The organism is Nonomuraea sp. NPDC004580 (assembly GCF_040609855.1).
Taxonomy (GTDB): domain Bacteria; phylum Actinomycetota; class Actinomycetes; order Streptosporangiales; family Streptosporangiaceae; genus Nonomuraea; species Nonomuraea salmonea.
Genome location: NZ_JBEXLH010000016.1, coordinates 112,042 through 159,965, shown reverse-complemented (window position 1 = coordinate 159,965; position 47,924 = coordinate 112,042). Strand labels below are relative to the sequence as shown.

Sequence of the window (47,924 nt, the reverse complement as noted above, 5' to 3'; positions counted from 1 at the left end):
GGTAGCAGGGCGCCCCCGGTCCACGTCCGTCCAGGGGCAGCATGGCGCGGTTGCGGCCGGTCAGGGTGCCGCTGGGGCCGCGCGCAGCTCCGCCTCGCGGCCGACGAAGTGGCCGGTGACGGGCGGGAGCTGGCGGGGGACCGGCGCGGCGGGCGCGTCCGCCGGCTCTCCGGGCGGCTCTCCTGGCGGCTCCGCCTCGGCGGTCTCGGCCAGCAGGCGCTGGTGCAGCGACTGCAGGTCCTTGCCCGGCTCCACGCCGAGCTCGCGGACGAGCCGGTCGCGGAACTCCCGGTAGACGCGCAGCGCCTCGGGCAGGCGTCCGTCGCGGTGCAGCGCCAGCATGAGCAGCCCGTACGGCCGCTCCCGCAGCGGCTGCTCGGCCACCAGCCTGGTCAGCCCGGCCACGACCGCCTGATGGCGCCCCAGCTCCAGTTGAGCCTGCGCGCGGCCCTCGATCGCCTGGATGCGCAGCTCGTCGAGCCGGTGCCGTTCCGCCTCCGCGACGGGCCCGCCCAGATCCGGGTACGGGTCGCCGCGCCACAGCTCGAGCGCCCTGTCGTACGCGGCGACGGCCTCCTCGGGCTCCGCGCCGCCCGCCTGCCCGACCAGGGCGCCGAACGCGTCGGCGTCCACCTCGACGGCGCCTTCGGGGATCAGGTAGCCGGGACTCCGGGTGACGATCGCCTCGCCGAGCGCCCTGCGCAGCTCCGTGACCAGCGCCCGCACCCGGGGCGCCGCCGACGGCGGCGGGTCAGCGCCCCAGAGGCGCTCGGCCAGCCGCTCCACCGAGACCACGCACCCGGCGTCGAGCAGCAGGGCGGCGAGCAACGCGCGCTGCCGGCCGGTCAGGCGCACCGCCGCGCCGTCCACGACGGCCTCCAGGGGACCGAGGAGGAGGACGCGGACAGCCTTACGCACAACCGCAGACGCTAGTGCAGTGCCCATTGAGGGATCAATCGGACCCACCGCCGTTCGTTGCGGGATCCATGCGGCGTCCATACAGCCTCCATGCGGCCGGCTGCCAAAGTCTGTCCAGCACTCCCCGTCAAGATTGGGCGCTGTAGAACCGATGAGGCCGCGACTGAAGACCCTCGCCCGCGAGCGCGTCGGGCCCGAGCTCAGGCTCGTGTACGACCCCCGCGACCGGCTGGTCCTCACCGACCCTGAGGGGACGGTAGAGAAGCTCCTCGACCTCCTGGAAGAGGGCGGCAGGACGGTCGGGGAACTCGCCGCCGAGCTGTCCCTGCCGGTCTCCGACGTCTCCGCCGCCGTCAAGGCCCTGGACGCGGAGCGGCTGCTGGAGGACGGCGACCACCTCGGCCTGCTCGGCCAGGCAGACGCCGAGCGCCACTTCAGCAACCTGGCCTTCTTCGAGTCGTTCGGCACCCTGGACCGCAGCCGCGAAGACGTGCTGCGCCGGCTGCGCGAGTCGCACGTGCTGGTGCTCGGCACCGGCGGCCTGAACTCCAACACCATCCCCCACCTCGCCGGGCTCGGCGTGGGCAAGATGACCCTGCTCGACCGCGACACCGTGGACCCGCGCAACTTCGCCCGCCAGTACCTCTACCGGTGGGACGACGTCGGCGCGCGCAAGGTGGAGTGCGCCGCCGACTGGGTCCGCGCGTTCGACCCCTCCATCGAGGTCGAGACCGTCGACATGGGGGTGGAGAGCCCCGAGCAGCTCGACGAGCTCGTCGGCCGCACCCGCCCCGACGTGGTGGCCTCCGGCATCGACCGGCCGACCCAGATCGACCTGTGGGTGAACGCGGCCTGCGTGCGGCACGGGGTGCCGTTCGTGCGGGGCGGCATGTGGGTCACCTCGGGGACCGTGTGGTCCGTCCAGCCGGGCGTCAGCGCCTGCCGGGCCTGCGTGCCGCCGAGCGCCGACCCCGACACGCCCGACCTCGCCGCGATCCGCCTCTACCGGGACGGGCCCCGCCCGAACCGCGGCATCGGGCCCGTCGCCGGGCTGCTCGGCGCGTACGGGGCGTTCGAGGTCCTGCGCTACCTCACCGGCTTCGAGCCGCCGGCCTACGCGGGCCGGCCGCTCATCATCGACTTCGCGGGCGGATGCGCCACCAGTCGCACCGAATGGACCCGCGATCCCGGCTGTGAAGTGTGCGGAGGGAGGTGACCCATGAAGATCGAGATCGTGCGCATCGAGAACACCCGTCTGACCGTCGACGCGGACCCGGGTTCCGACAGCTGAAGTATCGGGGCCGTGCCTCTCTCCGGTGTGCGGCGCGGCCCCTCACTCACGTTCTGAGGTGGTGAAGACCGATGACCGCGGCCACGGACGCCGGCCTGCGCGAGCGAGCCGCCCGGCTGACCGTCACCTTCGACGGCGAGGCCTGGGTGCTGGGCCGGCCGGACCTGGGAGTGTTCGTCGCGGTGCCAGAGCCCGGTGCGATCTTCATCACCACCCTGCAGGAGACGGGCTCGGTCACCGAGGCCACCGAGCGGGCGAGCGAGAAGGCCGGCGAGCCGGTCGACGGCGGCGACTTCATCGAGGGGCTCACCGCAGCGGGCCTCCTCGACCCGGCCGCCGCCCAGGACGACGACACCGCGGAACGCGGCCGCCGGATCAGGTGGATCGAGGGCATCAGCCCCCGGGCCGCCGCCCGCCTCTTCGGGCGTACCGGCTGGTCGGTGTACGGGGCGGCGCTGGTCTTCGCGCTCGCCGTCCTCGTGGCCCGCCCCGACCTGCGGCCCTCCTGGCAGGACGCGTGGTTCCTGCCCAGCATGGGCCTGTCCGTGCTCGGCTGGCTCGTGCTGGGGATCGCGTTCGGCGCGCTGCACGAGGCGTGGCACTGGCTCGCCGGGCGGGCCGTCGGGGTGCCCGCCACGTTCCGCGTCAGCTATCGCGGCATGTACATCGTCTACGAGACCGACCTGACCCAGATCGTCGCGGTGCCGCGCGACCGCAGGCACGGCGTCTACCTGGCCGGGATGGCCGTCGAGGTCGTGGTCGTCGCCGTCGCGCTGGGCCTGCGGATGATCGTCCCGCCCGGCCTGCTGGACGACCTGCTCGCCGCCGTCATCCTGTTCAGGGTCGTCGCCATCGTGTGGCAGTGGGCCGCGCTGCCGCTGCGCAGCGACTCGTACGCGCTGCTCGCCAACGCGCTGCGCTGCCACAACCTCTACCGGACGACCTGGCTGACCGTGAAGAACCGGATCTTCCGCCTCACCGAGGCGGAGGCCGCCGAGCTCGCCGCGTCAGGGGCGCGCGACCGCGACATGGCCCGCTGGTTCGCGCTCTTGTACGTGGCGGGCATGGCGGTCATGGTCTGGCTCTTCCTCACCGTCATGCTGCCCCTCATGGTGTCGCTGGCCCAGTGGGGCGTCGAGCGGTTGCTGTCCGGGCAGGTCGGGTCGGCCGCGTTCTGGGAGGCGATCGCGGTCACCGCGTACGTGGCGCTGCGGATCGGCCTGCCCCCGCTGCTCGCCTTCCGCGAACGACGGCTCCGCCGCGCCGGCGCACTCCTTTAGCCCGAGCGTGGCCCGGTTGAGCGCCCGCCGGGTGATGAGGGGATGCATGGTGACAAGGGAGGGGCTATTGCGGCCGGTCCCGGGCCGCAATAGCCCCGGCGACGCCGGCGAGGCCGCCGGCATGTGGTCTCCTCACGGCCGATGGTACGCGCTTGTGCGTCATTCTTTCGGCGATCTCCCGGGAACGCCCTGGGGACGGCCGGGGCCATTTCCCTCGTGACCGAGAAGGGTCACTCGGGCCGGCGCGACACTGGACGGTCGCCGGGCCAGGCCCCGGACGCACCGTCGAAATCGCCCTCGTTATGATCAAGAGCGACCGCAGCACATCGGGGGAGCACGAATGACGGATTCCCGGCCGAAGACCCTGCTCGCGATGGGCGCCGACACCGCCGCCCGGCTCATCACCCGCCCCGTGCGCGACCGGCTGCTCGCCGTCGCCGACATCGACCCCGGCCTGGTCGCCACCGACTTCGCCGACCCCGCCGTGGCCCCGGCGCTGGCCGAGGCCGAGGTGCTGCTCACGAGCTGGTGGTGCCCGCCGGTCACCGCCGGGGTGCTGGCGGCGGCGCCCAGGCTGCGCGCGATCGTGCACGCCGCCGGGTCCGTCAAGCACCACGTCACCGAGGCGTGTTGGGAGCGCGGGCTGCTGGTGTCGTCGGCTGCGGCGGCCAACGCCGAGCCGGTCGCCGAGTACACGCTGGCCGCGATCCTGTTCGCGAACAAGCGGGTGCTCGACAGCGCCAGGCTCTACCGGGAGCGGCAGGAGCGGCCCGACCTCGACGCGATGTTCCCCGGGTTCGGCAACTACCGGCGCACGGTGGGCGTCGTGGGGGCGTCCAGGATCGGGCGGCGGGTGATCGAGCTGCTGCGGCCGTTCGAGCTGGACGTGCTGGTCGCCGACCCGTACCTGAGCGAGGACCTCGGCGTGGCGCACGTCGGGTTCGACGAGCTGTTCGAGCGCTCCGACGTGGTCACCGTGCACGCGCCCGACCTGCCCGAGACCCGCCACCTCGTCAGCGCGGCCCGCCTGGCGAGCATGCGCGACGGCGCCACGCTCATCAACACGGCGAGGGGCGCGCTCGTCGACCAGGACGCGCTCGTCGCCGAGCTGACCTCCGGCCGCCTGTACGCCGTGCTCGACGTCACAGACCCCGACCCGCTGCCGCCCGGCTCACCCCTGTACGACCTGCCGAACGTGCTGCTCACCCCGCACGTCGCGGGCTCGCTCGGCGGCGAGCTGGCCCGCATCGCCGACCTGGCCGTGGACGAGGTGGCCAGGTACGCGCGCGGCCTGCCGTTCGCGCACGGCGTGGCGGCGGAGCAGCTCGCGACCAGCGCCTGACCTACCCCGGGTGGCTGCCTGATGACGGCGGCGGGGGCTCGGCCCTAATCTGCTGCGCATGCAGAAACGGGTGATCGACGGCCGCTTCGAGCTGGTGGAGCGCCTCGGCGGCGGCGGCATGGGCCTGGTCTGGCGTGCCTGGGACGTCGCCCTGCACCGCGAGGTCGCGCTCAAAGAGGTACGCCCGCCCGACCCTGCGATCGACGAGCAGGACCCGACGCACGCCCGCGAGCTGCGCGCCAGGATGCTGCGCGAGGCGCGGGCCCTGGCCCAGCTCAACCACCCGCACGTGGTGACCATCCACCACATCGTGGACCCGGGCGAGCAGGGCTACCCGTGGATCGTCATGGAGCTGGTCACCGGCGGCTCGCTCCAGGACCGCATCCAGAGCGGCCCCGTGCACCCGGCGGAGGCGGCGCGGACCGGCCGCGAGGTGCTGTCGGCGTTACGCGCGGCCCACGCCGTCGGCATCCACCACCGCGACGTCAAGCCCGCCAACGTGCTGCTGCAGACCGACGGCCGCTCGGTGCTCACCGACTTCGGCATCGCGGCGATGCGCGAGTCCACCAGCCTGACGTCCACGGGGGCGTTCATCGGCTCCCCCGAGTACATGGCGCCGGAACGCATCAACGGCGTCGAGGGTGACCCCGCCTCCGACCTGTGGTCGCTCGGCATGATGCTGTACGTCGCCGTCGAGGGCCGCCATCCGCTGCGCAGGGGCACGGCGCTGGCCACGCTGGCGGCCGTGCTCAACCAGGAGGTGCCGCCGCCCGTACGGGCCGGGGCGCTGACGCCCGTCCTGACCGCGCTGCTCGCCCGCGATCCGGCGGCCCGGCCGGACGCCGAGACGCTCGACCGCATGTTCGCCGTGGCGATGGACCCGAACGCCGCGCCTCCGCCCCCGCCGGTGATGCAGGCGCCGCGGCCTCCGGGGCCTGCGCACACCGTGCCGCCCGGCTACCCGCAGCCCTGGAGCGGCGGGCCGGTGCCGCAGGCCGACACGCTCAACCCCCGGCCCAAGCGTGGCGGCAGGGGAGCGGCCGTGGCCGTGTCGCTCTCGGCCGTCGTCGTCGCCGGCGTGCTGGTGTGGCGGCTGCTGCCGAGCACGCCCGACGAGACCGTGCCCGACCCCGAGCCCAGCCACCTGGCCATGACCGCCACGCCGTCCGGGACATCGACCAGCCCCCGCGTGACCATCCCCAGCCTCACGCCGAGCACCAAGCAGCCGGTACGCGAGAAGCTGCTGACCCCCGACGGCATCCGCGCCATGCTTCGCGTGGTCAAGCCGGTCATCGGCACCAGCAAGGTCGTCGGGATGTCCGTGCACGAGACGCACGCCAGCCTGGACGTGCCGCTCAAGCGCGACAAAAAGGTCTACAACACCTACGGTTACCGCGACGGCCAGGTCGACGAGCCCCGCATCGGCGGCCAGGTCAGAACCCCGCCGGCCGACCTCGACACCTTCAACTGGGACCGGCTGCCCGCCCTGTTCAAGCGGGCCGACAAGGACCTCGGCGTGCCCAAGCCGACCTCGCGCTACATCATCGTCGACACCGACTACGCCTTCACCTCGGTCAATCCGGTGCTGCTCGTCTACGTCAGCGACGACTACCACCGCACCGGCTACCTCGTGGCCAGCCCTCAGGGCAAGGTGCTCAAACTGATCCGCAACGATTAGGGCCGGGGGACGTCAGCAGATCTCGCGGTAGTCGGCCTCCGGGATGAGCCGGGCCCACTCCTCCCTGGTCAGCGAGCCGCCCGCCCGCTCGCACACCGCCTGCGCCGTCAGCGCGGGATCGACGGGGAACTCGCGTACGGAACCGTCCAGCGCCACGCCGCGCAGCCGGGTGCCGTCCTGGCTGAACGCCGGCCCCGCCGCCCACGACCCGGCCTGGCCGACCTCGCGCAGCGTCCTGGCGTCCCACAGCGCCGTACGGCCTGCGTCGATGGCGATCAGGCCGCCGTCAGGCGAGAACCGCACCTCGTCCACGGGGCCGCCGCCGGTCCTGATCGTGCCGATGGGGGCCCGCTCGTGCACGCCCCACAGCAGCACCCGGCCGCCCTCCAGCCCGAACGCCAGCCGGTCGCCGTCCGGCGAGAACGCCAGCGCCGTCGCCGCCGCGCCCTCGCTGGCCCTGGCCGCCAGGTCGAGCGGGGCCACCTGGCCGGTGCGCAGGTCGAGCAGGCGGGTGCCCGCGGCCAGCGTCATGCCGTCGGGGCTGAAGGCCAGCGCCAGATCGCCGACGCCCTCGTACGCCTTGATCCGGCGGCCCGAGCGCACGTCCCACGTCTCCAGGAGCGTGCCGCGCGCCGTCGCCAGCGTGCCGCCGTCAGGGGAGAGCGCCACGGCCGGTACGTCGCCGCCCGCCTCGATCGACGTCACCTGCCTGCCGCTCGCCACCTCCCACACCGTCACCGGGTCGCCCGCCACGGCCAGCAGCCGGCCCGTCGCGTCGAACGCCAGGTCGCCGGCTGCGGCGATGCGGCCCAGCGTCCTGCGGCTCTCGGCGTCGGTCAGCTCGATCGCGTCGCCCACCTCCTTGGCCGCGACCCGTCCGTTGCCCGAGAACGCCGCCACCTGGCCCTCGCCCGCCGGGGCCGGCAGGCCGGAGACGTCGAGCGAGACGACCGAGCCGATGCCGCTCAGGTAGCGCAGGGTGCGGCCGTCCGCCGAGAACGCCAGCCCCCGGCCCGGGTCCTTGAGCGGGTACGAGCCGGCCAGGCGGCGCTCGGCCACGTTCCACACCCGCACCTCACCGTCGCCGGGCAGCGCCAGCAGGCGTCCGTCGGGACTGAACACCAGCGGCCCCGCCGCCGTGGCAGGCGTCACCTCCAGCCCGTCCACGACCTCCACTCCCCAGGCACTCTCCGCCCCGGAGCCCGGATCCCCACTCTTCACCCGCACCCTCTTAGCCCGCACCGCCTGCGCCACCACCCGCGCCACTTGGGCCTCGGCACTGCGGGCGGAGCCGCTGTCACGCCCGGCATCCGGATCCGCACCCGCCCGGCCGTCCCGCATCACCGCCGCCTCGGCGTCGCTCGCGGTCTTGGCCTCGCGCTCACCCTTGGCGCCGCGCGTCGCCTCGGCGCCGTGGGCGGAGTCGCTGTTGCGGGCGGAGTCCGTGTCGCGGGCGGCGTCCTGATCGGGCGCGCCCGCGCGGCCGTCCCGGGCTCCCTTGCCGCCGGGATCCGCCGTCGCGGTGCCCGCCTCGGAAGCCGGGGTCTTGGTGGGGGTCGGGCCGGCCGTGGCTCGGGGATCCGGTGTGCGGGACGGAGACGGGGACGCGGCCTGCGGACGATCGGCCTCGGCGCGCGACGGGACGGCCGACGCGCGCGGGCCGGGCGCGAAGCCGAACGTCTCGGCCTGCCGGGAAGGACCTGAGCCGGGCGTGGCCGGAGCCCCGGCCGTGCCCGGCGACGCAGGGGCGGCAGCCGTGCCGGGGGAGGCGGGGGCCCCGGCCGGGCCGGGCGACGTATGACGTGTGGCCGTGCCAGAGGAGGCGGGGGCCCCGGCCGGGCCGGGCGAGGTGGGAACGGCGGCTACGCCGGGGGAGGACGGTGAGCCGGTCGTGCCGGGGGACGTCGGGATTGCGGCGGTGAAGGGCTGGGCGGGGGAGGGGTCAGCGGGCGCGGAGGGGAGGGGGCTGGGGAGGGCGAGGAGGCCGGGACCGGGGGAGGGGGGTGTGGTCGGGGTGGGGAGGTCGGGGCGGTGGGTGGCGAGGGTTTCCGGTGCGCCGGTGCGCCGGGCGGCGGCGCCCACCAGCGTGACGCCGTCGCGGCCCGCGACCGCGAGGGTGACGCCGTCCGGGCTGAAGGCGAGGGCGGGGGCGGCGGCCACGGAGCCGGTGAGGGGCTCGACCTTCACCACCCCGGTACGCACCCGCCGCGGCGCCAGCTCCCACAGCTCGACCCGCCCGTCCAGCCCGGACAGCGCGGCCCTGGTGCCGTCGGGCGACAGCGCCACCTTGCGGTCGATCACGTCGAACAGCACCCGCGTCCCCCGGTAGACCCGCGTGCGATTGCCCCGGCTGATCGTGAAGACCCCGTCGGCGGGCGCCTGCCCGGTCGCCACCTCGACGGGCCCCGAGGCGCCCTCGGCGAACCGCCCGTCGTCGCTCAGCCCGATGCTCCCCGGCGGCAGCGGGTACGACGCCACCTTCCGCCCGCCGGACACGTCGTACACGGTCACGGCCCCGGCGTCCCACCGGACCAGCTCGTCGCCGCGCAACAGGTAGTGGGCCCGCCCGTCGGCCGCGGGGTCGGTGAAGACGCCCAGCTCCGGCTGTACGAGCGAGGACTGGAGGGCGGCCCGCGCCTCGAAGATCGGCGACATCCGCCAGGCGGCCACGCTGAGCCGCATCGCGGCCCGCGGGTCGGTGGTGCGCAGCGCCTCGGCCCGCGCGGCGACGGCCCGCGCGCCGGCGTCGAGGAGGCGTCCGCGCAGGTCGTTCTGCCCCTGGACGGTCACCACCGTCATGGTGACGGCGACCGCGACCACGGCGGCGACGGCCGACAGGGCGGGCAGGAGGAGCTTCCTGCGTTGCTTGGCGAGGGCCACGCTGTCGCTGATGAAGTCGCGTTCGAGCTGGCTGAGCCGGACGTGCCGGCGCTTGGCCGCGGCCCAGCCGAGCGCGGTGGCGAGCTCTTCGCCGCGCAGCAGGTGGCCGCGCCCGCGCCGGTGTTCCGACCACTGCCGGGCGGACCGGCGCAGGTGCCGGTGCACGGCCATGCCGTCGCGCTCGTCGGCGACCCAGCCACGCAGCCGGGGCCAGGCGCGGTAGAGGGCGGCGCTGGCGGGGGCGACCTTGTCGTCGCTGACGGCGACGAGCTTGCCGATGGAGGTCTCGGCGGACGGTACGCGGATGCTGCGCCGTACGAGCAGGCCGGCCGCCATGAGCGGGGCGAGCACGTCGCCCTCGTCGTGCGGCCGGTCACCGTCGAGCAGCCGCAGCAGCAGCCCGGGCACCTCCTCCTGCTGGCGGGGCGTGAGCGACAGGTACGCCTGCTCGGCCGCCTCCCCGAGCGACGGCGTGCGCACGTACGCGTCGGGCGGGCGCAGCCCGACTGCGCTTCCGACTGGGCTCTCGATGAGCAGCTCGGCCGCGGCGGGCCGGTCGGCGGGGCTCTTGGCCAGTGCCCGCTCGACGAGCCCGGCCAGCGGCGCGGGCAGGCAGCTCAGGTCGGGGTCGACGGTCAGCAGCCGGTGCATGACGGCGCCGGGGCTGTCGCCGCCGAACGGGTCGTCGCCGGTGGCCGCGAACAGCACGACGGCGCCCCACGCGAACACGTCGGCGGCGGCCCCGGCCTCCTGCCCGGTCAGCACCTCGGGCGCCTGGTACGGGCACGCGCCATCGTCCGTACGCGCGCCGGCCAGCCCCAGCTCGATGACCCGGGGACCGTCGTCGGCCAGCAGCACGCACTCGGGGTTGAGCCCGGAGTGGGTCAGCCCGGCCGCGTGCAGCGACCGCAGCGCCGCCGCCAGGGCCGCGGCCAGCGCGACCAGCTCGTCACCTGAGTAGGGGCCGCCGTGCAGCCCCACGGCCTGGCGCAGGTCGGGCCCGCTGACGTATTCGCTGACGACGTAGGGGACGCCCGCGTCGGACCCGACGGCCACCACCCGCGCGAGATGGCGGCAGGTCACCTGCTCGTAGCGCTGACCGACCTCGCCCAGGGGCACGGTGACGGCGTAGCGGCGACCTTCGTCGTCGTAGGCGTCGTAGACGACACCGCGCCCGCCCGCGCCGAGCCTGGCGGCCAACCAGTAGCCGCCAAGCTCCTCGGGGTCACCGGGCACCAAGCGCATCGTCACTGATGCTTAGATGCACGACACCGCCCATTGGTTGCCTCGAAGACGCCACAGGTCCCCCGCGCGCCTCGGGGGACCCATGCGTCATGATCATTATGCCAGGGTTCCCGCTCGCGCCTGCCACTCGGGCCGCAGGATGGCCATCACCACGACGTCGTGCCATTCGCCCTCCCACAGCAGCGCGTCCCGCTCGACGCCCTCGGCGACGAACCCGGCCTTCTCGTAGACGTGCCTGGCCCGCTCGTTGAAGGCGTAGACCTCCAGCCGGACCCGGTGCAGCGGCGTGGTGCGGAAGACGTGGCCGAGCACCAGCTCGATGGCCTCGCTGCCGTAGCCCCTGCCGAAGGCGCGCGCGCCGACCAGCGCGATGCGCAGGTTGCAGGACAGGTTGTCGGTGTCGAGCTGGTTGATCACCACCTCGCCGACGAACGCGCCGTCCGCCGTGATCGCGAGGTCGAGCCGGTCGGAGTGGCCGGCGCGGGTGGCGTACCAGGTGCGCAGGCTCTCCAGGTCGGCGCGGGCGTGCGAGCCGGTGAGCCGGCGCACCTCCGGGTCGGACACCAGCTCGAACAGGCCCTCGGCGTGCTCGGGCCCGACCGGGCACAGCGTCACGCGCTCGCCCCTCAGCGTGGGTTTCTCAGCGAACATCCTCGTTGGCTATCAGCCGCGATCATCGCCGGGCAAGCCCATTTTGCTCAGTACGGCGTCGCGCACCTGCTCGGGGGCCATCACGCCGACGTCGCAGACCAGGTCGGCCACCTCGCGGAAGTACCGCTCGCGGCGCGCCCGCATGGCGGCAGGGTCGTAGTCGGGGCGGTGGTCGCTGGTGTGCATCCGTTCGCGCAGCACCGCGTCGTCGGCGTTCACCCAGACCACGAACGCCCGGCGCAGCGCCGCCCGCACCTCGGGGACCTCCAGCGTGCTGGCTGCCGCCGCGATCACCTTGGGCGGCCCGGCCAGCTCGTCCAGCACGTGCTGGGCCTCGTACCTGTGCAAGGTCTCCTTGCCCTCGCGGGCCGCGATCGGCGCGGAGGTGGCGCCGTGCCTGTCAAGGAGGTACTGGTCGCTGTCGCTCAGCGGGAGTCCGAGCGCCTCGGCGATCAGCCGCCCCGAGGTCGACTTGCCCGAGCCCATGAGCCCGATCATCACGACGTGTTTGTTTTTCGACATGTGGATAGAGGTTCCTTCGTGTCAAGGAGGTAAATCTGATGACCATCGCCGGAAGCATCATCCTCATCATGCTCGGTGCGATCCTCACCTGGGCCGTCGAGTTCGACCTCGCCGGCCTCGACATCAACGTAGTGGGCGTCGTGCTCATGCTCGGTGGCCTGGTCGGGCTCGGGTTCGGTCTCTACCGGATCAGGGTCGCGCGGCGGGCGGTCGGGCCGATCGACGAGCCGGTGCACCGCCACGAGATCTACGAGGAGCCCCAGGCCCGTCGTACCACCGTGTACGAGGACCGCCGCCGCTACGACGAACCGCCCCTCTGACCTCACCGCTGTAGGAGGTGAAGCGACATGCCAGGTGTCGAAGAGCTGCCGTCGACCATCAAGCGTTCTCCCAAGAAGGCGCAGAACACGTGGATCAAGGCGCACGACTCGGCCGTCAAGGAGTACGGCGAGGGGCGCCGCGCCCACATGACGGCGTTCGCCGCGCTCAAGCACTCCTTCGAGAAGGTCGGCGACCACTGGGAACCGAAGGACAAGAAGGGCCCTTCCGACAAGGGCGCGACCGATCGCTCCGGGCGTACGGCCGAGGGCGTGGACGCCAACGCCAGCAAGGAGCACCTGCAGAGCCTGGCCGCAAAGCTGGGCGTGCGCGGCCGGTCGAAGATGACCAAGCAGGAACTCGTCACGGCCATCAAGAAGGCCAACAGGAAGGCCACGGCGAAGTCCCGCTGAGCGTCCCCCGCACGAGCTTCCCGGCTCCGGGCCGGGCCCGCCCGACGAGAGGGCCGACGAGAGGGCCGACGAAAGAGCCGACGAGAGCGCCGACGAGAGGGCCGACGAGGAGCGGCGGTCATTCACCGCCGCGAATCGCCGGCCCTTTCGCATGTCCCCACTCATCCCGTCCGGCCGCGTGCCAGGACAGCGAGCGGGGCGGGTGGTGACACCCGCCCCGCCGCACCGCAGGGAAGCATCGCATGGAAGCCTCCCGAACCCGCACGGCCGGCTCACAGCAGGCGCTTGACGGCGTCGGCGATGGCGTGGCGGTCGATGCCGGCGTCGGCGAGCTGCTCCTGCGGGGTCGCAGAGCCGGGCAGGCCGGTGACGGCCAGCTTGATGACGCGCGGCCCCAGCTCGCTCACCGCGTCCGTGACGGCGTCGCCGAGGCCGCCCTCGATCCGGTGGTCCTCGACCGTGATGAGGTTCCCCGTGGTGGTGGCCGCCTCGATGAGGGCGGCGGTGTCCACGGGCTTGATGGAGTACAGGTCGATGACGCCGACCGGGATGCCGGCCTCGCGGAGGTCGTCGGCCGCCGCGAGCGCCTCGTGCACGGTCACCCCGGCCGCCACGATCGTGGCCCGGTCGCCGGGTGAGTGCCGCAGCACGCGCGAGCCGCCCACGGGGAAGCGCTCGCCCGGCTGGTAGATCACCGGCGTGGCCCCGCGCGTCGTGCGCAGGTAGGACACGCCGTCCAGGTCGGCCATCTCGGCCAGCAGGGCCGCCGTCTGGTTGGCGTCGCAGGGGTAGAGCACGGTGCTGCCGTCCACCGTGCGCAGCATGGCGAGGTCCTCCAGGCCCATCTGGGACGGGCCGTCCTCGCCGATCGCCACCCCGGCGTGCGAGCCGACGAGCCGGATGGACGACCCGCTCACCCCGGCCATCCTGATGAAGTCGTGCGCCCTGGTCAGGAACGCCGCGAAGGTGGCCGCGTACGGCTTCCACCCGCGCACCTGCAGCCCGATGGCGGCGGCGACGAGCTGCTGTTCGGCGATGTACATCTCGAAGAAGCGCTCGGGGAACGCCTCGGCGAACGTCTCGGTCTTGGTGGAGTCGGCGACCTCGCCGTCCAGCGCCACCACGTCGCCTCTGGCCGCGCCGAGCGCCGCGAGCGCCTCCCCGTACGCGGCCCGCGTCGCGACCTGCTCGCCCACCGGCCACGCGGGCAGCTCCAGCTCGCCCGCATCGAAGCGGAACGGCGCCGCCGCCGCGTCCGGCGCGTGCACCTCGACGCGCACGTCCCGCACGCCGCCCAGCTCCGCCACCGCCTTGTCCGGGTCCTTCAGAGCCTTGCCGTGGGCGCCCTCGCGGTTCTCGACCTCCAGCACGCCCTCGCCCTTGCGGGTCTTGGCGAGGATCACGGTCGGCCGGCGCCGGGTGTTGGAGGCGTCGGTGAACGCGAAGTCGATCTGCCCGGGGTCGTGGCCGTCGATCTCGATCGTGTGCCAGCCGAACGCGCCGAACCTGCGGGCGTACGCGCCGGTGTCCCAGCCGTGCCGGGTGGGCCCGCGCTGGCCGAGGCGGTTGACGTCCACGATGACCGTCAGGTTCGCCAGGCCCTCGCTGCCGGCGTGCTCGGCCGCCTCCCAGATGGAGCCTTCGGCCAGCTCGCTGTCGCCGCACAGGACCCACACCCGGTACGGCAGGCGTTCCAGCCGCGCGGCCATCGCCACGCCGACGCCGACGGGCAGGCCCTGGCCGAGCGAGCCGGTGGCGACGTCCACCCAGGGCAGGCGCGGGGTGGGGTGCCCCTCCAGGCGGCTGCCCCGCTTGCGGAACGTCAGCAGCTCCTCGTCGGTGATCGCACCGGCGGCCTTGTAGAGGGAGTAGAGCAGGGGGGAGGCGTGTCCCTTGGAGAAGATCAGGTGGTCGTTGGCCGGGTTGTCCGGCCGGTCGAAGTCGTAGCGCAGGTGACAGGCGAACAGCACGGCCATCAGGTCGGCGGCCGACATCGACGAGGTGGGGTGGCCGGAGCCGGCCGCGGCGGCGGCGCGTACGGAGTCGACGCGCAGTTGCGCCGCGAGCCCGGCCAGATACTGAAGGTCGCGCTCAGGCACGATGGAGCCTCCTCGTAGACGGTGTTTTCGCCCCGTCTACCCGGGCGGGAGCGCTTAAGTCGGCTCCCGCCGAGCGCTTCAGAGCCGTCCCGCCCGGCGCAGCGCCGCGTACGCGGCCGCGGCGGCGCCACCGCCGGCCAGCGCGAGGAGCACGGGCCCGCGGCGCTGGGCGAGCCAGAGCTGGGGGCTGCGCTTGTGCGAGCGGCGGTCGAACGTGCCGTGCGCGCCGTAGTCGGTGTCCTCGTCGGCGGGCTCCCACAGGTTGGACACGCCGCTGGGCGCCTCCTCCTCGGTCTGCTGCGACTCGATGCCGGTCCGCGCGAGGTAGCGGTCCACCAGGGCGGGGGCGACCTTCTGCGCGAGGAGGGTGGCGACCGTGCTGGTGCCGACCCAGTACTCCTTGCGTCCGGGGTGCTCGGCCGCGTACACGATGGCCCGCGCGGCCACCTCGGGCTGGTAGATCGGGGGTACGGGCTGGGGATGCTTGCGCAGCTTGGACAGCACCCACTGGAACTGCGGCGTGTTGAGCGCAGGCAGCTGCACCAGAGTGATCTTGACGTCGCTGCCGTCGGCCATCAGCTCGGTGCGCACCGACTCGGTGAAGCCCTTGATGGCGTGCTTCGCGCCGCAGTAGGCCGACTGCAGGGGGATGCCGCGGTGCGACAGGGCCGAGCCGGCCTGGACGATCGCGCCGGCGTTGCGCGGGCGCATCAGGTCGAGCGCCACCTTGGTGCCCCAGACGTAGCCGAGGTACGTCACGGCGGTGGTGCGTTCGAACTCCTCCGGGGAGATGTCGGCGAATTTCGCGAAAACGGAGGAGAAAGCGGTGTTGATCCAGACGTTGATCGGGCCGAGCTCCTTCTCGATCCGCTCGGCCGCCTGCCGTACCTGCTCGTAGTCCGCCACGTCGGCCTCGTAGACCTGGGCAGTGCCGCCCTCGGTGCCGACGTCTACCGCCGCCGCGCCCAGCCCGGTGGTGCCGCGGGCGATCAGGGCCACCTTGGCTCCCTGAGCGCCCAGCTCGCGGACGACCGCCCGCCCCACCCCGCCGCTCGCGCCCGTCACCACGACAACTCGCCCTCGAAGTGGTGCCATGTCAGAATCAGCCCGCCTCTCCGTCGTGTCCGGCACGTTGCTTCTGCCGGCGTACGGCCAGCAGGAGGTCGATCACCGCGACCACCGCCAGCACCACCGCGATGGCGGCCAGCACCCACGCCCGCGTCATGATCCCGAGCACCGTGAACGCGAAAAGGAACACCAGCATGAAGGACACCACTCTGATGTGCACCACGTCGCGGGGGGTGGCGGGCACCATGGCGTGACCTCTGCTGTCCCGTTCCTCGTGCCACTCTCCGTTGTCAGACATGCGGCTCACCTGCCCGTGCTGTTTGTCGCCTAACGTCAGGGGTAGCCGCATCGCGTGCCCGAGACAGATCCCCGCACGCAGCCACCCGACGCCGAAACCCTGGCGGGGGCGTTCGCCGGCGGGCCTGACGTCGAGCTGCGCCCGAGCGACCAGAACGAGCCGGGCTTCACCCGGCGCAGGTGCGGCCGCGGGTTCCGTTATTTCGACTGCGACGGGCGGCCGGTGCGCGACCCCGAGACGCTCGCCCGCATCAGGACGCTGGCCATCCCGCCGGCCTGGCAGGACGTGTGGATCTGCGCCTCGCCCGACGGGCACCTGCAGGCCGCGGGCACCGACGCGGCGGGGCGGCGGCAGTACCGTTACCACGACGTGTGGCGCGAGCAGCAGGACCGGGCCAAGTTCGACCGGGTGCTCGAGGTGGCCGAGCGGCTGCCGGCGTTCAGGAAGATCGTGGACGAGCAGCTCCAGGGGCGCGGGCTGACCAGGCAGCGGGTGCTGGCCGCCGCCGCCCGCCTGCTCGACATCGGCTTCTTCCGCATCGGCGGCGAGAGCTACGACACCTACGGCCTGGCCACGCTGAGGATGGAGCACGTCACCTGCTCGCGCGGCATCGTCGTCTGCGCCTACCAGGCCAAGGGCGACATCCTGCGCGAGGTCGAGGTGGCCGACCCCGGCGCGTGCAAGGTGCTGCGCTCGCTGAAGGCGCTGCGGGTGGAGGGCGAGCTGCTGCGCTACCGGCGCGCGGACGGCTGGGGCGACATCAAGAGCGAGGACATCAACGACTACCTGCGCGAGACCATCGGGTACGAGGTCACCGCCAAGGACTTCCGCACCTGGCACGCCACCGTGCTGGCGGCGGTGGGGCTGGCGGTGTCGCGGCCGGCCCGGCGCGAGGGGGTCACGCGCAAGAAGCGGGCCGTCACGCGGGTGATGCGCGAGGTGGCCGAGTACCTGGGCAACACGCCGACCGTGGCCAGGGCGTCGTACGTGGACCCGCGGGTGATCGAGGCGTACGAGCGGGACAGGACGATCGGCGCGGCCCTGACCGACCTGGGCGCGGACGCCGACTTCGGCCAGCTCGCCACGGCAGGCCCGGTGGAACGGGCGGTCATTGACCTGATTCGTACTGTTTGAGCGATTGACGCTCGGGCATGCGGCGACAGAGAAGGAGGACGAGCGATGGAAGCTCCACAGTACGTCGCGGCCCGTGTCCAGCAGGCGCTGGCCGAGGACGGTCGTACGACCGAGCTGGGAATTCGCGTCGACATCCGAGGCGACCAGCTCTTCCTGCGCGGTCAGGTGAGCGGGTGCGAGCAGCGCGACCGGCTCGGGCAGGTGGCCCACGAGGTCGCGCCCGACCTGCACCTGCACAACGAGATCAACGTCGTCGAGGCCGGCGAGCCGGGGGAGGATGAGCGTCTTGACTGACCTGCGCATAGCCGCGGTGGGTGACATCCACCTGGGCGAGGACGTCAGAGGCCAGTACAGGAAGCGGCTGCACGACATCGAGGACCGCGCCGACGTGTTCATGCTCGCGGGCGACCTGACCAGGCACGGCACCCTGGAGGAAGGGCGGATCGTGGCCGACGAGCTGCGCGACCTGCCCATCCCGACGGTCGCGGTGCTCGGCAACCACGACTACCACTCCGACCTGGAGCGCGAGATCGCCGCCGAGCTGCGCGACGCGGGCGTCATCGTGCTCGACGACGACGGCGTGGTGCTGCAGTGCGGCGACACGAAGCTGGGCGTCGTCGGCGGCAAGGGGTTCGGCGGCGGGTTCGCGGGCAAGTGCGCCAGCGAGTTCGGCGAGCGCGAGATCAAGAACTTCGTCTCCCACACCCGCCACATCGCCGAGTCGTGGAAGATGGCGCTCAAGGAGATGACCGCCGACTACCGCGTCGTGCTCTCCCACTACTCGCCGATCAAGGAGACGCTGGAGGGCGAGCCGCCGGAGATCTACCCGTTCCTCGGCAGCTACCTGCTGGCCGAGGCCGTCGACACGGCCGGCGCCGACCTCGTCCTGCACGGCCACGCGCACAAGGGCAGCGAGAAGGGCATGACGCCGGGCGGTATCCGGGTGCGCAACGTGGCGCTGCCGGTGCTCGGCCGGGCCTACTGCGTCTACTGCATCAGTTGCGAGGACGTGCACCCATAGCCCGAGAACGCATAGCCCGAGAAAAAACGCTCCCCGTCGAAGGGGAGCGTTTTTCTTTTTCTGGGCGGCGGACAGGGAACCGGAGAAACGGTTCCCCTAGACATTGAAGATGCTGACCCCGCCGGGCCCGACCAGGAATCCGAGGACGATGAGCACGATCCCCCAGAGGATGTCGCGCCGGGCCAGGAGCACGTAGATCCCGGCGATGACGAGTATGACGGCGATGATCCAGAGCAATGTAGCCATGGTCTGCTACTGCCCTGGCCGAGCCCTCACTAACATTTTTCCCGCCCCGGCCGGGTGCAGGGGAAAATATGGGGTCACTCGGCGCTCTTCATCAGTTTCGCGTACGCGAGCTGCAGCCAGTCCGAGATGGCGACGGCGGTCATGGTCGCGCCCACCAGCCGGGTCGCCCGGGGCGCCAGCACGAGGCCGGCCGCGTAGCCGGTGGCCACCCACTGCGCGAGGCAGAACGGGCAGGCCAGCAGTTCGCCGATCGCGCCGCGCGGCTTCTCCTGCACCTCCGAGGGGCCGCCCTGACCCTCGTACTGGGTGAACGGGGCCCGCAGCGGGCTCGTGACGGGGTCCTTCGCCAGCCGCCTGGACACCTTGTGCGTGCAGGCCGCCATGAGCAGGATGTCCACCACCCCGACCCGCTCGGGCACCCGCCGCCCCGCGAGCGCCACCACGGCCGCGGCCACGCCGACCGTCCCGCCGTACGCGCCGAGCAGCCCGGCGTAGCGCGCAAGCGGCCGATCGTGCCCGTTCGCGTAGGTCCGTTCGGTCTTTTCCAGGATGTCGGTCATAGCTCATCGGGCTACCCTGACGACCTTATTTCCAACGCCTAGTTGACGATCGTTTGGGTAGCCGATCGGCATGAGCAGCCACGGCCACGCAGTCACCGACGCGATCCTCGACACGCTCAAGCGAGCCAGCACCGGACTGAAGGACGCCGGAGTGAAGTTCGCGCTGGCCGGCGGCTGTGCCGCGTACGCGCGCGGCGCCGCGCCCTCGCTCCACGACGTGGACTTCGTGCTCACCGAGCACGACGTGCCCGCCGCGCTGGAGGCGCTGCGCGGCATCGGCTTCCAGACCGCCAAGCCGCCGGAGGACTGGCTCGTCAAGGCGTACGACGAGGGGCGGCTGGTGGACCTGATCTTCCGGGTGTCCGACATGGCGATCACCGACGAGCTGCTCGACCGGGCCGAGCCGCTGAAGGCGTCGGCGGTGATCGTCCCCGTGCTGCAGGCCACCGACCTGGTGATCTCGTGGCTGCTGCCGCTGTCGGAGCACGCCTGCGACTACGGCGCGCTGCTGGCGCAGGTGCGCGCGCTGCGCGAGCAGGTGGACTGGCCGCGGGTGGCCGCCGTCACGGCGACCTCGCCGTACGCGACCACGTTCATCACCCTGCTCGAACGCCTGGGCGTGCTCGACGGGCCCGTGGTGCCGTCGGGCGACCCCACCTGGCCCTGATGCCTGCCCCTGATGCCTGCCCCTGATACCTGGCCCTGATACCTGGCCCTGATCAGCCCCTGCGGGTCGCGGCGGTCACCCGCTTGAGGATGCGGTCCCACTCGGTGCCGAACGGGTTGTCCTGCACGAGGTAGGTCCACGTCGCCGTCGGCCGCTTCAGATCGGGCTCGGGCGCCTCGAACGAGGCCAGCGAGCGCTTCTCCACCTCGGCCATCAGCGCTTTGTACTCGGCCACCGCCTCGCGGTGGAACTCGTCGATCGGGCTCATCCGGCCCAGCGCCCGCAGGTGGATGCCCTCGCGCAGGTCGGTCAGGAAGGCCAGGTGCTCGGTCCAGCACTGGTCGATGGCGTGCAGCACGATCTGCCGCGCCGTCTCCTCGCGGGTGTCCTCGGGCAGCTCGGCCCACCGCTCGGAGTCGGCCTCGGCCAGCGCCTTGGCGGCGGCGTCGCCGTGGAGCACCTTGTCGCGCCACTCCAGGATGAGCTCGCGCTGGTGCTCCAGCAGCCGCGTGAAGCGCCACGTGTTGCGGTGGATCTCCAGGTTGACGCCCTCGGCGACGCGCTGCGCGTGACCCACGAGGTACGCCCCGCGCCGGTGCCTGACGATGCCGTCGGGATCGGCGGCCGGCGGCCGCTCGTCGGGCACGAACTGGGTGATCAGGTCGTCCTTCATGCTGACGAAGAACACCGAACCGCCCGGGTCGCCCTGCCGCCCGGCCCGCCCGCGCAGCTGGTCGTCCAGCCGGCTGCTGGCATGGCGGCCGGAGCCGACGACGTAGAGGCCGCCCAGCTCCGCGACGTCATCGCCGAGCCTGATGTCGGTGCCGCGCCCGGCCATCTGGGTGGAGACGGTGATCGCGCCGCGCTCGCCCGCCCGCGCGATGATCGCCGCCTCCTCCGCGTCGTTCTTGGCGTTGAGCACGACCGGCTCGAGGCCGCGCCGCTGCAGCAGCTTGGCGAGGTTCTCCGACTCTGCGACGTCGAGCGTGCCGATGAGGATCGGCCGGCCGGTCTCGTGGACCGCCTGGATCTCCTCGACCAGTGCCGCGTCCTTGTCGGGCACGGTCGGGTAGATGCGGTCGGGCTCGTCGACGCGTACGCACGGCCGGTTGGGCGGGATGACCGCGACCTTCAGCCCGTAGAACTCGCCGAGCTGCTCGCTGACCGCCACCGCCGTGCCCGTCATGCCGCAGATCTGCGGATAACGCCGGATCAGCCCCTGGACGGTGATCGAGTCGAGGATCTCGCCCTTCTCGCTCGGCGGCAGCGCCTCCTTGGCCTCGACCGCCGCCTGCAGCCCGTCGGGCCAGCGCTGCAGCAGCGCCACCCGGCCGCGCGAGGGGTTGATGAGCTGCACCTTGCCGTCGCGCACGATGTAGTCGACGTCGCGGGTCAGCAGCGCGTGGGCGTGCAGCGCCAGGTTGAGCTCGATCAGCGTGCCGGGCTCGTGCTCGTCGTAGAGGTCGACGCCGAGGATGTTCTCGACGCTGTCGGCGCCCTTGGGCGTCAGGTAGACGTTGCGCGCCTGCTCGTCGATCTCGTAGTGGTAGCCGCGGACGAGCTGCCTGACCAGCGCCGCCATCTCCGGCACCGCGTTGCCCACCTCGGACGCCCCGGCCATCACCAGCGGCACCCTGGCCTCGTCGACCAGCACGGAGTCGGCCTCGTCGATCAGCGCCACCTCGGGCGCGGGCACGATCAGCTCGCTCGCGTCGGTGCGCAGCCGATCGCGCAGCACGTCGAAGCCGATCTCGCTGACCGGCCCGTACGTGACGTCCTTCGCGTACGCCTCGCGCCGCTCCTCGAACGTGGAGTTCTGGTCGATCCAGCCCACGCTCACGCCCAGCGCCTCGTAGAACGGGCCCATCCACTCGGCGTCGCGCCGGGCGAGATAGTCGTTGACGGAGATCACGTGGACGCGCTTGCCCTGCAAGGCGTAACCCGCCGCGGCCATCGCACCCGACAGCGTCTTGCCCTCACCGGTGGCCATCTCGGCCACCTTGCCGTCGAGCAACGCCAGCGTGCCGAGCAGCTGCACGTCATAAGGGCGCAGGCCGAGCGTGCGGTCGGCGGCCTCGCGGGCCACCGCGCAGAACTCCGCGAGGTCGCTCATGAGGTCGCTCTTGCCGGACGCCGGCAGCTCGTCGAGACCGCGCACCCGGTCGGCCCGCGACTCGGCCGCCTTGACGATCTTCTGGTAGGGCGCGAGGGGGACGCCTCCCGGTCGGTCCAGGAGGTTCCTCAGTATTCCCTTGAACGAGGCCACAGTTCCTCCAACGCGCGCCACGCCGACACCGTTCCCCCTGCCGCTGTGGGGGAACGGAGCGACGATCCGGCAAGCGCCGCCGTACCGGACCTTAACTCATCCGGCCGCCTGCGCCGTCACATCACGCCGCATCGGCTCGTGCGGCGAGCACGGCCACCGCGGCGAGCAGCAGCACGCACCCCGCCCAGGCCAAGGGGGTGAGCCGCTCGCCGAACAGCGCCACCCCCAGCAGCGCCGCGCCGACCGCCTCACCGAGCGAGATGATCGACACGGTGGTGGCGCGCAGGGCGGTCAGCGCGCGGAAGAACAGCCCGTACGCCAGCGCCGTCGGCACCGCGCCCAGATACACGAGCAGCGTCGCCGACGTCCAGCTCACCTCGGGCAGCACGCCTTCGGCCAGCGCGAACGGCGCCAGGCACAGCGCGGCCACGACGAACCCGCCGATCGCCGCCGCCTCGGGGCCGCCGTCGTCGCGGTGCCGCCTGGACACCAGCGTCACCCCGGCGTACCCGGCGGCGGAGGTCAGCGCGAGCAGCACCCCGAGCACCGGGGTCCCCGCTGCCTGTGCGCTCAGAGCCGTCTCGCCGGTGAGCAGGACGAGGCCGGCCAGTGCCGCCGCCAGGGCGAGCAGCGCCGTACGGCCGAGGCGCTCCTTGAGCAGGAAACGGCTGCCCAGCGCGGTGACGATCGGGGTGGCGCCCATCGTCACCACCGTCGCCACCGCGACGCCGGAGTGGGCGATGGCGGCGAAGTAGGCGGTCTGGTAGGCGGCCATCCCGGCGCCGACCACCAGCGTGCGGCCCGTGAGCGCCGGGCGGCTCGCCGAGCGGATGAGCAGGACGAGGAAGGCGGCGCCGATCACATACCGCCACAGGGAAACGCCGACGGGGCCCAGCCCGCCGGTCTGGAAGAGCAGCGACCCGGCGGCGCCGCCGGTGCCCCAGGCGGTCGCGGCCACGGACACGTAAAGGGCGCCCCGCCGGGCGGAGACATGCGTCATCTGAAGGGTTCTCCGGAGGTGAAGGTCGATCAGGGCCCGGTGTGCGGGCAGCGACCACCCCCGGATCGGTGTGACCCGGCGAGCTTCAGAGGATGCCGCCCGCTAGCGGGCGGGGGGCGGAGAACAGGTGAAGCGCCGATGCATGCGCCCCACGATAGCCGGTCAGGGGTGGGGTTTGCGGGCGACGCCGCCCAGCAGGAGTTCCTCCCAGGGGGCGAGGGGGCCGGGGAGGCGCTCGTCGGGGTGCCATTCGGGGAAGTGCACGATCCCTGGCTCGACCGGCACCAGGCCGTCGAAGAAGCGGGTGATGGCGGCGCGGTCGCGGAAGTGGCCGGTGCCCATGGTGGCCTGGAGCATCACCTCCAGCGCCTTGGCCTTGGGGTTGCCGGAGGCGAGGAACCCCGAGGCGGCCAGGTGACCGCCGGGCGGGAGCGCGGCGACGTACCTGCGGACGATGCCGTGCGGGTCCTCATGGTCGGCGAGCAGGTGCAGCACGCCGATGACGAGGACGGCGGTGGGCCGGGACAGATCGATGAGGCGGCGCAGCGCGGGATGCCCGAGCACCGCGTCCACGTCGCGCAGGTCGGCGGTGATGGCGTCGGCGTTCGGGTTGCCGCCGAGAATGGCCTTGGCGTGCGGCTCGACCATGGGGTCGTTGTCGACGTAGACGACCCGGCAGGCGGGGTCGGCGAACTGGGCGACCTCGTGGGTGTTCTCGACCGTGGGCAGCCCGGCGCCGAGGTCGACGATCTGCCGGATGCCGGCCTCGCGGACGAGGTAGTCGACGACCCGGCCGACGAAGGCCCGGTCGCACCACACCAGGTTCACCACCTCGGGCACGACGTCTTTGAGCTTGCGGGCGACGGCGCGGTCGGAGGCGAAGTTCTCGGTGCCGCCGAGCAGGGCGTCGTGGACGCGGGCCACCGTGGGCCGCTCCGGGTCGACGCCGGGCGGGGCCCACTCGTGTTCGCCGAGACTCATCCGGCCCCCTCTCGCCGTTCGGCGGCGCCGCTTCGGTGACGCGGATCGTATCCGGCCCGGGGATCTCCGCGCCCGCCCTGACAACGGGTTGTCAGCAGAGTCGACTCACCCTGTGGGGCTGCCGGCCGGAACCGCTGCGTGCGCCGGAGGCTCCCGCTTGGACAGCAGCCGCTTGAGCACGGGCGCGAGCGGCCGTTCCACGAACCGGTGCACCGCGTACGCGGCCACCAGCATGACGACGATCATCCCGACGAGCAGCACGTACTTGTTGAACGCCCCTTCGAGCCTGGCGAACAGGATGAACCCGACGTGCGCGTGCAGCAGGTACAGCGGATACGTCAGCGCTCCCGCCGTCACCAGCCACGGCCGGGCGAGCGCCCTGGTGACCCGCAGCGCGATGAACGTCATCACGAGGAAGATGAGCACGACGACGGCGGTGATGACGACCGGCGAGTACGTGACGTGATACCGCTCGCCGACGGCCTCGGCGTACCCGATGGCCCGGTAGACGGCGTTGCCCAGGCAGATGGGCACCAGCAGCGCGATCTGCCAGTCGAGCCCGAACCGGTAGAGCATGAACAGCGCCATGCCGGCGATGAAGTAGTGCGAGAACTCCGACTGGACGACCAGGTCGGCGATGCCCGGAAGCACGCCCAGCTCGACGAGGAACGTCAAGGCGAGCCACCCCCACAGCCCGGCCATGATCCGCCCCCGGGTGATCCCGATGACGGTGGCGATCAGCATGAGGATGTAGAAGCGCATCTCGGCCCAGAGGGTCCAGTAGACGACGTCCACGTTCTCGATGTTCGGCACCGACTGGAACATCGTCAGGTTGGCCAGCACCTGCGGCACCGACACCTGGAACAGGCCCCACCCGAGCAGCACGGTGACGGTCGCCGTGACCGCGATGCCCACCCAATAGGCCGGATAGAGCCGCACCACCCGCGAGACCACGAACTGCCGTGGCGTCCTTCCCCACGCGCTCATCAGCACGACGAACCCGCTGATCAGAAAGAAGAGGTCGACCCCGAGGTAGCCGTACTTGGCCCAGGCGCTCTCGGTGACGAACGTCACAGTGGTCTTGCCGCCTGCCCAGCCGGAGAACACGTAGTGGAACAGCACGACGAACAGTGCCGCAAGCAGCCGGAGCCCGTCGATCTCGTAGAGCCGTTCTGGCCTGGTACGCACGGCGTCTCCTTTCTGATGGGGAGAGGGTGGCGGCATCAGCTTGCGAAATGGTTAAAGGACAGCAAAGGCATTCTTACGGGTTTACACGAGTACCGACCGGTAGTTAGCGCGTTGCCCGACAAGAGGGATGTTGCGGGTAGCGCGTACGTACCTGACAGGAGATGGCAGGTATGGCTGGAACGCTGGGCGCCATGACGACGAAAGCGAACCTCATGGCCTTCACCATCGACTGCGCCGACCCCAAGGCGCTGGCCGAGTTCTACGCCCAGGTGACCGGCATGGAGATCACCTACGCGGAGGACGAGTACGCCGCCATCACCGACGGCACGGTCTCGATCTACTTCGGCCGGGTGGCCGACCGCAAGCCGGTCACGTGGCCCAGCCCCGACAAGCAGTTCCACCTCGACTTCCGGGTGCCGGACGTGGCGCAGGCGGTCGAGGACTACCTGAAGCTGGGGGCGACCAGGCCCGAGTTCCAGCCGGGCGTCACCGAGGAGGGCACCCGGTGGGTGGTGCTGCAGGACCCGCAGGGTCACCTGTTCTGCGTCTGCCCGCAGCCCGCGTAACGGGGCGAAAGGGGGCGATCGGCGTCCAGGCGGGGCCCAAGGATGAGCCACAAGTTCGTGCAGGCCGAGACCGGTTTGTATGGACTTTTCCGACCAAAGGATGATTCTCCCCCTCGCCCGGCCTCATAAGCTGGGGCAATGCTCCTGAGAGGATCCCTGCTTCTGCGCGGGCCGCGATGACCTGGGTCGGCATGCTGATCGCGCTGGCGGGGGCGCTGGGCTACGCGCTGGGCGCCGCGCTGCAGCAGTACGAGGTCGTGGCCGAGGGCGCCTCGCTCAGCCTGGTGCGGCGACCCCGCTGGTGGGTGGGCGGCGTCATCTCCTTCACCGGCGCCTGCCTGCACGCCGTCGCGCTCAGCTTCGCGCCCCTGGTCGCCGTCCAGCCGATCAGCGTGGCCACCCTGGTCTTCGCCGTGCCGCTGGCCGCGTTCATGTACGGGCGGCGGCCGTACCGCGCCGAGATCATCGGCTCGATCGCGGTGGCCGTCGGCCTGCTCTGGCTCATGGTGCTGGTGCCCGCGCACGACGTGGCGCCCCGGCTGGGCGACGGCGCCGCGCTCGCCTTCATCGCCGTGATCGGCGCCGTCGCGCTGGTCACCCAGTTGTTCGCCGGGCGGGTGCACGGGGCGAACAAGGCGCTGCTGCTGTCGGTGGGCGCGGGCGTCATGACGGCGAGCGTGTCCACGTTCGTCCGCGTGGTCGGCGGCGGGATGCAGGGCGACTGGGGCCGGCTGATCCACTGGTTCAGCCTCGTCGTGCCGGTGCTGCTGGTCTGCGCGGTGGTGCTGCTGCAACGCTCGTACGCGGTCGGCTACTTCGGCATCGCCTACGCCGGCGTCCAGGTCATCGACCCCATCACGTCCGTGCTCGCCGGGGCGATCCTGCTGGGCGAGCCGCTGCCCACCTCACCCAGCACCGCGGTGCCCGCCCTGCTGGCCGCCGCGCTGACCATCGGCGGCACGATCACGCTGGGCAGGCTGGCCCCCGACCACACCGCCAAGCCGGCCGCCGTCCCGACTCCCGCCGAGCAGGCGGTCACGCCTCCGCCGGTGGACGCCAGCGCAGCACCTCGTCCATCGACCGCAACATCAGACCTGGGCTGAGCCGGCCCGCCGCCGCCACCCCGGCGTCCCGCAGCCACACGGCCGCCGGGTTGCGCCACTTGGTCAGCCGGCACAACGTCATCGACCGCCGGACGACCCGCGCCGTCCGCCGCGTCCGCGCCGCGCTGTAGGCGGCCAGGCCGTCACCCGAGGCCCCGGGATCGGCCAGGTGGGCCAGCACGACCGCGTCCTCGATCGCCTGGCAGGCGCCCTGCCCGAGGTTGGGCGTCATCGCGTGGGCCGCGTCGCCGACCAGCGCCACCCTGCCCCGGTGGAAGGCGGGCAGCGGCGTGGCGTGGTAGTAGACGTCGTTGCGGGTGATCCGCGCCGGGTCGGCGGCCCGCAGCAGCGCCGGGATGGGCTCGTGCCAGTCGCCGAACCTGCGCAGCAGCTCTTCGCGCTCGTCCGCGGCCGTGCCGCCGGACGTGCCGCCGGACGTGCCGCCGGACGTGCCGCCGGCGGGTGCGACGTCGGTGGCGTAGACATAGACGAGGTCGCCGGCCAGCCGGTGGATGCCGAACACGGTGCCCCGCCCCCAGCTCTCCGATCTCGGCACCCGCAAGGCGTGGCGACCGTCCCGGCTCTCCGGCTCGAGCGACCGCGAGGGAGCGCGGGTGCCCGGCTGCTGGGCCTCGGCCGCCTTCAGGTCGGCGAGCGGGATGAGGCCGCGCCATGCGGTCACGCCCGCGTAGACAGGGCCCGGGTGGCCGGGGAAGAGGGCGCGGCGGGTGGCCGAGTGGATGCCGTCGGCGGCCACCACCAGGTCGGCCTCCAGGTCGCCCGCCTCCGTCCGTACGACGCCGCGCTCGGCGTCCACCTCGGTGACCGTCGTGTCGAGGCGCAGGCGGCCGGGCCCGCCCGCCTCGGCGAGGGCGTCGGTGAGCACGTCGAGCAGCGTGGCCCGCAGCATCACCACCACCGAGTCGCCGTACGCGTCGTCCGCCTCCTCCTCCGTGGCCCGCGCCAGCCAGCGCCCGTCGGCCCTGCGCAGGCCCAGCGGCCCCTCCGCGTGGGCGAGGGCGCGGATCCTGCCGCCGAGACCGATGACGTCGAGCGCCTTCAGCGCGTTGGCGGCGATCGCCAGGCCCGAACCGACGGGCTCGATGGCGGGCGCCCGCTCCAGCACGGTCACGTCCCACCCCTTTCGTAGCAGCGCGACTCCCGCGCTCAGCCCGCCGATCCCGCCACCGATCACCACAGCCCTGGCCATCCGCGCCTCCTCCGGTCACTACGTCCGTAGTTGAACCGTACTACGCCCGTAGTCAGGTCTCACTACCGCAGTAGTATCGGCTTCCGTGAAGCGCTCAGACGTCGTCGCCGACACGGCCATCGCGCTGCTCGCCGAGCGGGGCATGCGCGGCCTGACCCACCGCGCCGTGGACGAGGCCGCCGGCCTGCCGCCAGGCTCCACCTCCAACCTGGCCCGCACCAGGGCGGCGCTGCTGGAGCTGACCCTGGCCAGGCTCACCGAGCGGGAGGCGGAAGCGCTGTCGGGTGCCTACGAGGGCGACCATGAGGGCGGCCACGACCCGGAAAGGCTGCCCGCCCGGCTGGCCGAGGCGCTGCACATCCAGCTCTCCGACAGCGCCCGCACGCTGGCCCGCTACGAGCTGGCGCTGGAGGCCACCAGGCGGCCCGAGCTGCGCGCGATCTACGACCGGGCGGGCCGCCGCTTCCGCGATCCCGCCGTGGCGATGCTGGCCGCGCTGGGCTCCCGCGACCCCGTGCGGCACGGGCGCGCGATGGTGGCCTTCGCCGAGGGCCTGCTGTTCGACGCGATCGCGGGCGCCGGCGCCGTGCCCACGCGGGAGGAGCTCGAACAGCTCGTCCGCGAGCTGCTCGCGGGCATGCTCGGTCAGGAGGCCGCCAGGCGGGCTTGAAGGCTAGGAGGCCGCCAGGCGGGCCTGGAGGCGGGCGCGGTGCGGCGGCCACTCGTCGTCGAGGATGCCGAAGCAGACCGTGTCGCGCCAGGTGCCGTCGGCCCTGCGGCGGTGCCGGCGCAGCGTGCCCTCGTGCACGCCGCCGATGCGCCTGATCGCGTTCTGGGAGCGTTCGTTGCGGATGTCGGTCTTGAGCAGCACCCTGTTGTGGCCCAGCTCGAAGGCGTGGTCCACGAGCAGCAGCTTGCACGCGGTGTTGACCGCAGTACGCCAGGACGCGCGGCCGTACCACGTCCAGCCGATCTCCACGCTGGCCTCGAAGCCCGGCACGTCGGCGTACGTCGTCCAGCCCACGGCCCGCCCGCTCGCCTTCACCACCACGGCGAACGGCACGTGCTTGTCGTCGTCGATCAGCATGCGCGCGACCTTGCCCAGCTCCTCCTCGGTCTGCGGCGCGGCGGCCGGCAGCCAGCGCCAGACGTCCTCGTCACCGCCTCCCGCGGCGAACAGGTCGGGCACGTGGTCCATGGTGAGCGGCTCAAGCCGGACGACGTCGTTCTCGAGCACGGTGGGGGTGGGCAGCTCAGCGGTCATGGCGGCCACTGTAGGGGCATGAGAACGTGCAGGTAGATGTCCACCTGGGGGTATTTACGGGAAACCACCTGTCGACACGCATACCGGCCGGTCGGTAGGGTCACGTCATGGACTTCGCCTTCGACACCGTCACCGAGGACCTGCGCGAGCGACTGCTCCGCTTCATGGACGAATGCGTCTATCCCGCAGAGCCGGCCTTCGAGGAACAGGCGCAGACCAGCGGCTGGAGCCCGCCGCCGCTGATCGAGGACCTGAAGGACGAGGCCAGGAAGCGCGGCCTGTGGAACCTGTTCCTGCCCGGCGAGCACGGCGCCGGGCTGACGAACCTGCAGTACGCCCCGCTGGCGGAGGTCATGGGCAGGAGCCCGGCCCTGGCCCCGGTCGCCACCAACTGCGCGGCCCCCGACACGGGCAACATGGAAGTCCTGGCCATGTTCGGCAGCGAGTGGCAGCGCAAGGAGTGGCTGCAGCCCCTGCTCGACGGCGAGATCCGCTCGGCCTTCGCCATGACCGAGCCCGACGTGGCCTCCTCCGACGCCACCAACATCGCGACCTCGATCGTGCGCGACGGCGACGAGTACGTCATCAACGGCCGCAAGTGGTTCATCTCCGGCGCGATGAACCCCAACTGCAAGATCTTCATCGTCATGGGCCAGACGAACCCCGAGGCGCCCAAACACCGCAGGCAGAGCATGATCCTCGTGCCGCGTGACACGCCCGGCGTCCACGTCGAGCGCGGCATGCACGTCTTCGGTTACACCGACGCCGACCACGGCGGCCACGCCGAGGTCGTGTTCGAGGACGTCCGCGTGCCCGCCGCGAACCTCATCGGCGAGGAGGGCGGCGGCTTCGCCATCGCGCAGGCGCGGCTCGGCCCCGGCCGCATCCACCACTGCATGCGGCTGATCGGCATGGCCGAGCGCGCGGTCGAGCTGATGTGCCGGCGGGCGCTGTCGCGGACCACGTTCGGCAAGCCGGTCGCGCACCAGGGCGTCGTCCAGGACTGGATCGCCGAGTCCCGCGTGAAGATCGAGCAGGCCCGCCTGCTCGTGCTCAAGACGGCCTGGCTCATGGACACGGTGGGCAACCAGGGCGCCCACACCGAGATCCAGGCCATCAAGATCTCCACCCCGATCACGGTGGAGTGGATCCTCGACAAGGCCGTCCAGGTCCACGGCGCCGGCGGCGTCTCCCAGGACTTCCCTCTGGCCGGGCTCTGGGCGCACGCCCGTACGCTGCGGCTGGCCGACGGCCCCGACGAGGTGCACAAGCGGTCCCTGGCCTATCGCGAGCTGAAGAGGTACATGTGAACGAGGCGCAGATCAAGGAGCGCGTGGCCGCGTTCCTCGGCGAGCACGATCCGAGCGGGGACCGCCTTGAGTTCCTGCGCGCCCGGTTCGACGCCGGGCTGGCCTGGGTGTGGTTCCCCGAAGGGCTCGGCGGGCTGGGTGCGCCGCGCGAGCTGCAGCAGGTCGTGGACAAGGAACTCGCCGACACCCCGCAGCTCAACGCCGGGCTGCAGGCCATCGGGCTGGGCATGGCGGCGCCGACGATCCTGGCGTTCGGCACCGACGAGCAGAAGCGCCGCTTCCTCAGGCCGCTGTGGACGGGCGAGGAGATCTGGTGCCAGCTCTTCAGCGAGCCGGGCGCCGGGTCCGACCTCGCCACGCTGGCCACCAGGGCGGTCAGGGACGGCGACGAATGGGTGGTCGACGGGCAGAAGGTGTGGACGTCAGGCGCCCACCACGCGCGGTGGGCGATCCTCGTCGCCCGTACCGACCCTGAGGTGCCCAAGCATCGCGGGCTGACGTACTTCGTGTGCGACATGCACGCGCCGGGCGTCGAGGTGCGGCCGCTGCGGCAGATCACCGGCGAGGCCGAGTTCAACGAGGTGTTCCTGACCGGGGTGCGGCTCTCCGACGACCTGCGGCTCGGCGCGGTCGGCGACGGCTGGCGGGTCGCCCAGACCACGCTGATGAACGAGCGCGTGGCCATCGGCGGCGCGCCCACCCGGCGCGGCGGCGGCGTCATGGCGTCCGTGCTGGCCTCCTGGCGCGAGCAGCCCGAGCTGCGCACCCACGACCTGCACCAGCGGCTGCTGTCGCTGTGGGTGGAGGCCGAGGTGACCCGCCTGTCGGGCGCGCGGCTGCGCGAGCAGCTCGCCGCCGGCCAGCCGGGGCCCGAGGGTTCGGGCATGAAGCTCTCCTTCGCCCGGCTCAACCAGGCGCTGACCGGGCTGGAGATGGAGTTCAGGCGCGAGCTGGGCTACGACGACTGGACGTTCCGCCGCTCGGAGGAGGTCGACTTCTACGGCCGCGGCCCCGGCTACCGCTATCTGCGGGCCAAGGGCAACTCGATCGAGGGCGGCACCTCCGAGATCCTGCGCAACATCATCTCCGAGCGGGTGCTCGGCCTGCCGTCGGAGCCCCGTGTCGACAAGGACGTGCCGTGGAAGGACCTGCCGCGATGAGCCTGCTGTACTCCGAGGTCGAAGAGGAGCTGCGCGCCGCCGTACGCGGGCTGCTGGCCGACCGCTGCCCGCCGTCCGCGGTGCTGCAGCGCGTCGAGTCGCAGCCGTACGACCTGGACCTGTGGAAGACGCTGGCCGGCGAGATCGGGGTGGCCGGCCTGCTGGTGCCCGAGGAGCTGGGCGGGGCGGGCGCGTCGGCCAGCGAGGCGGCCGTGGTGCTGGAGGAGCTGGGCAGGGCGGTCGCGCCGGTGCCGTTCTTCACCAGCTCGGTGCTGGCCACGCGGGCGCTGCTGCCGACCCGCGACGCGTTGCTCGGCGAGCTGGCCGAGGGGCGCAGGACGGCGGCGCTGGTGGTGTCGTTCGCGGCGTCGGCGTACCGGCCTGACCGGGGCGCGTCGGTGCAGGTGGACGGCGAAGGGGGGCTGTCCGGCTCGGTGACCGGCGTGGCCGGGGCCGAGGTGGCGGACGTGCTGCTGGTGCCGGTGGACGGCGACCTGTACGCGGTCGAGGGCGACGCGATCGAGGCCGGCGTGGTGCGCGTCGCGTCGTCGCTGGACCTCACCAGGCCGGTGGCCACGGTCACGTTCACCAGGACCAGGGCCCGCCGGGTCGGGGCCTGCGACCTGGCCGCGGTGCTGCGGTTCGGAGCCGGGCTGCTCGCCTCGGAGCAGCTCGGGGTGGCCGAGTGGTGCCTGCAGACGACGCTCGCGTACGTCAAGGAGCGCCACCAGTTCGCCCGCCCGGTCGGCTCGTTCCAGGCGCTCAAGCACCGCCTCGCGGACCTGTGGCTGGACGTCGTCAGGGCCAGGGCGGCGGCCAGGAACGCGGTCGCGGACGCCTCGTCGATCTCCGTGGCGGTGGCCCAGTCGTGGAACGCGGGCGTGGCCGTGCACGCGGCCGAGGAGGCCCTGCAGCTGCACGGCGGGATCGGGATGACCTGGGAGCACCCCGTGCATCTCTATCTCAAGCGCGCCAAGGCCACCGAGGTCGCGCTCGGCACGCCGGGCGACCACCGGGAGGCGCTGGCCTCACTCGTCGACGTCCCCGGCCCCGAGTGAGGCGAGCAGCAGGTCGGCGAAGTGCTTGCCCACCTGGGCGCCGGTGAGCGGCCCCCGCGTGCTGAACCACGTGCCCAGGTGGTGCACCGAGCCGAAGAAGTAGTCGACGACCAGCTCGGCCGGCACCCGGTCGCTGAAGACGCCGGTGCGCTGCCCCTCGGCCACGAGCGCGCGGAAGCGCTCGTGGTAGCGGCGGCGCTCGGCGCGCACGGTCTTCTGCGTCTCGGGGGCGAGCAGGTGGATCGACCGGAAGAAGATCTTGGAGTCGTCGAGGTTGGCGGCCGTCGTCTCCACGACGTCGGCCGCGGCCCGGTGGAGGCGCTGCCTGATCGTGCCGGGCCCGTCGGCGATCTGGGTGAGCCGGTCCATCTGCATGCGCAGCACCCGGGCGTAGATCTCGTGGAGGAGATCGTCCTTGGAGTCGAAGTAGTGGTACATCGCGCCCTTGGTCACGCCCGCCGCGACCACGATCTCCTGCACCGAGGTGCTCTCGAAGCCGCGCTCGGCGAACAGCCGGGTCGCCTCGGCGAGCAGGCGCTGCCTGACCGGTTCGTCTTTCACTCGGTCCCCCTTGGTCACCGGCTTAGCATACCGACTGGTCGGTTGATGGTCTTGCGGGTACTAATTCCGTCACCTTAGGCTCGCCTTGGTTGGGGAACGGGTATCCCTTGACCGGCGAGGGATCTTCGGCGTGGCAGATCCTGCACAACATCTACATTCGGGGAGTTTGCCGTGCCCGGTGGCTCTATCTACGTGCAGCCCAACGAGAAGTACACAGGCTCATCCCCGCAGTGGTGGTACGAGAAATTCTGGCGCGAGGACGCGCCGAACCGGCGCAAGTACAGGTACGCCAAGGCCGCTGTGGGTTTCGTCGTCGGCATCGCCCTGGGGATCAGGTTCGGGCTCGCGGGCGGATCCGCGATCACCGGCCTGCTGCTCGGAGCGCTCACGTTCGGCGGCGACTGGTTGCTCGACTGGTACTCCTTCCACAAGACAGCCGTGTGGCGCGGCGCCAAGAGGGGCGAGCTCATCACGGGGCGCCTGCTGCGCCGCTCGCTCAGCCGCCAGAGCTACCACGTGCTCGACGGCCGGGCGATCCGCGGCCAGGCCTCCATCGACCACCTCGTGATCGGTCCGGGCGGCGTCTGGATCATCGACAACGAGTCGTGGAGCCCCGACACCGAGATCGCCTGCTACGCGGGCCGGCTGTTCTTCGGCGAGAAATACGGCAGCAAGACCGCCAAGCCGCTGGTCGAGCAGGCCGAGGCGTTCGCCGACCTGCTGACCCGCGAGACCGGCGTCCAGGTGCGCATCACCCCGATGCTCGCGGTCCACTGCGGGCTGCTGCCCAAGAGCGGCGTCGTCGTGGCCGAGGGCCTGACGCTGGCCAAGCCGCGCGCGATGGCCAAGCTCATCAAGGCCGCCGACCGCGGCGTGCTCAGCCCGTCGCAGATCGAGCTGCTCTCCCGCACGGCGGCCCGCGAGCTGCAGCGCGTCTGACCGCTTGAGTCAGATCAGGTCAGAGTTTCGATGAACGCGGTGAGCTGGGCGACGTTGCGGCACTCGTGCATGGGCACGACCGTGCCGTAGTCGCCCGCCACCGAGTCACCCGTGTCCCACTGTTGCGTGGGCTCCGGGTTCAGCCAGTACGCGTGCCTGCACCGCGATACCAGCGACTTGAGCGTGTCGAGGGCGGGCGGCTGGTAGTTGGAGCGGGCGTCGCCGAGGATCAGCAGCGACGTCTTCGGGCCGATGGCCTCGCCGTAGCGTTCGGCGAAGCGCTCCAGCGCGTGCCCGTAGTTGGTCCGCCCGAAGCGCACCATGTCGGCCTCGTCCGCCAGCCTGGCCATGGCCTCCACCACGTCGGAGCCCGGCTGGAAGAACCGGGTGATCTCATCCACGGTGTCCACGAACCCGAACGCCCGCACCTTTGTGAACTGCTCGCGCAGCGCGTACGTGAGCAGCAGCGTGAAGTGCGCGAACGACGAGACCGAGTCGCTGGTGTCGCAGAGCACGACCAGCTCGGGCTTGTGCGGGCGCGGCGGCCTGAAGTGGGTGGTGAGCGGCACGCCGCCGCTCTGCAGCGAGGCCCGCATGGTCCTGCGGAAGTCGAGCCTGCCGCGCTTGCCCCTGCGCTGCCTGATCGTCAGCCGGGCGGCCAGCCGGCGGGCCAGCGGATGCACCTCCCTGCGCAGCCTGGCCAGGTCGGCCCTGGTGATGCGCAGGAAGTCGATCTGGTCGAGCGGCGGGCGCACGGCCGAGCGGGCGATGCGCTCGATCCCCGAGTCCTCGGCGATGCGGCGGCGCACGTCGGTGGCCACCGCCTCCTCGAAACGCCTGATGTTGGACGTGACCCGCTGCCGCGCGGTCTTCTCCGCCAGCCCGCCGCGCTCCTGCCCCGAGAGCACGGCGCGCAGGATGCCGGCCATCAGCGTCTCGGGCGACAGGGCGCGCAGCACGCTGTAGGAGAACCAGTTCTGCCGCCCGGGAGCGGCCTCCTGCCGGCCGAACCGCGCCACCATGGCCTCGGCGAACGCGCGCATCTCCTGGTCGGCCGAGCCGGTCAGCAGCTCCGCCAGGTGCTCGCGCAGCTCCTTGACGTCGGCCGTCTCGAAGTCGGTACGGCTCTGCGCCCGCAGCCCGGACGTGGACGCCGGGAACCACAGGTCGAACAGCACGTCGAACCCGGGCCGGTAGGCGGGCTTCTTGACCAGCGTGGCGGCGTACGCGGCGCGCAGCGACTCCCGGTCGGCCAGCTCGATCACCCGCAGCGCGTTGGCCGCGTCGAGCCCCTCGGCGACCGACACCGGCAGCCCGGCCTCGCGCAGCGCGTGCACGAAGCCGACGTGCCGATCGACCAGCGACGTCGGCTCAGGCATCGGGCAGCCCCAGCTCCTTGACCGCCCGCGCGTGGTCGGAGGCGTGCTTGAGCACCACGCCCAGCGTGCCCGCCACGGTGGCCTCGTCCAGCTCGTCGCGGCCGAGCGCCAGCAGCGTGTTGGCCCAGTCGACGGTCTCGGCCACCGACGGCGCCTTCTTCAGCTCCAGCGCCCGCAGCGTGGCGACCGTCCGCGCGAGCTGCTCGGCCAGGTCGGCGCGCAGGCCCGGCACCTGGGCCAGCACGATGTCACGCTCGCGCTCGGGCGTCGGGTATTCGATGTGCAGGTAGAGGCAGCGCCGCTTGAGCGCCTCCGACAGCTCGCGGGTGGCGTTGGAGGTGAGCACGACGTACGGGCGGCGGGTGGCGGCGATGGTGCCCAGCTCGGGGATCGTCACCTGGAAGTCGGACAGCAGCTCCAGCAGCAGGCCCTCGACCTCGACGTCGGCCTTGTCGGTCTCGTCGATGAGCAGCACGGTCGGCTCCTGCGCCCTGACCGCCTTGAGCAGCGGGCGCTCCAGCAGGAACTCCTCGGTGAAGATGTCGTCGTCGTCGCTCGTGGCCTGGATGCGCAGGAGCTGCTTCTTGTAGTTCCACTCGTACAGGGCTCTGGCCTCGTCGAGGCCCTCGTAGCACTGCAGCCTGATGAGGCCGGCGCCGGTGGCCTGGGCGACGGCCTTGGCGAGCTGCGTCTTGCCCACTCCTGCGGGTCCTTCGACCAGCAGCGGCTTGCCCAGCGCGGCGGCCAGGAACACCGAGGTGGAGATGGCGTCGTCGGAGAGGTAGTCCACGGCGGCGAGCCGCTCCGTCACGTCGGCGGGGGAGTCGAACATCAAGGATCCTGTCTGCCGGAGCCGAAGTACCGAACTTTATTCTAGCGTTCCTGTCCCGCGGATTCCGATTCGACCAGGATCCCGATCGCCGGTATATTCCTTCGTGCCGGGCGCCGCTAGCTCAGTTGGTCAGAGCAGCTGACTCTTAATCAGCGGGTCCGGGGTTCGAGTCCCTGGCGGCGCACCAGATCGGGCACTCACCGCAGTCGCGGTGAGTGCCCGAAGTGGTTTTCACGGGCCCCCAACCCTCATCGGGCCGCCCGGGGGCCGATCCCGTCCAGGCTGAAGGTGCGGTTCCACGCGCGCACCCACGCGGGGCCGAAGCCCTCCGCCCGGTTCAGCGGCGTGGCCCGCGCGTCGAAGCGGCCCGTCGCCGCGTCGAAGCCCGCCTCCACCGGGGTGGCCAGCCTGGCGTTGAAGGAGTCGAAGTCCGGGTTGAACGTCTTCACGCTCAGCCCGTCGGCGTCGTCGGTGTAGGCGAAGTCGCCGGTGGCGATGCTGACCGACCGCGTCAGCACGTTGTGCGCCGGCACGTACAGCGAGTCCGGGTCGCTCCACACCTGCTCGTCGGTGCACTCCGTGTCGCCGACCGCGGTGCACGGCTCGCCCTGGGCGTCGGACGGCACGTACCAGTCGCGAATGTTCGGGTACTGCTTCGCGTAGTGGCGGTACCACGTCTCGACGTTCTGCCTGGTGTTGGTGAACCCGGTGCCGTCGCCGACCTTCAGCATGTCATTGAAGCGCTCGATCACGACCTTGGCGTTGGCCACCGGCAGCCGCTTGCCGCCCTCGTGGTAGAGCTTGTCGTGCCCGATGTACGTCACGTTCGTGAACACGTTGTCGCGCGCCACGTTGCTGTGCCCCGACTGGTAGAACAGCCCGTGCTGGACGTTGTCGAAGACGTTGTGGTGCACGACCATGCCCGACATGCCGTCGTCCATGTAGACGGCCTGGTTGCCGTCCGCGCCGACGTCCTTGAACAGGTTGTACGCCACCACGTTGTTCAGGTACGTGTAGTCGCGGCCCGCGTAGATCACGCCCTGGTCGGAGGCGTGCGTGACCAGCCGCTCGAACCTGTTGTGCGTGACCTCCATGTCGTTGCCCATGATCTGGATCGCCATGTGCGGCGCGTCGTGCACGTTGTTGTACCGGAACGTGTTCCCGACCCCGTACAAGTAGCCCGCCGGCGTGTACGTCGCCAGCTTCGAGAAGTCGTAGATCTCGTTGTGCTCCACCACGTGGTCGCCGCGCTCCAGCGAGTCGCGGTCCCCGCCCGCGGTGAAGACCCCGCCGCCGCCCAGGTCGTGCAGCCTGCTGTCGACCACCCGGTTGCGGTGGCCGCCCCTGCTCGTGCGGTATTCGGCGATGGCCGTGATCGCGTCGTTGGCCTCGCCGATCTGCACCGCGTCCATGCTGACGTTGAGGATCTCCAGGCCGTCGATCGTGCACGACTCGGCGTCCAGCAGGCGCACGCCCGAGCCCGTGGTGCCGTTCAGGCGCAGGTCCTTGAGCGTGACGCCGGTGACGTTCTCCAGCTGGAAGAACGGGGCGTCGAACGAGGTGAGGCTGATCTCCTTGCCCTCGACCGTGCCGCCCGGCGGGTAGTAGTAGAGCGTGTCGTGGTCCTGCCAGCGGTCGATGTAGTACTCGCCCTCGGTGTCCAGCTCGCTGAGCACGTTCTGGGCCACGAACGAGGTCCACTTGTCGGTGGCGACGTACATGGTGGGGTAGTGGGTGGTGAGGTCGCCGCCGCCGACGGTCTCGATGCGGAGTCGGTCGTTGGCGTAGTTATTGCCGAAATATCCGGACAACCAGCCATCCGTCTCGTACGCGGTGCCGTCCGGAGTGTCGGTCCCCGCCGGCTTCGCCCACTTCCCATACCTGGCCGCCAGGTCCGCGTCCTTGACCGTGTAGACGGGGCCGGGGAGCTCCAGCATCTCCTCGTACGGCAGCGTCGTGCCGTCGGCCGTCTTGTCGGAGAAGTAGTCGCGTGCCCCCTTCGGAGCCTCCTTGACGGTCAGGTGGTCCCTGGTGAGCTTGGCGTCGCCGTTGGGGTACTGCGCCAGGGTCTGGGTGGCGTCGTCGGTGATGAGCTCGGGGGCGTAGGGCTGCGGCTTCCAGTTGAAGCCGTTCTTGTAGAGCGTGCCCGTGGGGATGCCCTCGGCGCCGAGGTCGTAGACCCAGACGTTCGGGGCGGTCCCGGCGGGGACGCGGGCCTTCGACGACCACTTCGCGTCGTACGCGGGCAGGTCGCTCAGCCGGCGGAACTTCTCCGGCGCCAGGGTCGTGACGCCGGCCAGCTCGACCTGCTCGCCGGGGTAGGCGGCATAGGTGACGTACGAGTGCTCGGCGCCCTTCACCTCGATCGTCTTCGCGCTCTGGTAGACGCCCTCACGGATGTAGACGATGCCGGGCTCGCGGCGGCTGGTCGTGCCGGCCAGGGCGTCGCGGGCGCGCTCGATGGTGGCGAACGGGTCCCGCAAGGTGCCCTTCGCGTCGTCGCTGCCGTTCTTGGCGACGTACACGACGTGCTTGACCGGGGCGGCCGTGGCGGGGGCGGTGGTCGTGGCGGCCGTCAGTAAGGCCGCGAGGAGGGGGATCATCGCTCTGCTGAGCATGGGCAGACCTCAATCGATACAATATTACTAACAGCAAGAAGTCCTTGAGGGTGAACGGTAGCGTCGTGCGGGCCTCAGTTCAATGGTTTGACCACAGCGTGGTCACGAACGCGCCCGCCTCGGGAGCTTCAGGAACGGCGGGGGCGGCGCAGGCGCAGGCCGGTGAGAGCGGCCAGCAGGATCACCAGGCCGATGCCCATCAGCGCCCGGCCGTCCGGGCCCGCGAGCCCGCCGGCGCCCGTGTCCACACCGCCTGAGGGCGCCTCTTCGGGCGTCTGCTCGGTGGTGGTCTCCGACGTGTCCTCTTCGGTCTCCTGATCCGTGGGGGTGGTGCTCTCCGAGTCGTCGGGGGTGGGGGTGGGGGTGGTGTCGTCGTCCTGGCCGGCCGTGCCGACGGTGATGGGGTGATCGGTCCGGCCGCTGGTGTCCTCGATCTCGCACTCGATCAGCGGTTCCGTGGGGCGCAAGCCGAAGTTGACGGAGGCGGCGTGCACCTGGCCGGTGCCGGTGTTCCTGGGGGTCGTCTTGAGGTCGACCGTCGTCGCGGGCAGCGGGATGGGCTCGTCGGGGATGACCGTGCCGATCTCGGCGACGCCGGTGGCCGAGGTGAAGTTCGGGATGCCGCTGATGCCGGCGTAGGCGTACATCTTGATGTCGCCCTCCAACCCGGTGGCGGGGGCGAGCAGCTCGGAGCCGGTGACGTACGCGCCGGTCCAGCCGATCGTCAGCTCCTCGTTGGGCTGCGCCTGGGCGGGCACGGTGAGCTCCACGTCGATGGAGACGTCCTGCTTGGCGCCGGTGGCGACGACCGTGCACACGTACGGCACCGCTGCGGCGGCCTGAGCGGCCGGTACGGGGACGCACGAGAACACCACGGCGGCGGATAAGACGACCGGCAGGACACGCACGACAGGCTCTCCTTGGGACGGACGAGGCACCCGAGAAAGGACGCGGTTCGGGCATGCTCGGGTGACACGGTCATCCAATCGCAACTGAGATGCGCCGTCATCCCGCCGAATGGTAGGAAAACGCCCATGACAACACTGGCTCGCCGCTCAATGGGCGCGGGGGAGTGAGACGACCACGATCAGGCCGCCGCCGTCGCGGGGCCGCGCCCGTACGTCCCCGCCGTGTGCCACCGCCACCGACCGGACGATCGACAGCCCCAGCCCGGCGCTCGTCCCCGTGACCGCCCGCTCGGCCCCGAGCCGGTGGAACGGTTTGAACAGGAGCGGCACGTCGTACGGCGGCACGGCGGGCCCGGTGTTGGCGACCTCCACCTCGACGGTCTCCCGGGAGGCCGTCCTGCTCGTCACCCGCACCCAGCCGGCGCCGTCGGTCACGTTGTAGCGGACGCCGTTCTCCACCAGGTTGTGCACGAGGCGTTCGAGCAGCAGCGCGTCGCCGGTGGTGGGGGCGGGCCCGGTGGCCTCGTCCAGCTTCACCCCGGCAGCGGCGGCGGCGTCGGCGTTCTGCTCGATCACGTGCGTGACCACGTCCGCCAGGTCCACGGGCGCCCGGTCGGCCAGCTCCTGCTCCGTGCGCGCCAGCAGGAGCAGCCCGCTGATCAGCCGCTCGTGGCGGGCGTTGATCTCCAGCAGGCTCTCGCCCAGCTCCTTGACGTCGGACGACGCGGTACGGCGGTGCATGGCCAGCTCCACCAGCGCCCGGTTGAGCGTCAGCGGCGTGCGCAGCTCGTGCGAGGCGTTGGCGACGAACCTGCGCTGCCCGTCGAACGAGCGGTCGAGCCGCTCCACCATGGTGTCGAACGTGTCGGCCAGGTCCTTGACCTCGTCGTCCGGCCCGCGCAGCGCGATGCGCTCGGACAGGCCGCGCTCGGCCATGGGCGCGGCGGCGATCCTGCGGGCGGTGTCGGTGACCAGGTTCAGCGGGGCCAGCACGCGGCCCGCGACCACCCAGCCGAGCGCCACGGCGGCGGCTCCGACCACCAGCAGCGCGACCACGCCCTGGGTGATGAGCGAGGTGACGGCGGCGTCGCGCACCCCGGCCTGCTGGTCGCGCAGCCACTCCAGGGCCGCCTCGCCCTGGATCGTGACGCCGTTCCTGGTGAGGATGAGCTGCTTGTGCCGGCCTGGCTCGGGAGCGTACTGACTGTCGAAGATGCCCTTGAGCTGCTGGTCGAACAGCAGGTACGTGACCGCGAGCAGGGTCAGCCCGGCCAGCAGGAACAGGGCGCCGTACACGAGCGTGAGCCGCAGCCGCAGCGTGGGCCGCGGTCTGCGCAGCAGGCGGGCCGGCACCAGGAGGCTCATGGGATGCGGTAGCCGACCCCGGGCACGGTCTCCACGACCGGCGGGTCGCCCAGCTTGCGGCGCAGCTTGAGTATCGTCAGGCGGACCGCGCCGGTGAACGGGTCGGCGTTCTCGTCCCACGCCTTCTCCAGGAGCTGCTCGGCCGAGACGACGCAGCCGTCCGCCCGCATCAGCTCGGTCAGCACCGCGAACTCCTTCTTCGACAGCGGCACGAACCGCCCGTTCCTGAACACCTCCCTGCGTGCCGGATCCAGCGTGATCCCGGCCCGCCGCAGCACCGGCGGCACGGCGGGGCGCGAGCGCCGGCCCAGCGCCAGCACCCGGGCGGCCAGCTCCTGGAACGCGAACGGCTTGGTCAGGTAGTCGTCGGCGCCCATCGACAGCCCGCTCACCCGGTCGTCGAGCTGCGCGGCGGCGGTGAGCATCAGCACCCGCGCGGCGCACTCGGCGGCCACCATCTCCCTGCACACCTCGTCCCCGTGCACGCGGGGCAGATCCCGGTCCAGCACGACCACGTCGTAGTCGTTCACCGCGATCCGCTCGAGCGCGGCCGCGCCGTCGTGCGCGAGGTCGACCGCGTGCGTCTCCTCACGCAGCCACTCGGCGATCGCGTCGGCGAGCAGCCGCTCGTCCTCCACCACCAGCACCCGCATGGCGTTACTCAGGCCCCTTTCGTTCACTTACAGAGCCGAGTGTGGCCGATGCGGCGTTCGCTCCAGGTAAGCCGCCGGTGGAAACGCGGAGGAAACAGCCCGGGCTGTTGCATCTGGCCTCGTACGACGTTCGTGCCACGAAGGAGAGCCTCATGCGAGGAAGAAGACGCACCGCGCCCGCCGTCGGGGCCGCGCTGCTGATGACGGTCCTGCTTGCGGCGTGCGGTTCGGGCGGTGAGACCGGGTCGGACGTGGCCTCGGTGTCCGGCACCGGCACCCAGGCGACCGCGAGCGCGCAGCCGAGTGAGGACAGCAAGGACAAGGCGCTCAAGTTCGCCCAGTGCATGCGCGAGAACGGCATCGACGTGCCCGACCCCGAGAACGGCCGGTTCACGATGCGGTTCGACAAGAACACCCCCCAGGAGAAGGTGCAGGCCGCCCAGGAGGCGTGCAAGCAGTACGCGCCGAGCGGCGAGGCGGGGCGCGGCGGTGACGGCAAGGCCGCCGAGAGCCTGCGCAAGCTCGCCCAGTGCATGCGGGACAACGGCGTCGAGAGCTACCCCGACCCCGAGGGCGGCATGATGCGGATCACCCCGGAGGTCGGCGGCGACCCCGACTTCGAGTCCGCCAGGAAGAAGTGCCAGAAGGAGGCCGGCGAGGCCGGCATGGGGGACTCCTGATGGAACCGCCCAGGAAGCGGCGGCGGCGCGGCGGGCTGGTGGCCGCGCTGCTGACCGTGGCGGCGGTCGCGGGCGGCGCGCTGGTCGCCGTCAACGGCGCGGGCCTGCTGGAGGGCGGCGCGAGCCCGGCCGACTCGGCGAGCGCCCTGCCACCGGCCACCGCGACCGTCACCAGGCAGACGCTCAACGACACCACGGACGCCGACGGCGAGCTCGGCTACGGCCCGGTCACCACGGCCGTGGCCCGCAGGCCGGGCACGATCACGTGGCTGCCCGTGAGCGGCGCGACGATCACCCGCGGCAAGTCGCTCTACCGCGTGGACGACCAGCCGGTCACCCTCATGTACGGCGGCACCCCCGCCTACCGCGACCTCAAGGCCGGGATGACCGGCAAGGACGTCGAGAGCCTGGAACGGAACCTGGACAAGCTCGGCTACGACGGCTTCACCGTGGACGACGAGTTCACCTGGGACACCGCCCAGGCCGTCATGGAGTGGCAGGACGACCGCGGCCTGCCGGAGACCGGCGTGGTGGAGCTGGGCCGGGTCGTGTTCGCCCCCGGCAAGGTGCGCGTGGAGAGCCTGCAGGCCGAGGAGGGCGGGCCGGCGCAGCCGGGGCAGCAGGTGCTCGCGTACACGGGCACCTCGAAGGTGATCACCGTGCAGCTCGACTCCGACGACCAGCGGCTGGCGGAGAAGGGCGCGAAGGTCCAGGTCACGCTGCCGGACGGCAAGAGCGTGTCAGGCAAGGTGACCGAGGTGGCCACCGTCATCGTGCCTGCTGAGAGCCAGAACCAGGACCCGGAGACGCGGGTCGAGGCGCTGGTGTCGATCGGGAACGCCAAGGCGGCGCGCGGGCTGGACAAGGCCGCGGTGGACGTCACGTTCACCGCGTCCAAGCGCGAGAACGTCCTCGCCGTGCCGGTCGCGGCGCTCGTCGCGCTCCAGGAGGGCGGGTACGGCCTGGAGGTCGTCGAGGGCGGCAGGTCCCGGTACGTCGCGGTCGAGACCGGCCTGTTCGCCGGGGGCAAGGTCGAGGTGTCCGGCGACGGGCTGGCGGAGGGCATGACCGTGGGGATGCCGAAGTGACGTACGAGATGATCGCTCTCACCGGCGTGTCCAGGACATATCCCGGAGGGGTGGCGGCGCTGCGGGAGGTGTCGCTGCGGATCGGCCACGGCGAGCTGGTCGCCATCGCCGGCCCGTCCGGGTCGGGCAAGTCGACGATGCTCAACGTCATCGGCACCCTCGACCGGCCCACCACGGGCAGTGTGCACATCGACGGCCACGACGTCTCGGCGCTGACGGACAACGAGCTCTCCGCGCTGCGCGCCACCACGATCGGCTTCGTCTTCCAGTCCTTCCACCTCGCGCCACGGGTCCCGGCGCTGGAGAACGTGGCCGACGGCCTCGTCTACACCGGCATGAGCCGCTCCGAGCGGCGCCGCCGCGCGGCCGAGGCGCTGGAGCGGGTCGGGCTCGGGCACCGCGTGGACCACGAGCCGCACGAGCTGTCCGGCGGCGAGCGGCAGCGGGTGGCGATCGCCAGGGCGGTGGCGGGCGACCCGCCGCTGCTGCTGGCCGACGAGCCGACCGGGGCGCTCGACTCGGTCTCCGGCGCGGGCGTCATGGAGCTGCTGCGCGAGCTGAACGCGGCCGGCACCACCATCGTGATCATCACCCATGACAGGGAGATCGCGGACGGGCTGCCCCGTCAGGTGCGCATGCGCGACGGGGAGATCGTCTCCGACTCGGCGCAGGAACCCGTGCGGCTATGGAAGGGCGGGGCGTGATGACGCTCATGGAGGTGCGTCCCCGGCCCGTCCCGGCCCGGATGCGGGCCCGCGACGTGCTGCGGGTCGGCGCGATCGGCCTGCGGACCAGGCCGCTGCGGGCATTCCTGTCCGCGCTCGGCATCGCCATCGGCATCGCCGCCATGGTCGGCGTGGTCGGGCTCTCGTCCTCGTCGGGCGCCGAGCTGGACCGCCAGCTCTCCGCGCTGGGCACGAACCTGCTCACCGTCACCTCGGGCACCACGCTCATGGGGGAGGCCGCGCAGCTGCCGATGGACGCCGAGGCGATGATCGCGCGCATCGGCCCCGTACGAGCGGTGTCGTCGGTCGGGAAGGTCTCCGAGGCCAAGGTCTACCGCTCGGAGCGCATCCCCGAGGCGCAGACCGGCGGCCTCAGCACGTACGCCGCCCGCCTCGACCTGCCCGCCACCATCGGCGCGACACTGAGTGGCGGCACCTGGCTGAACGCGGCCACCGAGCGCTACCCGGCCGCCGTCGTCGGCGCGGACGCCGCGCGTCGGCTCGGCATCGGCGCGCCAGGCCAGGACACCCAGATCGTGGTGGGCGGCGTCAGGTTCACCGTGGTCGGGGTGCTGGAGCCGGTGGCGCTGGCCCCCGACCTCGACAGCGGCGTGCTGGTCGGGTGGCCGGTGGCCGAGGGGCGGCTGGGCTTCGACGGGCATCCGACCACGCTCTACACCCGCTCCGACGAGGCGCGGCTGGAGGCCGTACGCGAGGTGCTCGGCGCCACCGCCAACCCGCAGGCGCCCAACGAGGTGGACGTCTCCCGCCCGTCCGACGCGCTCGCCGCCAAGCAGGCGACCAGCCAGGCGTTCGCCGGGCTGCTGCTGGGCGTCGGGGCGGTGGCGCTGCTCGTGGGCGGGGTCGGCGTGGCCAACACGATGGTCATCTCCGTGCTGGAGCGCCGGGCCGAGATCGGGCTGCGCCGCTCGCTGGGCGCGACCAGGGGGCAGGTCCGCACCCAGTTCCTGGCCGAGTCGCTGCTGCTGTCGGCGCTGGGCGGGATCGGCGGCGTGCTGCTGGGGACGGGGGTGACGACGGCGTACGCGCTCTACAGCGGCTGGCCGTCGGTCGTGCCCGCCTGGGCGACGGTGGGCGGGCTGGCCGCCACCCTCGCCATCGGCGCCGCCGCCGGCCTCTACCCGGCCGTACGCGCCTCCCGCCTGTCCCCGACGGAGGCATTGGCGACGCCCTGACGCTCGTCCCGGGGCCGGACGCTTCGGCGCGCGCCCGGCGTCAGCCGGTCGCGTAGCAGACGGTATCCCGATCACGCGGACGCCGTCGCCGTCCTCGGGGCGCAGGGTCGGCTCGAACGTCACCTGGGTGCGCGGGTTGCGGAAGACCGCGACGTCCTCGGCGTCGTCACGCAGGTCGACGTCGTCGGCGACGCGGTCGTAGCCCAGCGCGCCCAGGCGTCCGAGCAGCCCGTCGGAGGAGCCGGCCAGGTCGCCCTCGGCACGGACCGCGTGCCGCACCTGCCCAGGCACGCACGTCTCGTCGTCGAGCAGGCGCACCGCCGGCCCGCTGAGGCCGGCCCGCTGAGGCAGGCGGCCAGCCCCGCGCCCCCGCGAGCAGCAGGTAGAGCTCGGGGCTGAGCAGCCCGTACAGCACGTCGGCGGCCTGCTCGGGCGGCACGTCGGCACGGGCGCCCGGCTTGGCCATCAGGCTCCGCGCGGCGGCGGTGTGCACGACGTGGCGGGGGTCGGTGTCCTGCGTCCACTCCGCCGCGACCTCGGGGTCCATGGCGACGGCGGTGTCGAGCACCTTCATGATCGGCGCGACCCTGGCCGGCACGGCGGACGACCCGTGGACGAGCGCTCGCAGGTGCCCGGCGGCCGTCGGGGCGGCCGGCGCCTCCTTGAACCAGGGCCTGTCCATGGTCGCCACCGGCTCGTCGTCGCCCGCGATCGTGACTGGAAGTCAACGACGAGCGCTAAGGACGCCAGCGGCGCAGGTCCGTCTCCTTCTCGTACGCCTGCGGATCCGGATACGTGACCAGCTCCACCGTCGCGCCCCAGGGCGTCCGGCAGTAGACGAACCGGTTGTGCGGGCCCGCCTCGGGACCCGGCAGCGGCACCGGCTCCGACAGCGCCGTCCCGCCCGCCTCGGTGACCAGCCGCAGCGCCTCGTCCAGGTCGTCCACGTACACCGCGACGTGCTGCCACCCCAGGTCACACGGCACCACGGGCCCGCCCTGCCGGGGCCCGCTGAACTCGAACAGCTCGATGCCGGGCCCGTCCGGCAGGCGCAGCATGCGGACCGCCACCTCGGCCGTGCCCTGCGGCACGCCCAGACGCCGCTCGGTCGCCCAGCCGCCCTTGGGTCCCCGTTCGCGCGGAAGGGTGTCGAAGAGCACCTCGGCGCCGAACGCGCGGACGAAGAACGCGGTGGCCGCCTCCAGGTCGGGCACGGTGACCCCGACGTGATCGATGCCGCGGACGGTCATGGCCTACCTCCTGTCGGAACGGGGGGTCGCTCACCTACGGTTGCGGAACCTCCCGATCAGCCCCAGCTCGTCCACGCAGCGGCCCAGCCCGAGCGCCACGGCCTCCAGCGGGCGGTCCGCGCGGCGTACCGGCATGCACAGGGCTCCGCGCAGGCACCGGCCGAGGCCGCGCAGCAGCGCGCCGCCGCCCACCACGACCGCGCCGCGCACGCCGAGGTCGGCGGCCAGCTCGGCCGGGCAGCGCTCGACGGTCTCCACCGCCGTGCGCGCGATCGACTCGAACGACGGCTCGGTGGCCTCGAAGATCTTCTGTACGGGCAGCACGAGGTCGTGCTCGCGCCCGGTCTCCGGGTCCCTGGCCCGCACGGTGACCTCGGAGTTCGTGCCCGAGGACCGGCGCTTGGCCGACTCCGCCTCGTCGTCGTCGAGCAGCAGGCCGTGCTCCCGCTCGACGAACCTGGCGATCGCCCGGTTGACCGCCAGCCCCCCGTACGGAACCGAGCCCGACGCCACCACCGACTCGCCCGACAGCACGGCGATGCGAGCGCTGTCGCGGCCGATGTCGATCACCATGTGCCCCGTGCAGTCCGACAGCTCCAGGCCCGCGCCGAGCGCCGCCGCCACCGCGTGCGGCACCAGCCGGGCGATCCTGGCCTCCGCCTCGTACGCGATGTCGCGCAGCGCCGCCCGGTCGATCGGCGTCGAGTCGCCGGGCAGCGCCATGACGACGCGCGGCCGGGAGTAGGGGTGCCAGTGCACCTTGCGCAGGAAGTGCCGGATCATGCGCCGGGCCAGCTCGGTGTCGGCGGGCAGCCCGCCGCGTACCGGCCAGCACGTACGGCCGCCGCCCCCGAGGGCGGCGGCTTCCGCGCCGTAGCCGATGACCTTCCCGGTGCGGCCGTCGCACATCACCGCCGAGGGCTCATCGAGCACGATGCCCCTGCGCTTGGCGTAGATGCGCGTGCTTGCGGCTCCGAGGTCCATCGCCAAATC

46 protein-coding genes and 1 tRNA gene are annotated in these 47,924 nt (G+C 72.2%); 22 read left to right on the top strand and 25 right to left on the bottom strand.

Features of this window, described 5'->3' with window-relative positions; all coding sequences use genetic code 11:
- Nucleotides 1-60: 60 nt before the first annotated feature.
- Nucleotides 61-918: an AfsR/SARP family transcriptional regulator gene (locus ABZW11_RS19470; RefSeq protein WP_355418849.1), complete on the bottom strand. Its 858-nt coding sequence runs from the start codon at nucleotides 916-918 to the stop codon at nucleotides 61-63.
- A 151-nt stretch (nucleotides 919-1,069) separates the two neighbouring features.
- On the opposite strand from ABZW11_RS19470, the gene ABZW11_RS19465 reads away from it, so the two are divergent.
- The 4 genes from ABZW11_RS19465 (at nucleotide 1,070) to ABZW11_RS19450 (ending at nucleotide 6,509) form a co-directional block, all read left to right on the top strand.
- Entirely contained in the window at nucleotides 1,070-2,134 is a 1,065-nt protein-coding gene (locus ABZW11_RS19465) for a ThiF family adenylyltransferase (RefSeq protein ID WP_355418847.1), read from the top strand.
- A gap of 146 nt (nucleotides 2,135-2,280) precedes the next feature.
- Nucleotides 2,281-3,489 carry a hypothetical protein gene (locus tag ABZW11_RS19460; protein ID WP_355418846.1) on the top strand — a complete coding sequence of 403 codons (1,209 nt, stop codon included), beginning with the start codon at nucleotides 2,281-2,283 and terminating at the stop codon, nucleotides 3,487-3,489.
- 340 nt (nucleotides 3,490-3,829) lie between these two features.
- Nucleotides 3,830-4,831, top strand: a complete 1,002-nt coding sequence (locus ABZW11_RS19455; RefSeq protein WP_355418844.1) for a hydroxyacid dehydrogenase — start codon at nucleotides 3,830-3,832, stop codon at nucleotides 4,829-4,831.
- A gap of 58 nt (nucleotides 4,832-4,889) precedes the next feature.
- Nucleotides 4,890-6,509, top strand: coding sequence for a serine/threonine-protein kinase (locus ABZW11_RS19450; protein WP_355418842.1), 1,620 nt, complete (start codon nucleotides 4,890-4,892; stop codon nucleotides 6,507-6,509).
- A 12-nt stretch (nucleotides 6,510-6,521) separates the two neighbouring features.
- On the opposite strand, the gene ABZW11_RS19445 is transcribed toward ABZW11_RS19450, so the two are convergent.
- From ABZW11_RS19445 to ABZW11_RS19435, 3 genes are all read right to left on the bottom strand, one after another.
- A complete protein-coding gene (locus ABZW11_RS19445; protein WP_355418840.1) occupies nucleotides 6,522-10,634 on the bottom strand; it encodes a protein kinase in 4,113 nt (1,370 codons plus the stop codon).
- Nucleotides 10,635-10,730: 96 nt separating this feature from the next.
- Entirely contained in the window at nucleotides 10,731-11,285 is a 555-nt protein-coding gene (locus tag ABZW11_RS19440) for a GNAT family protein (protein ID WP_355418838.1), read from the bottom strand.
- Between the two features lie 12 nt (nucleotides 11,286-11,297).
- The gene (locus tag ABZW11_RS19435) at nucleotides 11,298-11,807 is read right to left on the bottom strand and encodes a shikimate kinase (RefSeq protein WP_355418836.1); all 510 of its coding nucleotides are present in this window, start codon (nucleotides 11,805-11,807) and stop codon (nucleotides 11,298-11,300) included.
- Nucleotides 11,808-11,845: 38 nt separating this feature from the next.
- Here ABZW11_RS19435 and ABZW11_RS19430 point away from each other — a divergent pair, with 38 nt between their 5' ends.
- Nucleotides 11,846-12,127, top strand: a complete 282-nt coding sequence (locus ABZW11_RS19430; RefSeq protein ID WP_355418834.1) for a hypothetical protein — start codon at nucleotides 11,846-11,848, stop codon at nucleotides 12,125-12,127.
- 27 nt (nucleotides 12,128-12,154) lie between these two features.
- On the top strand, nucleotides 12,155-12,538 hold the full coding sequence (locus ABZW11_RS19425) for a ChaB family protein (protein ID WP_355418832.1): 384 nt from the start codon (nucleotides 12,155-12,157) through the stop codon (nucleotides 12,536-12,538).
- A 272-nt stretch (nucleotides 12,539-12,810) separates the two neighbouring features.
- Here ABZW11_RS19425 and ABZW11_RS19420 read toward each other — a convergent pair whose 3' ends face one another.
- The 3 genes from ABZW11_RS19420 to ABZW11_RS19410 all read right to left on the bottom strand — a co-directional run bounded on the left by ABZW11_RS19420 (nucleotide 12,811) and on the right by ABZW11_RS19410 (nucleotide 16,003).
- Nucleotides 12,811-14,637, bottom strand: a complete 1,827-nt coding sequence (locus ABZW11_RS19420; protein WP_355418830.1) for a transketolase — start codon at nucleotides 14,635-14,637, stop codon at nucleotides 12,811-12,813.
- Between the two features lie 78 nt (nucleotides 14,638-14,715).
- Nucleotides 14,716-15,732: an SDR family oxidoreductase gene (locus ABZW11_RS19415; RefSeq protein ID WP_355418828.1), complete on the bottom strand. Its 1,017-nt coding sequence runs from the start codon at nucleotides 15,730-15,732 to the stop codon at nucleotides 14,716-14,718.
- A gap of 7 nt (nucleotides 15,733-15,739) precedes the next feature.
- Nucleotides 15,740-16,003, bottom strand: coding sequence for a hypothetical protein (locus ABZW11_RS19410; protein ID WP_355418826.1), 264 nt, complete (start codon nucleotides 16,001-16,003; stop codon nucleotides 15,740-15,742).
- Between the two features lie 54 nt (nucleotides 16,004-16,057).
- On the opposite strand from ABZW11_RS19410, the gene ABZW11_RS19405 reads away from it, so the two are divergent.
- Genes ABZW11_RS19405 through ABZW11_RS19395 form a run of 3 tightly spaced genes read left to right on the top strand, consistent with a single transcriptional unit; the run spans nucleotide 16,058 to nucleotide 18,158 of the window.
- On the top strand, nucleotides 16,058-17,137 hold the full coding sequence (locus ABZW11_RS19405; protein ID WP_355418824.1) for a DNA topoisomerase IB: 1,080 nt from the start codon (nucleotides 16,058-16,060) through the stop codon (nucleotides 17,135-17,137).
- Nucleotides 17,138-17,182: 45 nt separating this feature from the next.
- A complete protein-coding gene (locus tag ABZW11_RS19400; RefSeq protein WP_355418822.1) occupies nucleotides 17,183-17,431 on the top strand; it encodes a BON domain-containing protein in 249 nt (82 codons plus the stop codon).
- The gene (locus ABZW11_RS19395) at nucleotides 17,415-18,158 is read left to right on the top strand and encodes a metallophosphoesterase (protein WP_355418821.1); all 744 of its coding nucleotides are present in this window, start codon (nucleotides 17,415-17,417) and stop codon (nucleotides 18,156-18,158) included. Before ABZW11_RS19400 ends, ABZW11_RS19395 begins: the two co-directional genes overlap by 17 nt.
- Before the next feature lie 96 nt (nucleotides 18,159-18,254).
- On the opposite strand, the gene ABZW11_RS19390 is transcribed toward ABZW11_RS19395, so the two are convergent.
- Nucleotides 18,255-18,404 carry a GPGG-motif small membrane protein gene (locus tag ABZW11_RS19390; RefSeq protein WP_345388959.1) on the bottom strand — a complete coding sequence of 50 codons (150 nt, stop codon included), beginning with the start codon at nucleotides 18,402-18,404 and terminating at the stop codon, nucleotides 18,255-18,257.
- A gap of 74 nt (nucleotides 18,405-18,478) precedes the next feature.
- Entirely contained in the window at nucleotides 18,479-18,964 is a 486-nt protein-coding gene (locus ABZW11_RS19385) for a DUF1360 domain-containing protein (RefSeq protein WP_355418818.1), read from the bottom strand.
- 70 nt (nucleotides 18,965-19,034) lie between these two features.
- On the opposite strand from ABZW11_RS19385, the gene ABZW11_RS19380 reads away from it, so the two are divergent.
- Entirely contained in the window at nucleotides 19,035-19,631 is a 597-nt protein-coding gene (locus tag ABZW11_RS19380; RefSeq protein WP_345388955.1) for a nucleotidyltransferase, read from the top strand.
- A gap of 52 nt (nucleotides 19,632-19,683) precedes the next feature.
- Here ABZW11_RS19380 and secA2 read toward each other — a convergent pair whose 3' ends face one another.
- The 4 genes from secA2 to ABZW11_RS19360 form a co-directional block, all read right to left on the bottom strand.
- Nucleotides 19,684-21,897 (bottom strand): accessory Sec system translocase SecA2, encoded by a 2,214-nt coding sequence (gene secA2 / locus ABZW11_RS19375; protein WP_355418816.1) that lies wholly within the window; start codon nucleotides 21,895-21,897, stop codon nucleotides 19,684-19,686.
- A gap of 121 nt (nucleotides 21,898-22,018) precedes the next feature.
- Nucleotides 22,019-22,897, bottom strand: a complete 879-nt coding sequence (locus tag ABZW11_RS19370) for an EamA family transporter (protein WP_355418814.1) — start codon at nucleotides 22,895-22,897, stop codon at nucleotides 22,019-22,021.
- A gap of 162 nt (nucleotides 22,898-23,059) precedes the next feature.
- A complete protein-coding gene (locus tag ABZW11_RS19365; RefSeq protein ID WP_355418812.1) occupies nucleotides 23,060-23,878 on the bottom strand; it encodes an SAM-dependent methyltransferase in 819 nt (272 codons plus the stop codon).
- A 105-nt stretch (nucleotides 23,879-23,983) separates the two neighbouring features.
- Nucleotides 23,984-25,066, bottom strand: a complete 1,083-nt coding sequence (locus ABZW11_RS19360) for an acyltransferase (RefSeq protein ID WP_355418810.1) — start codon at nucleotides 25,064-25,066, stop codon at nucleotides 23,984-23,986.
- Nucleotides 25,067-25,257: 191 nt separating this feature from the next.
- On the opposite strand from ABZW11_RS19360, the gene ABZW11_RS19355 reads away from it, so the two are divergent.
- Nucleotides 25,258-25,632 carry a VOC family protein gene (locus ABZW11_RS19355; RefSeq protein ID WP_355418808.1) on the top strand — a complete coding sequence of 125 codons (375 nt, stop codon included), beginning with the start codon at nucleotides 25,258-25,260 and terminating at the stop codon, nucleotides 25,630-25,632.
- 176 nt (nucleotides 25,633-25,808) lie between these two features.
- Nucleotides 25,809-26,735 (top strand): DMT family transporter, encoded by a 927-nt coding sequence (locus ABZW11_RS19350; RefSeq protein ID WP_355418806.1) that lies wholly within the window; start codon nucleotides 25,809-25,811, stop codon nucleotides 26,733-26,735.
- Here ABZW11_RS19350 and ABZW11_RS19345 read toward each other — a convergent pair.
- On the bottom strand, nucleotides 26,668-27,945 hold the full coding sequence (locus tag ABZW11_RS19345; protein ID WP_355418804.1) for an FAD-dependent monooxygenase: 1,278 nt from the start codon (nucleotides 27,943-27,945) through the stop codon (nucleotides 26,668-26,670). The two genes, ABZW11_RS19350 and ABZW11_RS19345, sit on opposite strands and share 68 nt — an antisense overlap.
- An 85-nt stretch (nucleotides 27,946-28,030) precedes the next feature.
- Here ABZW11_RS19345 and ABZW11_RS19340 point away from each other — a divergent pair, with 85 nt between their 5' ends.
- Nucleotides 28,031-28,615, top strand: a complete 585-nt coding sequence (locus ABZW11_RS19340) for a TetR/AcrR family transcriptional regulator (protein WP_355418802.1) — start codon at nucleotides 28,031-28,033, stop codon at nucleotides 28,613-28,615.
- A gap of 3 nt (nucleotides 28,616-28,618) precedes the next feature.
- Here ABZW11_RS19340 and ABZW11_RS19335 read toward each other — a convergent pair whose 3' ends face one another.
- Entirely contained in the window at nucleotides 28,619-29,209 is a 591-nt protein-coding gene (locus ABZW11_RS19335) for a GNAT family protein (RefSeq protein ID WP_355418800.1), read from the bottom strand.
- A gap of 107 nt (nucleotides 29,210-29,316) precedes the next feature.
- Between ABZW11_RS19335 and ABZW11_RS19330 the strand changes: the two genes are divergently transcribed.
- From ABZW11_RS19330 to ABZW11_RS19320, 3 genes are read left to right on the top strand one after another with little or no spacing between them, the layout of a single operon-like run.
- Nucleotides 29,317-30,519, top strand: a complete 1,203-nt coding sequence (locus tag ABZW11_RS19330) for an acyl-CoA dehydrogenase family protein (protein ID WP_355418798.1) — start codon at nucleotides 29,317-29,319, stop codon at nucleotides 30,517-30,519.
- Entirely contained in the window at nucleotides 30,516-31,679 is a 1,164-nt protein-coding gene (locus ABZW11_RS19325; RefSeq protein WP_355418796.1) for an acyl-CoA dehydrogenase family protein, read from the top strand. The genes ABZW11_RS19330 and ABZW11_RS19325 overlap by 4 nt, the downstream gene beginning before the upstream one ends.
- Nucleotides 31,676-32,737, top strand: coding sequence for an acyl-CoA dehydrogenase family protein (locus tag ABZW11_RS19320; RefSeq protein WP_355418794.1), 1,062 nt, complete (start codon nucleotides 31,676-31,678; stop codon nucleotides 32,735-32,737). Before ABZW11_RS19325 ends, ABZW11_RS19320 begins: the two co-directional genes overlap by 4 nt.
- On the opposite strand, the gene ABZW11_RS19315 is transcribed toward ABZW11_RS19320, so the two are convergent.
- Nucleotides 32,708-33,298, bottom strand: coding sequence for a TetR/AcrR family transcriptional regulator (locus ABZW11_RS19315; protein ID WP_355418792.1), 591 nt, complete (start codon nucleotides 33,296-33,298; stop codon nucleotides 32,708-32,710). The genes ABZW11_RS19320 and ABZW11_RS19315 overlap by 30 nt on opposite strands.
- Nucleotides 33,299-33,469: 171 nt before the next feature.
- Between ABZW11_RS19315 and ABZW11_RS19310 the strand changes: the two genes are divergently transcribed.
- A complete protein-coding gene (locus tag ABZW11_RS19310) occupies nucleotides 33,470-34,237 on the top strand; it encodes a nuclease-related domain-containing protein (RefSeq protein WP_355418790.1) in 768 nt (255 codons plus the stop codon).
- Between the two features lie 14 nt (nucleotides 34,238-34,251).
- On the opposite strand, the gene ABZW11_RS19305 is transcribed toward ABZW11_RS19310, so the two are convergent.
- Complete coding sequence (locus ABZW11_RS19305; RefSeq protein ID WP_355418788.1) at nucleotides 34,252-35,616, bottom strand: VWA domain-containing protein; 1,365 nt, start codon at nucleotides 35,614-35,616, stop codon at nucleotides 34,252-34,254.
- Entirely contained in the window at nucleotides 35,609-36,448 is an 840-nt protein-coding gene (locus ABZW11_RS19300; protein ID WP_355418786.1) for a MoxR family ATPase, read from the bottom strand. The genes ABZW11_RS19305 and ABZW11_RS19300 overlap by 8 nt, the downstream gene beginning before the upstream one ends.
- A 110-nt stretch (nucleotides 36,449-36,558) precedes the next feature.
- On the opposite strand from ABZW11_RS19300, the gene ABZW11_RS19295 reads away from it, so the two are divergent.
- Nucleotides 36,559-36,635, top strand: a tRNA-Lys gene (locus ABZW11_RS19295).
- Between the two features lie 61 nt (nucleotides 36,636-36,696).
- On the opposite strand, the gene ABZW11_RS19290 is transcribed toward ABZW11_RS19295, so the two are convergent.
- The 4 genes from ABZW11_RS19290 to ABZW11_RS19275 form a co-directional block, all read right to left on the bottom strand.
- On the bottom strand, nucleotides 36,697-39,066 hold the full coding sequence (locus ABZW11_RS19290; protein ID WP_355418784.1) for a right-handed parallel beta-helix repeat-containing protein: 2,370 nt from the start codon (nucleotides 39,064-39,066) through the stop codon (nucleotides 36,697-36,699).
- Nucleotides 39,067-39,194: 128 nt separating this feature from the next.
- Nucleotides 39,195-39,974, bottom strand: coding sequence for a hypothetical protein (locus tag ABZW11_RS19285; protein WP_355418782.1), 780 nt, complete (start codon nucleotides 39,972-39,974; stop codon nucleotides 39,195-39,197).
- Nucleotides 39,975-40,121: 147 nt separating this feature from the next.
- Nucleotides 40,122-41,339, bottom strand: coding sequence for a HAMP domain-containing sensor histidine kinase (locus ABZW11_RS19280; RefSeq protein WP_355418780.1), 1,218 nt, complete (start codon nucleotides 41,337-41,339; stop codon nucleotides 40,122-40,124).
- Complete coding sequence (locus tag ABZW11_RS19275) at nucleotides 41,336-41,992, bottom strand: response regulator transcription factor (protein WP_355418859.1); 657 nt, start codon at nucleotides 41,990-41,992, stop codon at nucleotides 41,336-41,338. The genes ABZW11_RS19280 and ABZW11_RS19275 overlap by 4 nt, the downstream gene beginning before the upstream one ends.
- Before the next feature lie 152 nt (nucleotides 41,993-42,144).
- Here ABZW11_RS19275 and ABZW11_RS19270 point away from each other — a divergent pair, with 152 nt between their 5' ends.
- From ABZW11_RS19270 to ABZW11_RS19255, 4 genes are read left to right on the top strand one after another with little or no spacing between them, the layout of a single operon-like run.
- Nucleotides 42,145-42,672 carry a hypothetical protein gene (locus ABZW11_RS19270; RefSeq protein WP_355418778.1) on the top strand — a complete coding sequence of 176 codons (528 nt, stop codon included), beginning with the start codon at nucleotides 42,145-42,147 and terminating at the stop codon, nucleotides 42,670-42,672.
- The gene (locus ABZW11_RS19265; RefSeq protein ID WP_355418776.1) at nucleotides 42,672-43,760 is read left to right on the top strand and encodes a peptidoglycan-binding protein; all 1,089 of its coding nucleotides are present in this window, start codon (nucleotides 42,672-42,674) and stop codon (nucleotides 43,758-43,760) included. Before ABZW11_RS19270 ends, ABZW11_RS19265 begins: the two co-directional genes overlap by 1 nt.
- An 8-nt stretch (nucleotides 43,761-43,768) precedes the next feature.
- A complete protein-coding gene (locus tag ABZW11_RS19260) occupies nucleotides 43,769-44,464 on the top strand; it encodes an ABC transporter ATP-binding protein (protein ID WP_355418857.1) in 696 nt (231 codons plus the stop codon).
- Between the two features lie 8 nt (nucleotides 44,465-44,472).
- The gene (locus ABZW11_RS19255; RefSeq protein WP_355418855.1) at nucleotides 44,473-45,681 is read left to right on the top strand and encodes an ABC transporter permease; all 1,209 of its coding nucleotides are present in this window, start codon (nucleotides 44,473-44,475) and stop codon (nucleotides 45,679-45,681) included.
- A 166-nt stretch (nucleotides 45,682-45,847) separates the two neighbouring features.
- On the opposite strand, the gene ABZW11_RS19250 is transcribed toward ABZW11_RS19255, so the two are convergent.
- The 3 genes from ABZW11_RS19250 to ABZW11_RS19240 are packed head-to-tail and all read right to left on the bottom strand — an operon-like array spanning nucleotide 45,848 to nucleotide 47,915.
- A complete protein-coding gene (locus ABZW11_RS19250) occupies nucleotides 45,848-46,363 on the bottom strand; it encodes a hypothetical protein (RefSeq protein ID WP_355418774.1) in 516 nt (171 codons plus the stop codon).
- 55 nt (nucleotides 46,364-46,418) lie between these two features.
- Entirely contained in the window at nucleotides 46,419-46,931 is a 513-nt protein-coding gene (locus ABZW11_RS19245; protein WP_345388902.1) for a VOC family protein, read from the bottom strand.
- Between the two features lie 30 nt (nucleotides 46,932-46,961).
- Nucleotides 46,962-47,915: a rod shape-determining protein gene (locus tag ABZW11_RS19240; protein ID WP_355418772.1), complete on the bottom strand. Its 954-nt coding sequence runs from the start codon at nucleotides 47,913-47,915 to the stop codon at nucleotides 46,962-46,964.
- Nucleotides 47,916-47,924 lie beyond the last annotated feature (9 nt).

Excerpts from the sequence above, each read along its gene's own strand:
- ABZW11_RS19465 (WP_355418847.1), top strand. The coding sequence starts at position 1,070 with ATGAGGCCGCGACTGAAGACCCTCGCCCGCGAGCGCGTCGGGCCCGAG.
- ABZW11_RS19460 (WP_355418846.1), top strand. The coding sequence starts at position 2,281 with ATGACCGCGGCCACGGACGCCGGCCTGCGCGAGCGAGCCGCCCGGCTG.
- ABZW11_RS19455 (WP_355418844.1), top strand. The coding sequence starts at position 3,830 with ATGACGGATTCCCGGCCGAAGACCCTGCTCGCGATGGGCGCCGACACC.
- ABZW11_RS19450 (WP_355418842.1), top strand. The coding sequence starts at position 4,890 with ATGCAGAAACGGGTGATCGACGGCCGCTTCGAGCTGGTGGAGCGCCTC.
- ABZW11_RS19445 (WP_355418840.1), bottom strand. The coding sequence starts at position 10,634 with ATGCGCTTGGTGCCCGGTGACCCCGAGGAGCTTGGCGGCTACTGGTTG.
- ABZW11_RS19440 (WP_355418838.1), bottom strand. The coding sequence starts at position 11,285 with ATGTTCGCTGAGAAACCCACGCTGAGGGGCGAGCGCGTGACGCTGTGC.
- ABZW11_RS19435 (WP_355418836.1), bottom strand. The coding sequence starts at position 11,807 with ATGTCGAAAAACAAACACGTCGTGATGATCGGGCTCATGGGCTCGGGC.
- ABZW11_RS19430 (WP_355418834.1), top strand. The coding sequence starts at position 11,846 with ATGACCATCGCCGGAAGCATCATCCTCATCATGCTCGGTGCGATCCTC.
- ABZW11_RS19425 (WP_355418832.1), top strand. The coding sequence starts at position 12,155 with ATGCCAGGTGTCGAAGAGCTGCCGTCGACCATCAAGCGTTCTCCCAAG.
- ABZW11_RS19415 (WP_355418828.1), bottom strand. The coding sequence starts at position 15,732 with ATGGCACCACTTCGAGGGCGAGTTGTCGTGGTGACGGGCGCGAGCGGC.
- ABZW11_RS19410 (WP_355418826.1), bottom strand. The coding sequence starts at position 16,003 with ATGTCTGACAACGGAGAGTGGCACGAGGAACGGGACAGCAGAGGTCAC.
- ABZW11_RS19400 (WP_355418822.1), top strand. The coding sequence starts at position 17,183 with ATGGAAGCTCCACAGTACGTCGCGGCCCGTGTCCAGCAGGCGCTGGCC.
- ABZW11_RS19395 (WP_355418821.1), top strand. The coding sequence starts at position 17,415 with ATGAGCGTCTTGACTGACCTGCGCATAGCCGCGGTGGGTGACATCCAC.
- ABZW11_RS19390 (WP_345388959.1), bottom strand. The coding sequence starts at position 18,404 with ATGGCTACATTGCTCTGGATCATCGCCGTCATACTCGTCATCGCCGGG.
- ABZW11_RS19385 (WP_355418818.1), bottom strand. The coding sequence starts at position 18,964 with ATGACCGACATCCTGGAAAAGACCGAACGGACCTACGCGAACGGGCAC.
- ABZW11_RS19380 (WP_345388955.1), top strand. The coding sequence starts at position 19,035 with ATGAGCAGCCACGGCCACGCAGTCACCGACGCGATCCTCGACACGCTC.
- ABZW11_RS19370 (WP_355418814.1), bottom strand. The coding sequence starts at position 22,897 with ATGACGCATGTCTCCGCCCGGCGGGGCGCCCTTTACGTGTCCGTGGCC.
- ABZW11_RS19365 (WP_355418812.1), bottom strand. The coding sequence starts at position 23,878 with ATGAGTCTCGGCGAACACGAGTGGGCCCCGCCCGGCGTCGACCCGGAG.
- ABZW11_RS19355 (WP_355418808.1), top strand. The coding sequence starts at position 25,258 with ATGACGACGAAAGCGAACCTCATGGCCTTCACCATCGACTGCGCCGAC.
- ABZW11_RS19350 (WP_355418806.1), top strand. The coding sequence starts at position 25,809 with ATGACCTGGGTCGGCATGCTGATCGCGCTGGCGGGGGCGCTGGGCTAC.
- ABZW11_RS19345 (WP_355418804.1), bottom strand. The coding sequence starts at position 27,945 with ATGGCCAGGGCTGTGGTGATCGGTGGCGGGATCGGCGGGCTGAGCGCG.
- ABZW11_RS19335 (WP_355418800.1), bottom strand. The coding sequence starts at position 29,209 with ATGACCGCTGAGCTGCCCACCCCCACCGTGCTCGAGAACGACGTCGTC.
- ABZW11_RS19330 (WP_355418798.1), top strand. The coding sequence starts at position 29,317 with ATGGACTTCGCCTTCGACACCGTCACCGAGGACCTGCGCGAGCGACTG.
- ABZW11_RS19320 (WP_355418794.1), top strand. The coding sequence starts at position 31,676 with ATGAGCCTGCTGTACTCCGAGGTCGAAGAGGAGCTGCGCGCCGCCGTA.
- ABZW11_RS19305 (WP_355418788.1), bottom strand. The coding sequence starts at position 35,616 with ATGCCTGAGCCGACGTCGCTGGTCGATCGGCACGTCGGCTTCGTGCAC.
- ABZW11_RS19300 (WP_355418786.1), bottom strand. The coding sequence starts at position 36,448 with ATGTTCGACTCCCCCGCCGACGTGACGGAGCGGCTCGCCGCCGTGGAC.
- ABZW11_RS19290 (WP_355418784.1), bottom strand. The coding sequence starts at position 39,066 with ATGCTCAGCAGAGCGATGATCCCCCTCCTCGCGGCCTTACTGACGGCC.
- ABZW11_RS19280 (WP_355418780.1), bottom strand. The coding sequence starts at position 41,339 with ATGAGCCTCCTGGTGCCGGCCCGCCTGCTGCGCAGACCGCGGCCCACG.
- ABZW11_RS19275 (WP_355418859.1), bottom strand. The coding sequence starts at position 41,992 with ATGCGGGTGCTGGTGGTGGAGGACGAGCGGCTGCTCGCCGACGCGATC.
- ABZW11_RS19270 (WP_355418778.1), top strand. The coding sequence starts at position 42,145 with ATGCGAGGAAGAAGACGCACCGCGCCCGCCGTCGGGGCCGCGCTGCTG.
- ABZW11_RS19265 (WP_355418776.1), top strand. The coding sequence starts at position 42,672 with ATGGAACCGCCCAGGAAGCGGCGGCGGCGCGGCGGGCTGGTGGCCGCG.
- ABZW11_RS19260 (WP_355418857.1), top strand. The coding sequence starts at position 43,769 with ATGATCGCTCTCACCGGCGTGTCCAGGACATATCCCGGAGGGGTGGCG.
- ABZW11_RS19255 (WP_355418855.1), top strand. The coding sequence starts at position 44,473 with ATGGAGGTGCGTCCCCGGCCCGTCCCGGCCCGGATGCGGGCCCGCGAC.
- ABZW11_RS19250 (WP_355418774.1), bottom strand. The coding sequence starts at position 46,363 with ATGGACAGGCCCTGGTTCAAGGAGGCGCCGGCCGCCCCGACGGCCGCC.
- ABZW11_RS19245 (WP_345388902.1), bottom strand. The coding sequence starts at position 46,931 with ATGACCGTCCGCGGCATCGATCACGTCGGGGTCACCGTGCCCGACCTG.
- ABZW11_RS19240 (WP_355418772.1), bottom strand. The coding sequence starts at position 47,915 with ATGGACCTCGGAGCCGCAAGCACGCGCATCTACGCCAAGCGCAGGGGC.